This is a genomic window from Bradyrhizobium sp. LA2.1 (genome assembly GCF_040547725.1).
Classification (GTDB): domain Bacteria; phylum Pseudomonadota; class Alphaproteobacteria; order Rhizobiales; family Xanthobacteraceae; genus Bradyrhizobium; species Bradyrhizobium barranii.
This window is the reverse complement of the sequence record NZ_JBEPQI010000010.1, coordinates 114,046-171,716: the sequence shown is the minus strand read 5'-3', so window position 1 is coordinate 171,716 and position 57,671 is coordinate 114,046. Positions and strand designations below refer to the sequence as shown.

Sequence of the window (57,671 nt, the reverse complement as noted above, 5' to 3'; positions counted from 1 at the left end):
TCTACAAATGCCGCGAGATCCAGACTGGATCGCCTGTTGCCGTGAAGATGCTGCTGCCCGACATGGTTGACAACGAGGCGGCGCTCGCGCTGTTCCGTCGAGAGGCCGCGGCACTCCACAATCTTCCGCATGACGCGATCGTTCGCTACTTCCTGTTTACCGTGGAGCCGGTGCTGCAGCGACCTTATCTCGCGATGGAATTCGTGAATGGCCGCTCGCTCTCGAACATGCTCGATGATGGGCCGTTGACCTTCGAGGCGCTGATCAGGCTGATGCAGCGCGTCGCATCGGGACTGGAGGCTGCCCATGAGCACGGCATCATCCATCGTGACGTTTCTCCGGACAACATCATCGTTCCGCTCGACGACGTCAGGCGGGCCAAGATCATCGACTTCGGCATCGCGCGGTCGACCCAGATGGGTGACAAGACCATCATCGGCTCGGGCTTCGCCGGCAAGGACAATTACGCATCGCCGGAACAGGTTGGGTTGTACGGCAATGACGTGACTGCGAAATCCGATGTCTACAGCTTCGGTCTTGTGCTGTTCCATGCGCTGACCGGACAGAAACTCGACATGGGCGGCAGCCAGTTTCAACTGGTGGAGAAGCGCCGGCGTGTGCCCGATCTCGGTGCGGTGGATATGCGAATCCGGCCTTTGCTGGAGCGGATGCTGCAGCCCGATCCGGCCTTGCGCCCGACCATGGGGGAGGTCGCCAGCTGGACGCCAACCGGTTCGGCCCAGACACCGGCTGCGCCGTTATATGGCTTTGATCCGCTACGGCGGCCGGAAAGCGCGGCGCCGGCGTCTCAGGACAGGATGCCGTCGACCGCGCGGAGCGCGCGCGGCCTCTGGCTGGGGGCGGGCGTGGCGGCATTGTTGCTGCTGGTCGGCGGTGGCGGATATGCCTTCTACAAGCTGGTCTGGTCAGCGCCCGGCACCGCGGTCTTGCCGCCACCTCCGAAACTCGCTGGAACAATGGTGCCGCCGAAGGTCGAGCCCGCTGGACCACAGCCCGGACGCCAGGAGACAGAGAAGTTGTCCGCGCAGCCGACGGCAACGCCTTCTCCGGCGCTCGATGGGCCGGGGCGAGCTGAGCGCATCCGCAAATACGTGGCCCAATATTCTGGCGGTGACTGCTTCTTTGTCTTGCCGATTGCTGTGAGCCCAAATGCGGCTGTCATCGAAGGGTTCGGTGCCTCGACCGCCCCATTCGACACCTTCGACAAAGCGTTTCGGCGTGAGCAGGGTTTCGAAGCTTCGGTCGGCGTCAGGCAAGTGACCCAGGCGCAATGCCCAGCCGTCAAGTTCTTGAGCCAGGTCGGGAGCGATCAGGCGCGAATGCCACGCATCACCCTGTCAGCGACAGAGCTGAAGGGCGGCGAAACCCTCAATGGGACCATTGAGAATTTTGCCAACCGCGTGGTGGAGCTGCTCATGGTGTCGGATCGCGGCGAAGTCCAGAGCCTCTCTTACCTTCTGAAGCCGGGCATCGACTCACTTTCGTTTACGCTCCCGACAGCGCGCGCGAGCGGTCCGCAATTGCTGTTGGTCGTGGCGGTTCCTCAGGTTCTGGACTCATTGCGCCAGCCGCGACCGATGGCTGCCGACACGTTCTTTCTGCAGGCGCTAAGCGAGGCTCAGCGCAACAAGGTGACTGTCATCGCGGCCGCGCGCTACGTGCTGCTCACCAATTGACCGGCACGCTCAGAATGTTCCGATCACCAGGATTTTCAGGTCGGCATCCGGCTTGAAGTCGCTTGCCGTATATTCAAGCATGTTTCCAGTCGCAGACGATGCCTTTAGCCGCCCAGGACAGAAGCTCACCAAGCGGTCGCTGCCGCCTGGGTCGATAGTCAGTTTGAATGAGCGGATCGGCCCGGCCCAATTCGCGCCGGTCTTGAGCACATACGATATGCGCCGCTCCTGCAGCTTCGCGCTGTTGGTCTGGTTACTGCTCGCGCGCTTGTCGAGTTCGGCGAGGAACGTATCCTGGACGCAGTACTCTTTCCGGTAACGCGCGACTTCCTGAGCGAGTGCGCCGCTGCGGCGCAGGCTCGAGCGCAGGATGGTGTCGGGACTTGAGCCGACGCTCGGCCGGTACTGGTGTTCGACCAAGACGGTGCGCATGGGCGGAAACACCTGCTGGCGCACAGCCGAGGTCTTGATAACCCAACCCGGCGCATATTGCTGCCGGCCGTTGTCGCTCATTCCGGCAGGTATCAGAAGTCCGTCGTCCACGAGCCGGACCCTGATCGCCTCGGGCAGGTCGTTCACCCGGATCTCGCGGCTACCAATCGGCAGCAGCGGCAACTTGAGTTCGCGGAGCAGGGCACTGACATCCCTGTTGCCGACCATTGCGCGCTGATCGACGGTCAGCGGCGCCGGGCTGCCATCGACCTTGGTCTCGAAGTCGACGAAGTTGATCGGATCATTTGACGGCAGTGCGATGTTCTCAGCCTCCGACAGGTCGATGTCGGGCAGCGGAAAGGCAACGGTAAGCGTGACCGGCTTGGCGGTGACGTTGGCGAATTGGTAGCGAACGCTAATCCTGTCGAGCGCGATACGAAGGTTCTCGCTCTCCATGGCCACGTCATTGGTGCGTACGAACTGGAGCCCGCCGATCGACAATTCCGCAGCCGAGTCGTTGGCGCGTGCCGGCCAGCCCGTCGCAACCAGCAGCGCGACCATGGAGGCCCGTATCCAGAACGATGGTCGGGGCGAGGGTCCGTTCGGCAAGCTAGTCTCGATGCGGCGTTGCAGCATATGCTGGTTCCATCCGATGCGGGTCAATCGATCGGCTGATAAAGATCGCCCCACTCGGACTTCCAGACCCCGTCTGGATCGCACACTACGAGCGCGAGCTTTACGTCGTTTGCCAGCCGGATCGCGCCGCGAAAAGCATCCTGAGCCGGCAACTGCGCGCTGACCTGGTCGGTGGTCAGCCGTCCCCCGCTCGCGGCGGCCGGCAGCACGATCGATCCGGAGATGCCGTCATTGTCGCGTTTCAGGACAAGCGTGATCGCGTCTGGCTGGACTTCGCTCACCTGCTCAAATCTATTCCGGGCCATGTTTTGCACCGCAAGCTGAAGACATTCGGACTATCACCGTCCAGTGATAGATTGAACGTGATTGAGATTGCTCACCACTAATTGACGCGCCGCATCAACGGCATCTCGGATTAGTCGATCCGACGCGGCGATCGGTTCGGGGTACATTGAGGCGAACATGCTTCGTCCAAATCATTGGATCTGGGTCTTCATCGTTGGTGCTGGCATTCTTGGAACCAAGGCGTATGGCGACGATACTGTCGTACGCAGCTTTGCCGGCGGTTCGGCTGCTTCCATGGTCGGCATCGTCCCGGCCAGCGAGGACGTGGAACTCGCGGGACCGCAAGCACTCAGCGTCGACGGGCAGGGCAACCTGTTTGTGCTCGATCAGATCAACGGTCGCATCCTCCAGTTTGATCCGAAACAGCCGAGCTCAGATCCTGACGTCCTCAACATGCCGAAAGACGTCCAGCCGACGGATCTCGTCGTCCACAACGACGACATCATGGTTTGGGACGGCGGCGTACGGACGCTCAAGGCGGCGCCGGGGCAATCCACGCGCGGCCTCGGTGGTGATGTGATCCAGCTTGAAGAGGTCTCGAGCCGCGGCGCGGACGACCAGGTCGCCGTCTCGGCTTTTGCCCAGATGGGATCGCAGGCGCCAGGCAGCGCGACCGACCTGCTCGACCAGAACACCCGCGCGGCCATCATCAAGACGACGCGGCAGCCCGACCGGCAATATGTTGCTACTCGAAGCAAGGGCTCGGTGATCGCCGACATCATTCCGGACAAGGGCAATGCCAGCGTACGGGTCGAAATCCAGACCATGGTCACCAACGAGACGATCGGCCAGCTCGGCCTGCGGGTGCGAAACCAGCTCGGCACGGTAGAGTTTCTCGAGATCGACAACAGTGACCGCTTCTATGTGCTGGCGGAGGACGTTCCGCCATCGGGAAAGAACGCCTCCACGTTCGTCGCACGCTACGCCGCGAACGGGCGTCTCGAAGGAATCTATGAGCTTCCTTTGGAAAACACGCCGCTGACCCGGCGGTTCGTAACGGTTTCGGGCGATGGCGATGTCTATTTCCTGCGGACCAAACCGGACGGTATTGAAGTGGTCGGCGTGGGCTTCAGGCCTCTGACCAACGCTTCGATTATCGACGTGCGGCCGTCGCGAACGGCAGCCGCGCCGGCACCGCAATCCGGCGTCAAATTTGACGCGTCGGCCGCCGTGAGACCGTCCAATCGCCAGCAGGCGATCGAGACAGCGTTTGCGTTCGAGGGCATCCAGTGGAAGCTGACGCAGGCGAATTACGGCAACGATCCCGACAGCCAATGCAGCGGCTTCAGCCGTGTTCGTCGGCCGTGGTATCTGCAGGGAAAGGTGAACCAGGAGGTCCGCGGCGTACCCTATTGCTGGGGCTGCCACGGTTCGCTCGCGAACTTCCGGCAGCGGATCGAGAGCGGAACGCTGGCTGGCAATGTGTGCACTCGCAATGCGCCACGGCCGGATGTGGCTGGCGTCGACTGTTCGGCCTTCGTCAGCGCCGCGTGGGGGCTGTCCGTCCACTACACGACTGCCGCTATCCCCGCGATCGCAGCCCCCGTGGCAAACCCCTGGGACCTGAGGCCCGGCGATGCGCTGAACAAGCCGGGCTCGCATGTGATGTTGTTCCTGCGCTTCACGCCGGATCGCAAGGCCGAGGTGATGGAATCCTCGACCGGTGGCTGCAACGGCCGCGTCTGCCGCAACGTCTACCCGTTGGCGAGCCTGCTTTCGCGCGGCTACGTTCCGGTCCGCTTTCGAGCCTTCGCGGACGATCAGACGGCAGTTTCAGCGAGCGCCTATCAGGAAACCGAACAATCGCCGGCGGGCCGCAAAACGGCAAGCAAAAGGCGCTGAACCCGGTGTGTCGCCAGAGCTACAAAATGGGTAGGCATGATGTCGAGGTGGATCACGATGCGGATGCCCAGAGGATTTGATTGCGGGATCAGGCGGCTATGCGCCACCATCGGGCTCGCCGCGCTGATCGGGCTGATAGCCCCTCACGCATATGCGGCAGGAGGACTGTCGATCAGCAATCCGGACGGGGCGGCGGTGCGCGCGCTCGTGATCGGGATCGATGACTATCAGCACGTGCGGAAATTGAAGGGCGCGGTCGCTGACGCCACTGACATCGTGACCAGCTTGAAAAACATGGGGGTTGGCGACGTCGTCGTACTGACGAACGCCCAGGCCGACAGGGCAAGCGTCCTGCGCGAGATCAGTGCACTGGTGGAGCGGACCAAGAACAACGACCTCATCTTTCTGTCGATCGCCGGTCATGGCACCCAGGAGCCGGAGCGCGTCAAGGGCTCGGAGCCGGACGGAATGGAAAACGTGTTCTTGCTGCCAGGCTTTGAAATTACGCCAACCGGGTCGGTTGAACGTGTTCTGGGCAGTGAGTTCAACCATTTCATCCGGCAGTTCGAGCTGCGCGGGGCGAGGGTGATCTTCGTGGCTGATACCTGCCACGGCGGCGGTATGGTGCGCGATATCGATCCGCGTGCCGCTGAGATGAGCTTCCGGCAGGTCCCGCGTTACACGTTGCTGGTCGACGAACTCAAGCCGGTGTCGGACAGCAACGATCCGAAGTCAGAACTCGATCTTGACCACACGGCGTTCCTGGCTGCGGTGGACCGCTACACCAAGGCGCCGGAAGTCCGCATCCCTGGCATCGATGGCCTGCGCGGGGCTCTCAGCTATGCGGTCGCGCGGGCCGTGGAGGGGAGCGCGGACATCAATCACGATGGGAAGGTGACGCTCAAGGAGCTCTTCAGCAATGTTCGACAGGTGGTCTATCAGCTCTCGGACCAGCGCCAGAACATCGTGACCGTATCATCGCCGCCTCAGACGCCGGATACCGACGTCGCCTTCGAATTGACGCGCGGTGTCGTGCTGATTCAGGGGCCGGCCGCGAGAGCGGCCTCTGGGCCGGCCGGATCCGGGGCCATCGAGGGACAGGCGCCCGCGCCGCCGTCTGTCACGGCCAAGGCACCAACCATTCCGACCCTTGCCGCGGCGGCAACCAAGGAACTTCCGGCCGGCGACGCGCCGGGGCCTCTCCGCCTCGCTGCACCAATCCGGCTGGCGGCGCTCGACGGCAAGACGAGCTATTTTGCAAGCGTGAAGCCAAAAGATGTTCCCGTGCAGGCGGTCCAACCGACGGACAATCCCGACCTGATCTGGGATCCCGTGTCGCACGACGTGATCGCGTGGGGCGACGTGGTCGCCTACGGGATCGACGTTGCAAACCTGCCGACGGTAGTCGACCGGACAGCGGCAATTCGTGAACTGAAACGCATTGCGACCCGGTCGCCGCAGATCATGCGCATCTGGCCAGACGATCGCCAACAACGTGCTGGCCAGACCGTCGAAGTTGACCTGTCTGATGTGGCGTCAAGGGCGGTGCTGCTGTTCAATGTGTCTGGCGATGGCACCATCCAATTGTTGTATCCGGTGGGTTCTGATGCGGCGCTGGCCCGATCGGCGAGTTTGCGCCTACCGCTCAGGGTCGGCGAGCCGTTCGGTGCGGAACAGATCGTTGCGGTGACCTCGCAGCAACGCATGGTAGATCTTGAGACAGCCCTAATGCAGTTCAACCGGCGTCGCGCCTCGGGGCAAGTGATCAAGAGTCTCGAGCGTTACTTGCCCGCAGACGCGCGAATCGCCTCGATCGGCTTCTTCAGTGCCCCCTGACTCTTAGGGGAGCAGGCCATGCCGTCATCTCGACCGATCCGCCAGGCGCGACCATGGCTCGCATTCCTGCTGCTACTGGCGGGTAGCGGAGCTGCGCCCGCAGCACCATTGCCGACGGCGTCGTTGCATGTCGGCACGACGTACGCACGTTGGCTTTGGCCGGTACAAGCGGTGCGCGGGCAGACCAATACCGCGAGTGTGTCCCTTCAGATCCTGCCGAGCCAGACCGTCAACGTCGGCGGCAAGGTCTCGTTCGGCGTCACCGCCAGGAGGACTGGATATCTCATTTTGGTCGACGTCGACGCGGAAGGGCGGATGTCCCAGATCTTTCCGACCCCCGAGCTATTGGCGCAGTCGAACGAACGCGACATCAATCTCGTCAAGCCGGGTGTCGAATTTGTTGTTCCTGCCCCGACGGCGCGACAGCGTGGTTTTGAATATATCGTCGCACCGCCGACGGGGTCCGCAGTGATGATCGCCATCCTGAGCGAGCGACGCGTGCAATTGCTCGATTTGCCGGACATGCCCCGCAAGCTGGAAGGTCAGGCCGACGCGTTGAGCTATCTATCGGCCTGGACCAGCGAGCTGCGCGTGCCGGACAACAGCAGCGGAAAGCTGGTGACGAACAATTGGTCGTTCGACGTCAAATCTTATTCCATCAAGTGAGTCCGGTGAAGCTTGGGTTATAGCTTGCTCAGTCGGCTGAAGAAGCCACCCCGGGCGATCATGTAATGAATGTCCTTTGGAAAGGGAAAAGCGCTGCGAACGTTGGAAATTGCGTGCTGGAGGAATTCCCCGCGCTGCGGCGCCGGCTTATGCCGCGGCTGGTCCGCGACCTGCGGTATCATGAAGCGATCCACGAAAGCCGGGTCAAGATCGTTGACCCTGACCATCTGGCCAAATGCCGGGAATAGGTCGTAATGACCCAAGCTTACGCTGAGGTTCTTGAGGGCAGGGCGCTGAGGCTGAGTTTGATTGCCATCGGTCGTCGCCAGCCCACGCCCGATCAGGTCCAGCTTCACCGATTGCGGCAGAGTTGATGGACCATACACGATCTCGAGCGCCCGGCCGCTCTGTCCGGACAGCCATTGGTACCAGAAGGTCGCATCATCGGGCCGCGCATTGGCACCGTAGAGGCAGTCAAATCCCCAACAGGCCGTCAGCTTGCCCTGATACTTTCCAAGGCTCCCGACGAGATTGCGCATGCCGTTACCGCCGCCGGAGTGGCATGCGATGATGAGCTTGCCGATCTGGAGCTGAGGAATGGACGTCGAGGAGAGACCCAGGAACCTGGCAAGAGCTCCAAGGATCTCCTCGATATAGCGTTCGCCCCAGTTCGCGGTTGCCAGGTCAGACACGCTGTAGTTTCCGGCAAAGGTGTCGCCAACGGCATATTCGTAGCCCAGGAACGGCGCGATAAGCACTACGTCCTTGCCGGAATCCCGGACCTGTTCGCGCAGCCGCGCTGGGTCGCTGTGGAAGAGGAATTCATGGTTTTTGACATAGAAGCCGTGAAGCCAGATCACGACGTCGAACTTGGTGGCAGATGTTGGGTGCTTTGGCGGAAGATAAACCGCCGTCGGCTTCATGCCGGGTGCCTGCCGCTTCGTAAAGAGCGTCACCCCGGGAAAGGCGTTGGCGTCCTTTTGCTCAAGCTCACACGCAACCACGCAGGTCGCTCCGCTTCGGCCAATCCAGGCACGGACCTGGATGACCCAGTGTTAAGCTCTGCCGCCCGTCACACCTTCTCGACACCAAGATCCGCGCGGCCTCCTGGCCTTCCATGACGCCGTGGCAGTCTTGCGCGTTGCTAGTTGCAGGACTCGACATTACCCACGTTGCCCCCGGGGCCGCCGCCGCCACGGTATTCGAGGTGGCAGCCGCTTCTAACCTGACGGCACAGAGATTGATCGCAAACGACCTGACCACCGCCGCCGCCGGACCTCGCAGTTGCTTGTCGCCGCGGAACGTCGGCTGCCGGCGCCGGCCTCTCGCGTGCCGAACGATCCGCACGTGACGGACGCTCGTCCGTGTTGCGCTTTGCAACCGGTTTCTTCCCGGGTCGCTTCTCGCATTCATTGTCGTCGTTGAGGAACGAACCCTCGGCACAGGTGATCCTGCTGCACTGGTCACCGTCAGCCTTGTAGCCATGATCACAGATCAGGGGACAGACCCGGGACGGCTTGAGCTTGATTGCGTCAAGCGCGTCGAGACTTGCGAGCTTGGCGTCGAATTTGGTTCCCGCGTGCTGGTTGAAGAGAGCCAACGAGCGCTGTGAGGCCGCATTCCATTGGCCATTGACGGCGCCGGTGAAGCAGCCGACGCGGCTCAATTCGCCTTGTACAGACTTGGCGATATCTACGGACTTAGAGAGATCGGCCTTTGCGATATCGGTCTGGCGCGGCTCGTCGCTCAGCGCGGCAAGCTTGGGCGTCTTGCTGTCCTCAGCGGGCGTAGCGGCCGCTGGCTTATCCGCGACGGTACTCTCAACAGCCGGTTTATTCCCGGAGAGTGCAGCGACGATTGTAGATTCGGATGCAATACGTTTCCGTTCCGCCTCTGCGGCCTGCTCCTGCGCCGCTTGCTTCGTCTTCTCGGCCGCAATCCGGGCCTCTTCCGCAGCCTTCAGATCCGCGGCCGCCTTCTCCTGGTCGGCACGCTGGGCGCCCTGGGACATCAGGCGAGCTCGCTGCTGCTCGGCCTCCTGCGCTTTCGCCGTGGCCGCGACGCGTGCGTCCTCGGCGTCGAGCTGATTGAGCTGCAGCTTGGCCAGATTTGAGTAGTATCCGTCCGGATGTTGGGTCAGGAACGCGTTCAGAGCAGGCTTGTTGCGGAGCTGCAAGGCCAACTCGTAATCACGTCGAATTTCCGACTGGGGGTTGGCTGCCTGTACCGGCTCCTCGGCCTTGGTCGCCGGAACAAGCGCAACGTCTTCGCCGCCGAGCGAGCCGTAGACATAGGGTTCCTGTCGGTTGCCCGTGGCTTGCAAGACATCGTCGCGGACGAAGCCGAAAGCCCTTCGCAAGTCGAGCCCCGGCTTTGCGATGTACTTCACGAGGGCCGTCGCGTACGGGCTATTCTGGCTGTTGCCATCGAGTGCGGTTAGTCCCGCTTTGGCGGCAAACGCGATCAGCGTGTTGGAGACGGTGGGCTCGACCCTGGCCAGTCCACGGCTGATCGATCGCGAGGCAACTGTACGTTTCATCGAGTCGGCAAACGGATTGTTGCGGCACGCGTCGACGATCACCACGCGTAGTTGCCTCGCAGGCTCAATCGCCAGCAGGACGCGGTCGAGCGAGAATGCTTCGTCATAGATGTCCGTGTCTCGTTCGAGTCTGGCGTCGGTCGGGATCAGATAGTTTGTCCCGTCGATCTCGATACCGTGGCCAGCGTAGTACACCAGGGCTATATCGGCATTGCGGGCCTGATCGGCGAATTCTCTCAAGGCCCGCCGCATATCGGTCGCGGCGAGGTTAAGTCTTGAGTCAACCACATCGAAACCTGCTCCCTTCAAGGTCGCGGTGATAGCCGCAGCGTCGTTGGCCGGGTTTGGGAGCAGAGGGGCGTTTTGATAGTTGGCATTGCCGATCACCAAAGCCACGCGCTTTGTCGCCCAGGCTGGCTGACAGGCCAGGAACAGCGAAGCGGCGAGAAGAAGCAAAACTCGAAGGTGCCTGTACACTCTCATGGCGAACACCCAACCTATGGCCCGTAGAATGGTGACGTCGCGAAGATGGCCGCGTGAGAAATAACTCTTGAATTCGTACGCTACTGGCGGCTGCCTATCTGCATACAGTACCAATCTCGAGCCCGATCCATTCCTATGTGTTGTTGCGAAATGCGGACGCGTTCAAAAGGCACGGAAGATATTGCGCCGGGCGCTGTCCGCCGATTCATGTGGATGATAGGCGCCCGCCAGTACTCTGCTGAGGGCGCGATCACAATATAAGACATTGATATAAAACGGTTATTTTTCTGGGGGCTGCTCGTGGCAGCGCGGCACAAGGCCTCCGGCTTGGTTCAAACTCGAGTTCCGCTGAGCCGCACATCGAGGAGACGTGAAGCGCGGTGTCAGGCGTGCGGATCGATCGCCTTGGTCGAGAGCTCCGGCCCGGCCTGATGAACTCGCCGCCCGAGTCTCGCGGGGATCAGACCTGCAGGGATCAGAAAAGGCGTTGCTGCGGCATAGACGTCATATTCAGGGAAGGCCAGTCTTAGAATCCGCTCTTCGTTGATCATTCGTCGGCACTGAATCATCGCAACCACGATGGCGATGAGCACGGCAAGTGGTGAAAGGACCTGAAGTGTGACACCGACCAACGCAATCCCCTCACATAGGTAGAGGGGATGCCGGACGACTCGATAAGGCCCTTCCGTCACAAGGCGCCTCGCCTCCGGTAGAATGCTGAAGGATTTGCCCAACCAGCGGAGTACCACGATAGAAAGCGAGATCCCCACCAGGATCAACGTCGTGGACAGAGCCGACCAGATCGGGCCGAGCTCTGCCTTCGGAAGAAAAGCGAGTGCGACGGTCGGAAATGCGCCCAGCAAGGCCGAGACCCGCATCTCAACGCCCTTCGACTTCATTGTCGGGACCAGCCGGGTCATGGTTGTCAGTGCAACGAGTCCGAGGAACAGGACGTTGGCAATACTGGCTGCGATCATCAGCAAGTTGTCCACGCTGCCCAACGGGAGGCGATGGATGCTGGCGGCGCCAATGAGAGCAGACCCGCCATAGACGATCACGATCGCCACCCTGGAGGTCCAGTCCAGCCAGGGATTGACGCCGCCGGCGATCCGGTTCCTGGCTGTCCCCTCCTGGCCGACCTTCGCGTCAGTCACAGCAGTGATCTCGCTCGCTCAAAATCTGCCTCACTAGACGCCAGGCCTCCGGAGAGGTCAATTGGCTGGCCACATCTCCGAGCGCGGCCACACCAGCCAGTCCCATGCGGTTCCACATTCCGCGGACCTTCCGGATCGTCGAGTTGTCATTGAACCGAACCTGTCGTGGCGACACGAATGATAAAGCGCATAATTAAACAGTAGTACTGCCATGGGTTTGCACGGATTCGTGAATTTGCGCCGAATCTTGTTCCTTCTTCCTGTGCTGCTGCTCTTCTTCTGTCAGCCGGCATGGGCGGGGAATCGCGTCGCACTTGTCATTGGCAATTCTGCCTACAAAAACGCGGCGCCACTTTCGAATCCCGTCAATGACGCTGCGATTGTCGAGGCGACACTAAAGAACGCAGGTTTTGACGTTGTGCAAACCCGCCAGGATCTTCAGGCGATCGAGATGCGGCGCACGCTGCGCGATTTTGCCGATCAGGCTCGCGACGCAGATGTGGCCGTCATCTACTACGCCGGTCATGGTATGGAGATCGAAGGTACGAACTACCTGATCCCGGTCGACGCCACCCTCGAGCGCGATACGGATGTGTACGATGAGGCGTTTTCGCTCGATCGCGTCATGCTGGCCATTGAACCGGCAAGGCAGCTGCGACTTGTGATCCTCGACGCTTGCCGCAACAATCCTTTCTCCGAAAAGATGAAACGGACGGTCGGCTCGCGGTCCATCAGCCGGGGCCTTGCCCGAATTGAGCCGGCGACGGCGAATACTCTGGTTGCCTTCGCCGCCAAGGCAGGCTCGACAGCGTCGGACGGCAACAGCAAGAACAGTCCCTACGCTGCCGCATTGGTCAAATATATCGGGACTCCGGGTCTGGATTTGCGCAGAGTGTTCGGCTTCGTTCGCGACGACGTCATGAAAGCGACGGGCAATCGGCAGGAGCCCTATGTTTACGGCACGCTTGGCGGCGACGACGTGCCGCTGGTGCCAGCCAAGGAAACAGCCAAGGAAACAGCCAAGGGGCCAACCAGGGAACCAGCCGGAGAACCAGCCAAGGAAGCCGCGAAGGACGCCGCCCCATCGCCAACGCTGCGATCCGAAATACGGCGCGACTACGAGCTCGCGCTGCAGGTTGGCAACAAGGATGCACTGAACTTCTTCATCGTCCAGTATCCGGATGGTTACTACGCAAGTCTCGCAAAGCTTCAGCTCGCCAAAATCGATGCGGAGGAGAAGCGTGTTGCTGCGGCCGAAAAGGCGCGTCAGGCCGAGCAGGAGCAGGCGCGGCTCGTCAACGAGGGCGCACAACAGATGCAACTTGCCAAGGCTGCGTCGGATCTGAAGGCAGCGCAGGAAGCTCGGGCCGCCGCCGAGGCCGCCAAGGAAACCGCGCAGCATCAGGCTGCTCAAGCCGAACAAAGGCGTGTCGCGGCTGAAACGGCACCTGCCGCGAAGAACGCTGCACCATCAGCAACAGGGCAGCCGCAAGAGGCGAAGGCAAACACGGACACAAAAGTGGCAGCGCTCCCCAATCCACAGGCTCCCGTGCCGCCACCTTCGCCAGCTGAGCTGGCAAAATCGGTGCAAAGCGAATTGCGCCGGGTCGGCTGCCTCACGGGATCGGCCAGTGGGGAGTGGGATGCGGCGTCGCGGCGCTCGCTTGAGCTGTTCAATCAAAGCGCCGGCACCAAGTTCGATACCAAGACCGCGAGCGCCGATGCGCTCGATGCGATCAAGCTCAAGCCGGCGCGGGTTTGTCCTTTGATTTGCGGATCCGGCCTCAAGCGCGACGGCGACCGTTGTGTCAAGATTGCCTGCGCTGCGGGTTACTTTCTGAATGGCAACGATGAATGCGAGAAGCGCAAGGTCCGTCAGGCCCCGTCCGCAAGACTTGAACGAAGGGAGAGGGAGGCTGCTCCTGCAAGACCCGCAAGACCCGAGGCCAGCGCAAGCAACAAGCCGGAAGGCAGCGGAATGCCATTCATGTTCTTCCTGCCCTGAAGATTTCAGCTGATATCGTGTAGCGCCGTGTTCAAGCATGCCGTTCGAGTCTGCATCGGCCATTCTGAACGTAAGCCCGGCCCCAGTCTTTCCTTGCGGAGACTTCCGGGTCTTCGCGACACATTTTCCAACTGGATTGGCCGACCCGCGCACCAGGGGCACATGCTCGTCTGACCTGATTCACGTTCAGTCGACGAGGCGGGCGAAACGTGGCTCGTTAGTCGCCGTTGTGGCTAACAAGGGTCAAACAAACCGCTCACGATCGGAATTTCGGACTTCGGAGAAGCTGATGCCCATTCCGTTGAGGATTTACATCACGCCATTTGCCGACAGGGGGGTCGTTGAGCCCGGGCAATGGAGCAGCGACACGGCCAAGAAGGCGCTCGACGTGGTCAATACGATCTGGTCAAAGGCCAAGATCGCGTTCGTGATCAGCGATTGCTTGATGGAGAAGCCGCTCGACATGGCAAAGAGCGCGCGCAGCAATGATCAGCGATTGCTGGGTGTTCTTGCCTCTCGGCACGATCCGGACAATGCCATCCACATCTACCTCGTCAATTCGATTGAAAATCTATCCGCCGGCGGAAGTTCATACCCCAATAGCGAACCCGAGCCGGCAAGCTTCGTCCAGTGGTATGGCAATGACCACGCCAATGGACGCGCCTGGGCTCACGAGCTTGGCCATCTGATGAGCCTCGATCATGTCGAGATCGACTATTCCAATGAGAAGCAGGCGGCGCAACGCGTCAAGAACCTCATGACGAAAGGATTGAGCGCCGGCTCCGACTTGACTGGCCAGCAGATCGATGCAGCCAAGGGCTCAAAGCTGATCAAGCGATTTGGCGGATAAGTCGTCGGCCGACCGCCGAAGTCGCCGTCGTCCTGCAGATCGCGTGTCCGAAGCGGGGGAACGTCCTCCTCGCGTGGCGATCTCCGCCGAATTCAGAAAAACGACTACATTGTGGCAATCGGCGCGGTCATTTCGGCACGGGTCTGGAGCCCGATCTAATCCGCCCATCCAGGCATGGGCCGGACAACGGCGCGCGCTTAATGGGCGCTTAATGCTTTTGCGCAACAGATAGATCACCAGCGCGGAATTAGTCCTAGTTACGAGTGCGAGCCGAGCTCCCGGAGGAGGGGAATCGGATGGGACTGCTTTTTGTCGGAGTGCTGGCGGGAGTCCTGATCGGCTTTGGCTGGTTTGCGCCTTCCCGAGGGTATTTCCTCGGATGCGCGTCACGACCCTGTTTCGCTGTCGCCCAACCCGCGCAGCCAATGCCGACGGCGTTGGCGCAAGAGCCTGCGGCTGTCAGATCGAGTTCCGCAACGCCGGCAAGGCCCGGCAAGACATCATCTCCGAAATCTCCGAAGAAACGCGGATCGACCGACCTTGCCAAAGCGGCGTCCCCGCGGACGAGCATCAGCGTCCCGGCATCCGAACGGCCCGCGGAAATGCCGGACCCTGCTCTGGACAAGGCGAAGGTTGCGATCGCGACGCAGATGAGGGGGCCGGAAACGGTCGAACTCAGCGACGTGAAGCGCGCAATGCGAAAGAACATGTTTGGACGCGCCGTGGATACGATTTGCGGCCGCGTGAAAGGAAGAAGCGCGTCAGGCGGCGAGACTGGCGAGAGGCCGTTTCTGTATCTCGTGAAGGAGGATGAAGCATATGTCGTCGACGGCAAGTCAGGGTCGGCGGCGTCAACGGCGTATCGAAATATCTGCAATTAGGGATGCGTCGACTGCGCCACCGCGCGGTACACGCCCAGATGATTTGAGCGGAAAGAATTTCCCCCCAGGTGTCGAGTGATCCCGCAGTGGATACGGCACTAACGCGGCACTGCGCCGCTCTCGTGATGATGCATTCAGGATGAATGCAGCAGCAGGGGAGACGCAATACGGAATGGGAATATCGCGGAAGTTCTTTTCATCTCGAGGACATCATGCACGACATAACCAACGCTTCAAAACGGCTCAATGAATCGCTTCACTTGCCGGTTCTGGTGATCATCGAGCCGCTCCTGTTGCCTCGTACATGCATTCTGCACGTCCTCAGGCGGGAGTTGGACGAACTTGAGATCCTCGACATGGCATCGGTCCAAGGCCTGGACTGCACGTCAGCCCGCGATGTTCGTCTGGTGATGCTGAGTATCGCGGACAAGCCCATCGGCGATCCCTCGGTTGAGGACGATCTCGCCTTCGTTGCGGAGTGTTGTCCCAACGCCGCCACTGTGGTCCTGTCAAACCACGAGGACGAGCCGACCGTGCAGGCCGCGATGCAGCGGGGCGTGCGCGGCTTTCTTTCCTCCTCGCTACCGATCGAGATCGCCATAGCCGGCCTGCGCCTAGTTCTTGTCGGCGGCGCCTACAGGCCGTTGCCCGTGGCCGGGATGAACAGGATACCGGATTTCGAGCCGCCGGATGCGCGCGGACTCACGCCCGCATATCTGATGAACGAGGGAGCCAGAGTGGCTATCGACAGGAGCGTGACCGATCTCACGCCTCGTGAGCAACAGGTTCTGGCGGAACTGGAGCTCGGCCTGCCCAACAAGCTGATCGCCGCCAAATTGGGCCTGTCGGAAAGCACGGTCAAAATGCACATTCAGCATATCATGAGGAAATGTGCCGCGCACAATCGCACGGAGGCCGTGCTCCGCTGGCGCGGCCGGTTGCCCGCGCCGAGTCGCGATCACGTCCCCGGCGTGGCTCTCATGCCGGAGACCTAATGCATGATCCGGACCCGGAAGGCGCGATGACGATTCACCCCAATCTCATCGCGCTTCAGTCCTCTCTGAATGCACCACGGAAGCTGTCGAGCAGGGGCCTGAGCGCGTAGAGAGCCACGGTGCCGCGCCCCGTCGTGATGAACACCTGAACCGGCATGCCGGGGACGATCTGGATGTCGTTCGCGACGATCTGTCCGTCGTCGATCCGGATCCTGGTCGCGTAGTATGGCTGGTCGGTACGCTTGTCGAGCAGCCGGTCTGCGGATACGTGCACGACGGTTCCCTTCAGGCGAGGCACGCGACGCTGATTGTACGGTACGAGTTGAACCTCGGCATTGAGGCCGGGATGAACCACATCGATGTCCTCGGGCCTCAGGCGCGCGGTCACGATGAGACGGTCTTGCCGGGGCACCAGGTCCATGAGCGGAGCGCCCGCTCCGATGACGCCGCCGGCCGTATGAACCCGCAGATCGGTTATCACGCCGTCCTCGGGCGCCTTGATCTCCGTTCGCGATAGCTGATCTCTGGCCGCAAGCAACCGCTCGCGGAGCTGGAATATCTGGTTCTGTGCTTCACGAAGCGACTGTGCGATCTCGTTCTGCCTCTCGCTCTCGAGCTTGAACAAGGTGGCCTGCTGTTCGCTGATGACCTGCCCGGCGCGGGCAATCTGCGCGGCGATCTCGCCGCGGCGGCCCTCAACGTCGGCCAGCTCCCGCTGCAGGTTCAGCAGCCGCGGCCGCCGTTCGAGTCCCTTGTTGACGAGGGTCGCGACCATATCCAGTTCCTCCCGAACGATGTCGACCCGTTGCCCGGTGGCGGTTTCCTGAGCCTTGAGACCTTCGATCTCCTTCTCGACTTGACGCCTTCGTTCGCGAATGACCGCAAGCTGCGACTCGTGAACCTGGAGGCGTGCCTGAAAAATGAATTGCTGCGCCGACACCGCGGCGGCCGCCACCTCGCTCTGCCTGCTGTCCTGTTCCAGCGCGTCCGGGATTGCGATCCTCTCGAATCTCTGCTGCTCGGCTTGAAGCCGTGCGGCACGAGCAGCGGCATCCCAGAATTGGCCTTGGAGGCTTTGCATCTCCGAGCCGGCCCGGGTGTCGTCCAGCTCGATCAGCGTTTGGCCGCTGCGCACGATATCGCCATCCGAAACCAGGATCTTCCTGATGATGCCGCCTTCCAGATGCTGAATCGTCTTGCGGCTCGATTCCGATTCCACGACGCCGGACGCGATCGCGGCGCTCTCGAGCGGCGCGAGGCTCGCCCATGTCCCAAGCCCCAGCATGAAGCAGAGCACCAGCAGATTGCCCGCGACGGTGATACCGCGAAGCCTTCCGCGCGGAGAGGTCGGCGTGGGCGTCGAACACCATGGAAATTCCAGAGGCTCGAAATCGTCGATTGCGGTCACCACGACGCCAGATCGCCGGGCGGGCAGGGGGCTCGCCGGCGCTCGCATGAGCTGGTCCCAGACCATGGGAAGTCTCGAGACGGCGGGAAGCTTCCAGATGGTGAGAGAGTTCCAGATCATGGCGCAATCTGCGAAGTAACCTGGGGTCGGCTCAGGTGCCGTTCAAAGATGTCCTCGCTGTCGCCGAACGCGGCGACCGCACCGCCCTCCATGATGGCAATCTTGTCCGTGGCTGCGAGAAGACCCATCCGGTGAGTGACGACGACAAGGATGACGCCTGCGAGCTTCATGCGCTCGATGGCATCCAGCAGCATTCGCTCGCCCCCGTAGTCGAGGCTGGCGTTGGGTTCGTCGAGAACGACGAGACGTGGATTGCCGAAAAAGGCGCGGGCAAGACCGAGGCGCTGCCGATACCCGCGCGAGAAGGTTGCTTCACTCTGAACCAGCGTGTCGTACCCCAGCGGCAGGCCCATGATCGCCCCATGGATACCGACGAGCTTGGCCGCTTCGATGACTTTCCGTCGGTCGGCATCTTCAAGGCGTGCGATGATGTCGTTGATCGTGTCGCCGAGCAGGTTGATGTCCTGGGGGAGATATCCGAGGCGGTCGCCGCTTCGGCCCTCGCGAAGCAGCGAGACGTCGGTATTGTCGAGGAGGATACGGCCATGCGTTGGCATCGACAGCCCGGCGATCACCTGGCCGAGCAAGGACTTGCCTGACCCGGACGGACCGATAATGCCAAGGCATTCTCCGGGCATGAGGGTGAACGAGACGCCGTTCAGGAGAAGATGGTTGGTCCCCGCAAGCCTCACGCCGACATTGTCGACGACGAGGCCGCTTGGCGCCTGCAGCGGAAAAACCTCCGCGCTCTGCTGCCGGGCGGCGGGGAATGCGGCGAGAAGTGCGCCGAGCCGCTGACAGGCGCTCACGGCCGTCACGAGTGATTTCCAGCCTGCGACCGCACTTTCGACCGGCGCGAGCGCCCGGCTGAACATCAGCGTGGCAGCAAAGATGATGGCCGGACTCTTCCCGTGATCGAGGACAAGCCATGCGGCAGCCCCCATGATCAAGACCTGCGACAGTGCGCGAACCGGCTTGGTGGCCAGCGAGACGATCTCGCCTCGCCGGAGTGCCACATCGTGCTCTCTGCGGGCGTGCTGCGCGTCACGGTGGATCATGCGCGCAGCGCTATCGAACATTCCCATGGCGCGGATCATGTGGATGTTGCTCGCTGCAGTCTGGAGGCGGCCGCAGCTTCTGGACAGCGCGGCGCCGGATCTGAGCAGAACGTCTTCGGTGACCAGCTCTCCGGCAACCGTGAGCGCGAACAGGAAGGCGACGCAACAGGCGCCCACCACGCCGAGCAGGGGATGGATCAGAAAGAGGACAAGGAGGAACAGGGGCGCCCAGAGCGCGTCGAACAGCATCGGACATGCGCCGGACTCGACGAACTGGCGCAGCACCGTGAGATCCCGATATGCGCCCGACGCTTGCGTCCGATCGCTGCGAAGCGCCGATTCGAGGCCGGCCGAAAGCACGCAAGGACGAAGGCGATCGTCGAGCCAGGCGCCAAGGCGTCCCAGGACGGCGCGCCGCAATGCATCGAACACGCCGCCGACGACCACTGTGATCGCGACAATGAGCGTGAGCAGGAGCAAGGTGTCGCCACTCCGGCTCGACAACACCCGGTCGTAGATCTGAAGAAGATAGATGGAGGGCGCAAACAGGAGCAGGTTGTAGCTGCAGCTATACGCGAATACGAGACCGAGCGGTCCCGCGCAGGACCGGAGGGCCGTGTGCAGTGGCGTCCCGATCTGCGGCAGGATAGGCAACCGAATGGGCGGCATCAGCATGATCGTCACCGCCTGAAATCGAGGTCCGGCGCGCTTGACCGATGGCCAACGCAATCCGGCAACGGCATCGGTAGATCATTGGCGTGAAATCCAGGACCGGCGGCCGCGGCCGCCGGTCCCGCCAGTCGGACGAGCGGCTGGTTAGAGCGTATCGAGATGGAAGGTCACTCCGCCACCCCATGCGAAGTTGCCGTCTCCGCCATCGCCGCCGATGCCGGCCACAACTTCCTGGTGCTGGTCCACCATGACCTTGTTGATCTGGGTGGCATCCGTATTGGCGTAGACCTTGGAGGTATCGTAGCCGCTGTAGGATTTTTGGCTTCCGTTCGACTCGGCGTCTCCGCCATGGGCCTTCGAAAAATACGAGGCCTTGGCGTTTGCGCCGCCGGCATCCCAATCCGCCGTCTGTTTGACGTGATCGCCGGTGTTCACGTGCACGTCGGCACCTTCTGCCTTGTTGGTCGGATCGTAGTTGACAGTCGGCTTGCTGATGATGGCTCCCTTGAAAGTACCGTCGCCGCCATTTCCGGCACTTTGACCACCGGTGTCGATCGATTTGACTTTGATCGTATCCGAGATGTTGATTGCCTTTGGCATCATTTGAGGCCTCCGTCGGTTTGTTGGCTGTCGTGCAACATCCATCCCGATCAGGCGGACGCGCGCGGCAAGTCTGGTCCGCCCGCGCGCGATGGCGATAGATGTCAAATCGGACACCATCCGGTTTGGTGGGCCTACGTACGAAAGTACGACATTTCGTCAGGAGACGCGCCTCTGCGCGGGCTTTGCATGCGAAGAGTGGCGACGGCGCGTGCCGCGATGCGATCGGCTATGCGAGCGATGCGACGTTTCGCTATGCCACCAGGTGAAGATCCGACAAGAGATGCGCGGCATCGCCACCCAGTGCGAGATTGCCGTGGCCGCCGTCCCCGCCAACGCCGGCGATCTGGACCGCACTCTGGTCGATGTGCACGTTGTTGACCTGATCGGCTACGGCCGTCGAATGGGGACCTGCGATTGCGATGTTGATGGGTGCATAGATCGCGACGCTGACGTCGATCAGACTGCCGGCAAAATAGCCGTTGCCGCCATTGCCTGCGCTGTTCGAGCCGGTCGCGATCGTATCGGAACCGCCCCACAGATTATGGGAAAGAAGGCTTGCATGGCCGCCCGCTGCGGCGTTGTCGTTGCCGCCGTGCCCGCCAATGCCAGCGATCTGAACCGCGGATTGATCCACGGAGACATCATTTATCTGGACCGCGTAAGTGCTGGAACCATAGCCCGCGATTGCGATGTTGATCGGGTTGTACACTACAAACGAGGTATGGACGAGTTCACCGTAGAACACGCCGTCACCGCCATTGCCGGCCTGGCTTCCGCCCGTTTGAACGCCAAAGACGCCGCCTCCGTTGCTTGATCCCCAGCTGGGGTCGAGCGTCATGACGCTGCCGCCGGCGGCCAAATTGCCATGTCCGCCACTTCCGCCGACGCCCGCGATCTGAGTGGCCGATTGATCGATATCCACCGTGTTCGATTGACTTGCATGCGCAGTGCCGCCCGAGGCCGCCACCGCAATATTGATCGGATGATAGATCACCACGGGAGCGTCCACGATCGCACCCGAGAAATAGCCACTGCCGCCGTTTCCGGCGCCGTTGTCGCCGCTCGCGATCAGGCCGGCGCCTAAGGACGTACTGACGCTGCCTCCCGATGCAATGTTGTCATTGCCGCCATGGCCGCCGACGCCGGCCATCTGAAAGGCGGACTGATCGACATTCAAATTGTTGGACTGGTTGGCCAGGGCGACCGAGCCGTATCCCAAGCTCACCGAGATGTTGATCGGTTGATAGATCAACAGGGACGCGTGAATGATGCTTCCGTAGAAGTAGCCATCTCCGCCGTTTCCGGCCGTGTTGGCTCCGCTCTCGACCGCAGCAATGCCCATCCCGGGATGTGATGCGCCGGAAGCGGGCGTGGTGGACGAAGCATCCAGGCCCGCCGCAGCGTGGTTGCCGACGTGGCCGCCCGTGTCGCCCACCGACGTGGGATGTTTGGATTGAATCGGGTCGGAGTCATGATGCTGGGTGTTCGCGCTCGCGGGGTGCGCTCCAGAATCTGCAAATTGACCTGCAAACGGGCGGGGACCATGGACCAGGGCGCCACCGCCAACCGCGTCAGTCAGGAACGGTGCGCTCGGTGCCGGACCCGCTTCGTCGTCACCATCGTACCCATCGTGGCGATGGGAGGCGTGATGCAGCCGGATTCCATCCGACATCCGCGAAAAATCCATCGTAGCCTCCCTCATCGCAATCGCTCCGCGCGATCGGACGGGTTCTGCACTCCGGACAGACTGTCATCCCGGGAAGGTCGAATGCCCAGTCGTCAGTTCGGATATAGCGCTTCGTCTGGCACCCGTAACATCGGCTACATCCGTTCGGGTAAACAGCCTTTGCAACTTTGCGTGGGCCGATGCTTGAAAGTGCGACCTTGAGGGGATGGCGAAAATGGACAATCGAGCTGACGGCCAGATCGCCTGCGGCCAAAATGAATCCACGGCGTTGCCGGATTTAAGTCGCATTGCGACCTAGGTCACGGCCAACGCTCCCGTCCGGGCAGGGGCGCAACACCGGGGTTTTCCATGTCCGGTCATTTGCGAGTTTATTGCGCCGCTTTTACGCTTATTGCAGGTCTCTCGACATCATCCGCGTTTTCGACGCCTCTTTCCGAACTCTTCAATGCCGGTCCCGCCACAGCCCCTGCGCCCGCTTCCGCGGAAGCAGAGTGCTTGACGCGGCCCGGCAAGTCGACCGCCGATGGCCAGCACTGGGTCTATCGGGTGGAAGGCCAGCGCAGATGCTGGTTCCAGATCGCCGAAGGAACTGAGAGGGCGAAGAAGCTGGTTCAGCAACGCGCCACCAAACATCGTGTCGCCGCGGCCGAAGAGAACCAGACCGCGGCGCGCAAGCGGAAGACGGTGGTGGATGCGCGCGCGGAGCTGCCGCGCTCCGCACCTGCGGATACGTCCCGGCCGAGCCCGTCCGTGCCCGCGCAGGTGGTTGATGCCAGTCCCGTCCTCGCCACCGGGATCGCAACCCGCGCGTCGCCGGCCCCCCTTTCCAAACGCGACCGGCTCACGGCCGACGAGATCACGCCGCGCCAGGTCGACGTGGAGGCACTCCTTGCGGCGGCGCCAGCCGCCAGTGACGTGGTTGCCGCCTCGGCGGCGCCGCTCGCCTTTTCCGCCGCAGAGGCGGGCGATGACGGACGGGTTTGGACCTGGCTTGGCATGCTGCTGATGGCTTTGGGGCTTGTCTCCGTCTTGAGCGCGAGTCTAACCATTCGGTGGGCCGCGCTGCTGCCCCAGCTATTATTCGCTTGCCAGCGGCGAGTTGACGCCAGCAGGCAGAATGGGCCTCGAGCTCCCTGGCGGCGCGGCTCCCTGGTTTGGGTCCAACAGGGCTTATGGGGCAATGCCTGGCGTCGCTCAAAACCACAGCTTTCAGCACCGATCGCGGTGAGTATCTGGAGGCTTCTCTTGTCGAGGGCGAGTTCTCTCGAGAAATTTCATGCGTTCGCTCAATCGCGAGCCGCCGGGCGCCCTGCCTATTCGGAAACAACCCAGTTTCGCAGACCATCGACCGTGCGAAATCCGTCGGCGGCGTAGCAGCGGATCGATGGATGGAAGCCTTGCGTCATCTCGGCAAGCGCGTGTCCTGGACCGAGGTCCAGGACTTGATCGACCCCGAGCTCTACGAGAGCCTCCAGCGTCGCCGCCCAGTCGATCGGGCGCGCGATCTGGCATGCGAGCTTTGCTGTCGCATCGGTCACGGAGAAGATGCGCTCGCCGCCATCCCCTGCGAGGAGGGTTCGTTGGTCTGCGACAGGAGCGCGTCTGCTGGTCGCAAGCGCTTGCTGCAAGGGCGTGCAGGCCGGTTCGAGACGCGTCGTATGCGAGGCGATTTTGACGGCTAGAAGACCGGCGCGGGCGGCGCCCTGTGTCGTCGCCTCCTGACAGAGGGCGATGACATCGCACTCCGCGCCTCCAACCACGACAAGAAGGCCGGGATTCCTGATTGCGATCTCGCAGCGGTGCGTCTCGAGCAGGTGTTCGAGCGTGGCTCGTTCGAGCCCGCGGACATAGCCGAGCCGCCCATCCGGCCCCGCCACGCCGTCCATCAATCGGGCGCGGATATCGGTCAGTCGCAACGCTTCGGCGGCGGTCCATATTCCCGCAACGCTCCAGGCCGCCATCTCGCCGACGCTGTAGCCCGTGACAGCGGTTCCCTCAGTCAGCAAGTCCGCGATACAGGCGTGGATCGCGAGCGCCGATGTGACGGTCAGGATCTGGCTGGCATGGTTGGCGGACAGCTCGTCCGCGCGGCGCGTCCTTATGAACTTCCGCGGATCTTCGCCGAGACAAGCGGTCGCAGCGGCGAAGACCGATTCCGCAGCAGGCCGATCGGCGACGAGATCGAAGATATTGTCCGACAGGGTGCCTTGTCCGCCGCAGAGCAGTGCAAGCATCAGGGGGCCAGCCGATCGACGAAGAGAGCGTCCACAAACAGAGCCATGGCGAGCAGATCTGCCGATCCGCCCGGACTGAGATTGCGCGCGACGAACGCCTGGTGAATGCCGTCGGCGTGCTTGCGCCAGCCTGGGCAACCGATTCCGCCTGCGGCAAGGAATGCGGATGCGCTGGCCTGCGCGAAGCGCAATCCGTCAACTCCGCCCCTGTGCAACAGATTGGTGTCGGCAACATCTGCGATCAGCGCCATGCAGGTCTGAACCCGGACCGCCTCCTCATCCCGAGGCGCGAGCGTCCGCGCCGCATGCAGCGCGGGAAGGGCGATGTCATAGACGGAGGGGAAGCCACAAGCCGCTTCCGCCCTGGCGCCGCCGGCGCCGTAGCGACGTGACGCCACGGCGCCGTGGCTACGCAGGGATATCGGGCCTGCGTAGATGGCGTCGCCCCAACGTTGCGACACCAATTCGCCGAGCGGCTTGCGAATGCCGAGAGCGCCGCGATACCCGGCCGCGGCGCAGAGCAGACCCAGTCCGAAGATCGCGCCGCGATGCGTGTTCACACCTGAGGTCGCCGCCAACATCGCGCGCTCCGCCGCAACCCCGATCGCGCGCAACCGGTCCATGCCGGCGCCCTCGGCGCCCGCGGCTGCGAGGTCGTGGAAGAACGGAGCCAGCGTGTCGGCACTTCGGCACAGGAGCCCGGCGTCCATATCGCGATGCGCGCCGTTGTCGACGTGGCTGACGAGCCCCGGCTTCGGATAGGTCTCGACTTCGAGCTTCAGGCACAGCGATGCGAGATGACCGAGCTGCTCCGCGCGGAGCGCGCGTTGCGGCGGCGCTTGCCATCTCAGCGCGACATTCATGACGCGCCACCGGCGAGAAACGCCGCACGCGTGGTGACATGAACGCCGGCCGCGCCTTTGACGAGGACTTCGTCCTCGTCAGCGCCGGTCAGCTCGCGCCATTGCACGCCGCCGGCGTGATAGACGATCTCGCCGTCGAGCCGCATCGGCGCCGTCTCTGCGATCCGCGCGATGTCGGACGGCAGGGTGATCGCGTGCCTCGCCGACGACAGCGGCCAGAGCAGGTCGAGGTCCGACCCATCGGACAGATAGGGCAGGCCGGTGAGATGCTGCCAGGCCAGACTGCCGTACGTGCGCGTCTCAGGCAGAAGGCGGACGAGCAGGTCGATGGTCTGGCGCCACGACGCCGGCGCGGCTGCTGCCGTATCCGCCAGCAATGGCGGCGGAGCATGCGCGATGAGTTCGCCGGGGGCGAGCGCGACCGCGATACGCCGCTTGCCGTGGCTCGGCGGCAGCGGCAGGCCGAGCGGAATCATGCCTTCGGGGTCATTGCAGGCCGGCCTGCGAACCACGAGCGGGCGGCCGGTGCGCGCCCAGCCCTCGATGATCGGCTCGCTGGCAAGCGCGGGATTTCGGCTCATCGCGGCCGCCCATCCGGTGGCCGAGGCCGTCACCATCGTATGGCGCTGGAGGGCTTCAGCCATGTGGCGCCCCCTGATGCGCGGCTGCCGCGAGCGTGACAATCCGATCGGCGATCTCGGCCGCCTTCCGCCGGCCGCCACGCTCGGCGCCGAGCCGCGCGCGATCGTCCTGTCCCTGCGGCCGTTGCAGCACGGCCGCAAGCTGCGGCGCCAAGGGGGCGCTTTCGTTCCAGACGGCGTGAATGCCGCCGGTCTGCACCATGTTGTCGAGGCCGGGCGCGAACACCGGCGTCGCTTCCGCCTTGGCCTTCAGCACATCGATCGGAAGCTTGGTGACCCGCGCCATCGACGGCAGATCCATCACCGCGGGATGCGCACCGGGCAGCGCCACCAGCGTAGCCGTGGCGAGCGCGGTGGCGATGAACGCGCCCGCCGCGCTACCGCCATAGAGCAGTCCGACGGTGCGATGTCCTTCGGCTTCGGCCAGCAGCAGGGTCTTGGCGAGATGCGACAGATACTCGCTGAGCCCCAGCAACTCGTCGCGCTTGCTCATGCGCTGGCTGGCGGAATCTACCAGGACCAGGATCGGCGCGCGATCGCCGGATTTGACGATCTCGATCACGCGCCCTGCGAGCGCGATCGCCTCGTCGACGCCGAGCGGCTGACCCTGCGTGATGCCCAGCACGTGGACGCGACCTCCATCGGGAAGGATCGCCTGTCCCGCGATCATCGCGCCCGTGGTTGCGATCTTGCTGCCGTTCGGAAAGAGACTGGCCAGGATGTCATCGAGCGTCATCGGCGTTCTCCCTGTTGCTTGCCGCGCGAAGAAATGCAGCTGTGGGAAGCGCGGGAATCTCCGTCGGCTGGTCGATGCCGAGTGCCTGCCAGATCTCGACGGCGTCCGTGGCCTCGCCGAAACGCTGCAGCCGCCGCTCAAGGCGGTTCTGCTCGGCCTCGAGAGTTGCAACGTTGCAGCCTCGCTTGATCCCGAGCGCGTCGATCGCCGCCCCGCGAAACGCCTGCGCCTCGTCGTCGACGTAGGCATCAGCGCCGCCGATCAGGTAGCGGTGCTTGCCGCCCATGGTGCGCCACACCAGCGCGCGATCGCGCGAGTCGAATTCCTCGATGCCCTTGTTGGTCTCGATCACTTCGGGGCCGCTGATGCTGATCCGCCCCTGTTCGGATACGATCAGGCGCGAGCAGGTGCCGGCGATCAGGCTGCCGCCGCCATAACAGCCGGCACGGCCGCCGATCAGGCCGACGATGTGGATGCCGGCGCGCCGTGCCTCGATGATCGCGCGCATGATCTCGGCGATGGCGAGCTCGCCCGCATTGGCTTCCTGAAGCCGCACGCCGCCGGTGTCGAACAGGATCAGTACGTCTTGATGAAGCGCACGCGCAGCGCGCAAGAGGCCCGTGAGCTTGGCGCCATGGACCTCGCCGAAGGCACCGCCCATGAAGCGTCCCTCCTGCGCCGCGACGAGCACGGGCACGCCGTCAAGGCGGCCGCGGCCGACGACGATGCCGTCGTCAAACTGCTCCGGCAGATCGAAGATCGCCAGATGCGGGCTCATCTCGCGCAGCTCGGGGCCGATGAGTTCGGTAAAGCTGCTGGCGTCGACGAGCGCGTCGATGCGCTGGCGGGCGCTGGCCTCGTACCAGCTCAGCAAATTGGCGTCGGCTGTGACGGCTGTCATCGTTCCGGCTCCTCGATCTTGCGGACGCCTTGCGCAAGGCGCAGCGCCACTGTGTCGGGCCTGGCGCCGCCGTCATTGATGGAAATGCGTAAGCCCCCGGCAGAGCGGCGGACGACGAAGTCGCGGACCACGGCGTCCCAGACCATGCCGAAGCCATGAGCGGCCGTTGCGATGTCGATGGTGCAGACATCTTCCGGCGAGACGCGTTCCAGCAGGACCTCGAGATTGCCGGAGGCGACGACGCCGACGATCGCCTGGGTGCGGGTGCCGCCGGCGCATCTCGGGGCAGTCAGTCTGAAGCTGAGCTTTTCCATGCAAAACTCCTCACCAATTGCGGAAGCGGCTGGGCGGGCGGTAGAGACCGCCGGAGGCCAGCATGAGGTCCTTGATCGAGCGGGCCGCCAGCAGGCGCCGGTCGGCGTCGAGCGGATCGATGCCGAGATCCTCGGGGCGCTGGATCACGCCGCGCTGCCTGAGCTGTTCGACCAGCTTCGCATCACGCGCGCGTCCGATGTCGGTGTAGCCGGCAACGCCACGGATCGCCTGCTCGCGCTCGTCCTTGCTACGGCACATCAAGAGGTTGGCGATGCCTTCCTCGGTGACGATGTGGGTGACGTCGTCCGAGTAGACCATGACCGGCGCGAGATCGAGCTTGAGCTCGCGTGCCAGGTCGAGCGCATCGAGCCGCTCGACGAACAGCGGCGCATTGCGCTCGCCGAAGGTCTCGCCGATCTGCACCACCAGCTTGCGGCCGCGGCGCAGCGCCGCGTTGGAGTCGGGATCGGCTTCGGCGCCGGCCTTGAGCCAGGGTTCGCTCGGGTGGCGCCGGCCGCGCGGATCGGAGCCCATGTTGGGCGCGCCGCCGAAGCCGGCGATGCGGCTGGTCGTCACCGTCGAGCTGTGGCCCTCGAGGTCGATCTGGAGCGTCGATCCGATGAACATGTCGCAGGCATAGAGGCCCGCCGTCTGGCAGAAGGCGCGGTTCGATCGCAGCGAGCCGTCGGGACCCGTGAAGAAGACATCGGAACGCGCCGCGACGTAATCCTCCATGCCGACTTCCGAGCCGAAACAGTGGATCTGGTCGACCCAGCCGGATTCGATCGCCGGAATGATCGTGGGATGCGGATTGAGCGCGAAATGGGTGCAGATCTTGCCCTTGAGGCCGAGCCTCTCGCCATAAGTCGGCAGCAGCAGCTCGATCGCGGCGGTATTGAAGCCGATGCCATGGTTGAGCCGGCGCACGCCGTAGGGTGCGTAGATGCCCTTGATCGTGAGCATTGCGGTCAGGATCTGGGTCTCGGTGATCGCGGCCGGGTCGCGGGTGATGAGCGGCTCGACATAGAACGGTCTGCCGGCCTCGACCACGAAATGCACGAGGTCGCCGGGAATATCGACGCGCGGCACCTTGTCGACGATTTCGGTGACCTGCGCCACGACGAGACCGTTCTTGTAGCTCGTCGCCTCGACCACCGTCGGCGTGTCTTCGGTGTTCGGCCCCGTGTAGAGATTGCCGTCCTTGTCGGCGCTCACCGCCGCGATGAGTGCGACGTTCGGCGTGAGATCGATGAAATACCGGGCGAACAGCTCGAGGTATGTGTGCACGGCCCCGAGCTCGATCTTGCGGCCGAACAGCATGCGCGCGATGCGGGCCGATTGCGGGCCCGAATAGGAGAAGTCGAGGCGCCGCGCGATTCCCTTGTCGAAAATGTCGAGATGGGAGGGCAGGACCACCCCCGACTGCACCATGTGCAGGTCATGGACATCCTGGGGGTCGAGGTTCGCGAGCGCCGAGGCGAGGATGTCGGCCTGCTTCTGATTATCGCCCTCCAGGCACACCCGGTCCCCTGACCGGATCACGGCCCTCAGGAATGCAGGCAGGTTCGCGATGGGCACCATCTTGCCCTCGGCGTGCTGGCCGCCGGCCGTCAGGCGCTCCGCCAGGGCGGCCTTTTGCATACCCCAATCGCTCATTTCGGCTCCTTGGCATGCGGGGTTGGCTTTCGATTGCCGTAATGTATGCGTATTGCCTTCAAATGTCAATTAGTGTATACACAAACCCATAAGCGATGGATATTCGCATACACAGGAGGGAATTTACGATGCGAATGCATGCAGATAGTCCAAGTCCTGGGGATCGTGCCTTGCTCGCCGAGGGGAGGCGCCCGTGACCATTTCCGGCGTAGCGCTGCGCGCGATCTGCACCCTCTTAGGGGGCCTGTTGGGGGACCTGCTCGGCGTCGCCCTCGGTGTGAAGGCCAATGTCGGCGGCGTGGGCATCGCCATGATGTTCTTGATCGCGGCCCGGCTCTGGCTGGTGCGGCACGGCATACTCAGCCACGGGCTCAAGACCGGCGTCGAGTTCTGGGGCAGCTTCTACATTCCGATCGTGGTCGCCATGGCCGCGCAGCAGAACGTGGTCGCCGCGGCAAAAGGCGGTCCGATCGTCGTCATTGCGGGGATCGGCGCGGTCGCGGTGTGTTTCGCTATGGTGGCCCTGATCGGGCGGTTCAGCGGTCGTGTCGAGACCATGGACGAGATCGAGGCGCGAGAGGCCGAGGCGCTCGCTGCACCGATGCCCCACTTCAAGTCCGGGAGGATCGGATGATCATGATGTCTCATATTCTCGCCGCCAATGCGCTGATCACTGCGTTCGCGGTCGTCGGAATCCTGATGTGGATCTCCGGGGCGATCTCGAAATATCTCACCTTCGGGCGCATTCACGCCTCGGCGATCGCGATCATGCTGGGCCTTGCGCTGGCGTTTTGGGGAGGCATCTCCACCGGCGGCGAGAAGGGCGTGGCCGATCTGCCGGCCCTGGCCGGGATCGGCCTGATGGGTGGAGCGATGCTGCGCGATTTCGCCATCGTCGCCACCGCCTTCGAGGTCGATGTCGTCCATGCGCGCAAGGCCGGGGCGATCGGTGCGGTCGCACTCGGACTGGGAACGGTGGTGCCGTTCATTCTCGGCGTGTTCGTCGCCGCGGCGTTTGGCTACACTGACGCGGAATCGCTGACGACGATCGGCGCCGGTGCGGTCACCTACATCGTGGGCCCGGTCACGGGCGCGGCGATCGGCGCATCCTCACCGGTTATTGCGCTCTCGATCGCGACCGGTGTATTCAAGGCGGTGATCGTCATGATCGGCACGCCTTTTGTGGCGAAGATGATCGGCCTGAACAATCCGCGTAGCGCGATGGTGTTTGGCGGCTTGATGGGAACGGTCAGCGGCGTGTCTGGAGGGTTGGCGGCGACGGACCGACGTCTGGTGCCCTACGGTGCGCTGACGGCGACATTCCACACCGGGCTCGGATGCCTGGTCGCGCCCTCGATCCTTTACTTCGCGGTGCGCGCGATCACGGGAGGCTGAATGGCAGAAGTATTGAAGGTCGCAGTCGACGCGGAGGACGATGGCGGGCTGCTCTCCGATCGCATCCGGAATGCGCTTACGGACGAGATTGCCTCAGGTGCGCTCGTCGCCGGTTCGGCCCTGGAAGAGCAGCAGCTTGCCGATCGTTTTGGAGCTTCCCGCACGCCGGTGCGGGAGGCGCTTCGCCAGCTCGTGGTCAGCGGCCTCGTCGAGGTGCGCGGCCGCCGCGGCCTCGTCGTTGCGCGGATGACGCCGGAGCGCATCATGGACATGTTCGAGACCAGCGCCGAGGTGGAAGCCATGTGCGTCAGGCTCGCGACCTATCGCATGACCCCGCTCGAGCGCAGCCATCTGATCGAACTCCATGACGCCTCGTTGAAGATGGTCGAGGCCAACGATGTCGATGCCTATGACGCGTTCAACCGCGAATTCCACGAATGCATCTACCGGGCAACGCACAACTCGTTTCTCGCCGAGCAGGCGCAGGACGTGCGTTCGCGGCTCAGCGCCTTCCGCCGCACCCAATTGCGGCAGGGCGATCGCATTCGCAAGTCCCGCGACGAGCATGACGCCATCATGCAGGCGATCGCGGAAGGTGACGGAGAGACCGCAGCCCGCCGAATGCGTGCGCATATGCTGAATGCCGCGTCCGCGCTCAGGCGCTACATCGATGATCGCCTCGGCTGAGTAGCCCGATCGCACGATCGGGTCGATAGCATGACCGCATCCGGCGGCCGCAGGCATGGACCATTGGTAAGGTCGCGTACTCATTCTGCCTGATCGAGGCGCGCCGCGCTCGCATCGCGCCGAGCGGCTTGAGCGCGGCGTCAAATATTTCTACATCCACTCAGATCCGTTCCTGCGTGCCGGTCTGACAGGTATCAGGAAGCTGTTAGGCTAATAGTCCGAAGCAAAACATACGCAACGGACCGTACTCCTGCGGCTTGGGCCGGCGCCTGGCTTGAGACGCTGGTCCTTGTCCCTAGGCATAGGGACAGACACGGCCCTGCGATCCGCTTAGGGTCGCTCGCCTGGTTGCTCGTAACCCCGGGACAGGGCCTGAACATCGGACGATCTCCTCCGGGTCCTTGATGCCGCCCGCGGGGGCCGACACAACTGGCCGAAGTACCGGGGCGGACAGGGAGGAGCTGCATGACGATCGGTTTGACGCGAGTTTGTCTTGTTGTGGCCTGCGTACTTTATGGATACGCGGCGCATGCGGAAATTAAAGTCGGAATTGTGATTTCGGCCACCGGCCCGGGATCTGCGTTGGGGCAACCCCAGCTCAAGACTGTCGCAGCTCTGCCAAAAGAGATCGGCGGAGAGAAGGTGACCTACATCATCCTGGACGACGAGTCTGATTCCACCAAAGGGATCCAGAACGCGCGCCGGCTCGTGATCCAGGACAAGGTCGATGTGCTGGTCGGGTCTTCTCTGACGCCGGTGACCATGCCGATGCTCGACGTCGCGCTGGAGTCGAAGACGCCGCTGCTATCGCTTGCGGCCGCCACCGCCATCGTTCAGCCGCTGGACGACAAACGGGCCTGGGCCTTCAAGGTCGTCCCCAACGATGACCTGATGGCGAGCGCTATTCTCAAATACATCGCGAAATCCGGCGCGAAGACGCTTGGCTTTATCGGTGTTTCGGATGGGTATGGCGAAGGTTACTATAAGGAGGTGAGCCGCCTTGCGCCGACCTTGGGCCTGACGGTGACGACGCATGAAGTCTACGCGCGTGCGGACACCAGCGTCACCGGCCAGGCGTTGAAGGTGATGTCGACGAATCCTGACGCCGTCTTCATTGCTTCCGCAGGCACCCCGGCGGTCCTGCCGCAACAGGCGCTCCGTGAGCGCGGATACACCGGAAAGATATTTCAGACGCATGGCGTGGCCAGCGAGGAGTTCATCAAGCTCGGAGGCGCGGCCGTCGAAGGCGCTATTTTCGCCGGCGAGGCCTTTACCGTTGCGGCCGATCTTCCGGCGGGAGACCCGTTTCGTCACGCGACGGAGCAGTTCGTGACCGCCTATGAGGCGGTGAACGGTCAGAAGCCCAATATGTTCGCGGCTCACCTCTGGGATGTCGTCGCGCTGATCGGGAAAGCTGCTCCGAACGCGCTGAAGACGACGAAGCCGGGCACGCCCGAGTTTCGTGCAGCTCTGCGGGACGAACTCGAGCGCGGGGAGAACGTCTATCTCAACAACGGGCTGTCGAACATGAGCAAGACCGACCACAACGGCTATGATGAACGCTCAGCCTTTTTGATCAAGGTCGAGGGCGGGAAGTTCCGCTTGGCGAAATAGCAGCGCGCCATCCTCGGGAAGACACGATGTTGAAGCCGAGCTTCTCGTCGGTGATCTCGACTCCTCGGCCTGGAGGACAAGGCGTCACGCCGTCAGCGCGCCACGAGAGGGACATAGTGTTCGAGTTCGGGGTCGGGGAAGTGGATGGTTCGGCCAAGTTCCGCGGAGCGATAGAGCCCCATAAGCATTTCCATGACGCCGACCCCGTCATCGAAGGTTTCTGCCGGACTCATGCCTCGCCTGAATGCCTCCACCATATGGCGGTTCTCGTCGGTGTAGCCGTAGATGCCGGCTTCGTCCTCGACAACCGGCATCAGACCTTGCTCGGAATTCTGCTTCTCGACGAGGTCTTCGCCCTCTGATCCGCTGATCGCGCGGGAAAGGAAGACTTTGAGGCCCGTTGAGAGCGAGGAGAACTCCATCGAATATTCGGGACCAAGCAATTCAAGCTGGATGCGCAAGCCCGCGCCGACATACGCCCATGAGGTTGTCGCCTCGATCATCAATTGATGCCCGTCGGTATCTTCCATCGTAAGTATCCCGCGCGCGAAATCTTCGACCGGACGTTTGGTGAAATCGACACCCATTCGCCTCTTGAGGTCGGCAGCATAGTGGGGGCGCGTCCATTTGAGATTGGCGGTCGTGGCGCTGGCACTGACCAGCCGTAGGGAGTCGCGCTTTGCGCCGGGCGCGGTCAGCATGAAGCGTGCGACCTCGACCGAATGGCACATCATGTCGGAGAGCACGCCCCCTCCCTGTTTGTCGCCTTGCCAGAACCACGGCTCGTGCGGTCCTGAATGCTCCTCGGCGGCACGCGCGAGATAGGGACGTCCACTTCCGGGTACGGCCCGCCGCCAGATGATGTCCTTGCCGCGCATCACCGCGGTCGAGAAAAGCTGGTTCTCCAGATAACCGTGAAGCAGGCCTGCATCTTCGACGAGCCTGCGCATTTCCCGTGCTTCGGCAAGCGTGCGGGCGAGTGGCTTTTCGCAGGCAATGGCGCGCAGGGGAGCTCCGGCCTTGGTCACGCGGTGGATCTCGCGCATGATGTCGAGGCGGCTGTCGTTCGGCGTCAGCAGCCAAAGCGCATCGACCTCGCCGGACATTGCCATCGCCTCGATGCTGTCAAACACATGCGCCGGCCCAAGGCCAAGATTGCGCGCCTTGTCGGCAATGCGTGTCCGCCGCTCGGCGGAACGGCTGTAGACGCCGCCGACGCTGACGTTGCGCACGCCGAGCATGGACTGCAGATGGAATGCGGCAATGAAGCCGCTGCCGACAAGGCCGATGCGCAGCATTGGAAGTTCCGTGAGCTTCTGCATGTCAGAGACCTCCTTCAATGAAAATGTGGTGGTTCAGACCGACGTGGGCGTTCTGCGTTGCCTGCCCGGGATCGCGGCCAGCAGTGCCTGCGTGTAGGGATGCTCCGGCCGTTCCAGCAGATCTACCGTCGGCCTGATCTCGACGATTTCTCCGAGGCGCATCACTGCGATCCTATCGCAGACCTGGGCCGCGACGTTGAGATCGTGGGTGATGAACAGCACCGCCAGCCGCAGCCGTACCTTCAATGTCTCGAGCAAGGTGAGCACCTGCGCCTGGACAGAGACGTCGAGTGCCGACACCGGTTCGTCGGCCACCAGCACCTCCGGGTCGAGCGCCAGCGCGCGCGCAATTCCGATCCGCTGGCGTTGCCCTCCGGAGAATTCATGCGGAAAGCGTCGCGCGGCGCTCGGGTCGAGACCCACGAGCGCCAGCAGTTCCCCGGCACGCGCGAAGGCCTGCGCCGGCGGGACGCCGTGCGCGATCGGCCCGTCGGCGATAATTCGCCCGACGCGGCGACGTGGATTGAGCGAGGCGAAAGGATCCTGGAATACCATTTGGACATGCTTGCGGGCGGCCCGCAGGCGGGCACCGCGAGCCTCGGAGAAATCCAGTTCGCCGATACGGACCACGCCGGCATCGGCGTCGGTGAGACGCATCACCAGCCGACCGATCGTGCTCTTGCCCGAGCCGGACTCTCCGACCAGGCCGAGCGTCTCGCCGCGCCGGATTTCGAAGGTCACATTCTTTACGGCTGCGACCTCGGTCTGCGAGCTGAACCAGTCGCTGCCACGATAGATCTTCGCAAGTCCAGTCGCGGCGCAGGCGATCGGTTCGTCCTCGACCCGGACCCGGACCGGCGGGGTCCCGCCGGGCACCGCGGCGAGCAGCCGACGCGTATAGGGATGCTGCGGGCGTTCGAGCACGTCCTCCACGGACCCCTGTTCGACGACGCGACCCTTTTCCATGACCGCGACGCGGTCCGCGATGTCGGCGACGACGCCGAAATCATGGGTGATGAACAGCACCGCCATTCCGCGTCGCTGCTGAATGTCCCGGATCAATCGAAGGATCTGTGCCTGTGTCGTGACGTCGAGTGCCGTGGTTGGTTCGTCCGCGACCAGGATCGATGGTTCGAGCGCAAGGGCCATTGCGATCATGGCACGCTGACGCTGGCCACCCGACAATTGATGCGGGTAGCTGCGGATGATCCGCTCGAGATCGCGCATGCCTACCTCTTCGAGGAGGGCGCGCAAGTGGGCCTGCCGCTCGGTTGGCGTGAATTGTCCGTGCGCCTCGAACGCTTCCATGATCTGGTCGCCGATCCTGATCACAGGATTGAGCGCTGTCATCGGTTCCTGGAAGATCATCGCGATGCGTCGCCCGCGCAACGTCCGCCATTCTGCTGCGGGGAGGTTCAGCAAATCGCGCCCCTCAAAGTGTATGGCCCCTGCAACCGGGCGAATGGCCCTGGGCAGCAGGCCCATGACGGCAGAGGCGCAGACCGATTTACCGGAGCCGGATTCACCGACGACGCAGAGAATTTGCCGCGGATACAGGGCAAGCGAAACGTCCTCGACGGCAGAGGCACGATCTCCGCCGGCAGGCAGCGCCAGCGTCAGCCGCTCGATCGACAGGATCGCCTCTGTTGTCTCGCTCATGCTGCCCGATCCGACATCACGTCTTTCTCATCCTGGTCACGCCGCCAGTGCAATGCCGTCCTTGCGATGGTCCGACGCGCCGAGAATGACGCCCCTGGAAAGATCGACGTGCACGGCCTGACAACCTCCGAGCGGTTCGTCCGCCCAGATCACGCGATGACCGCGCGCAATCAATTCGTCGGCGACGGAGCCGGGAATCGTGGGTTCGAGGCTCAGCGTGCCATCAAACGCAAAGCTGCGCGGCGCATCCGAGGATTGCTGAATGTCGAGCCCACGGTCGAGCACGCCGCTCAGGATCTGCATATGTCCCGCCGCCTGGTATTGTCCACCCATCACGCCGAAGGCGATGATCGGCTTGCCATGCTTCGTCAGCAGACCCGGAATGATGGTGTGAAAGGGACGTTTTCGCGGCGCAATCGCATTGGGATGTCCTTCGAGAAGGGAGAATCCCGAACCCCGGTTCTGCAATAGCACGCCAGCGCGAGGAGCGTAGATGCCGCTGCCGAACGCGAAGAAAAGCGAATTGATGAAGGATACCATGTTGCCGTCGCGGTCGGCGACCGCAACGTAGGCCGTGTCACGATGAACAGGCATGTCAAAATCCGCTGATGCGCTGGCACGCTTCAGGTCGACGGCGGAGCGCAATGCCGCAACTGACGCCTCCGAGAGCAGCGAGTCGACATCGAGCGGACGAAATGCCGGATCGGCGACCAGCGCGTCACGCTGCCGGTAGGCCGCCTTGGTTGCCTCGGCAAGGAGGTGAATGCGATCCGCCTCGCCGAGCGCCGGATTGGCCATGTCGAAGCCGGCAAGGATGCGGGCGATCAGCAGCGCTGCGACGCCCTGTCCGTTCGGCGGACATTGCAGGATTTGATGATCGCGGTAGTCGGCGCTGATCGGCTCGACGTACTCCGATCGGGCACTTGCGAAATCTTCAAGCTGCATCATTCCGCCCAGCGCCTTCAATGTCGCGACGATTTCTTCGGCGACGGCACCTTCGTAAAACGCGGCGCGTCCCTCGCGTGCAATCCGGCGCAGCGTCGCGCCGAGTGCGGGATGATTGAGCTTGCTGCCGACGACGGGTGTAGCGCCACCGGGTAGATAGACCGGTACGCCGGTCTGATGTCGTTCGATGCGATCGGCGTAGCGTGCCCAATCCAGCGCGGCGCGGGGCGTCACCACAAAGCCGGTCTCGGCCGCGCGGATCGCCGGCGCCAGAACCTCGTCCAGGCCCTTTGAACCATAGTCGCCAGAGAGGCGGCACCAGGCATCGACCGCACCCGGAACTGTGACTGCATGGGGTGAATCGTCCGGGATCGACGCCAGCCCGCGTTGCCGAAACCAGCCGAGTTCGGCCTTCGCCGGCGCTCGGCCCGAGCCGTTGACAGCGACGGGTTTGCCGGAGGCGGGAGCATAGATCGCAAAACAGTCGCCGCCGATGCCGGTCATATGCGGATCAATGACACCCTGGAGGGCGATCGCGGCAATGGCGGCATCGACTGCATTGCCGCCACTGCGCAGGATCTCGACCGCAGCGAGCGTGACAGCCGGATGAGAGGTCGCGGCCATGCCCCGGTCGCCCACCGCCAGCGAGCGCCCCGGCACCATGAAATCGCGCTGTCCCCAGCTCATGCCCTTCTCCGATTGTTGTTGTGGGGCCGCGTGGCGAGGGCTGCGGCAGCCGGTTCATCGCAAAGGATATCGACGTTGCCGTGCAGGCGGAGTGCCGAGGCAGGACAAGCTGCTGCGATCGGACCCTCGATTGCGGCTGCGACTGCGGCCGCTTTCTCCGGTCCCTTGGCGATCAGGAGGATGCTCCGAGCCTCCAGGATTGTCGCTATGCCCATTGTGATCGCACGTTCGGGAACCGACGCCGGATCAGGAAAATTGATGGCATTCGCGATGCGGGTGGCCTCGTCGAGTCTGACCTCGCGGGTACGTGAGGCGAAATCCGAACCTGGCTCATTGAAGCCGATATGGCCGTTGGCGCCGATGCCGAGGAGCAGGAGGTCGATGCCCCCGGCAGCCGCAATCTGCGCCTCATAGCGCGCGGCCTCGGCGGCGACGTCGTCGGCCGTGCCATCGGGGATCTTTGCCCGACCGGCTTCCATATCCACATGCCTGAACAAGTGCTGCTGCATATAGGCATGGAAGCTTCCGGGCGATTGGGGTGCGACGCCCACATATTCATCGAGGTTGAAACTCGACACCGTTCGGAATGAGATGAGGCCGGCGCGGGTCGCGGCGACAAGGCGGGCATAGAGCGGCGCCATTGTCGCTCCGGTCGCAAGGCCGAGGGTAACCGGCCGCCGATCGTGCAGCCGCGCGATGACGAGCGCGGCTGCGCGTTCCGCGACGGCGGCGGCATTGCCGACAATCTCGATTCTCGGCGCCTGCTCCTTCATGCCGCGACATCTGCTGCCGTGAAAGGAAGGGCCAGCGGGCCCGCATCCTTGCCGATGCCAAACAACGAGCGATGCACGAGGTCGATCGCGCTGCCGATCGCGCCGATCAGCGTGGCGCGATTGCCGAGCGCGCTGAGCTCGATACGAACAGGCTCGCGCATGCAGCGTCCCAGATGTTCATCGATCCGGACCTTCAACTCGGGCCGCGCGCCGATGCTGCCGCCCATGATGATGATTTCCGAATCGAGGATGCTGTGCACCGCCAGGATCGCGGTCGTGAGGATCCGGCCGATCTCGTCGATCGTCACTCGTGCCGCCTCCTCGACCGCGAGCCGATCGAAGACATCGCGCACGGTACTGCCGGGCGCGCCGCCGAGCCCGATGTAGCGTTCGACAATGCCGGCGCTGCCGATCGCGGTTTCCAGGGTGCCGAACCGAAGACCGCGCGCATCGTAGGGATCGCCCCCAAGCGGCAGGTAGGCTATCTCGCCGGCCGCCCCGCGTGCGCCGCGCACGAGATAGCCGTTCGAAAAGATGCCCATGCCAATGCCGGTGCCGACTGCGATGAAGGCGAAACTGCGCGCCTTGCGGCTGTTGCCGCGCCAATGCTCCCCGATTGCGGCGAGATTGACGTCATTTTCGATGGCGACGTCGATTCCGAGCCGTTCGCGCAGCGCGGCCCTCACGTCCAGGCTATCCAGTCCGGGGATATTGGGCGCGATGGCGATGCTGCCCGACGCTGGGTCGACCATCCCCGGACTTCCCATCACGCCGCCGCGCAAGCGTTGCGCCGATACGGACGCACGCTGAAGCAGGGCATCCTTCATGCGATCGATCTGTGCGACCACGGCAGCGCCGCCGTCGCCGGATGTCGGTTCGATGCTCTCGGCGACGATCTCACCGTGCAGATCGGCAAGTGCGACGTGCAGTTTCGTGCCGCCAAGGTCGATGCCGAGCACGAAGGCGGCGTCCGGCCGGAGCGCATAGGTGACGGCGCTTCTCCCCACGCTGCCCTGAATTTGACCGTCCTCATGGACCCAGCCGTCGCGCTCGAGATCACGCATCACTTCGGAGATGGTCTGCTTGGACAGGCCCGTGCTGCGGGCGATTTCGGCGCGCGATACCGAGCGATCGCGCAGCAGGCGCTCAACCACAAGGCGCACGGATTGCTGTCGCGCAACGGGCGATGAGGGGGCGTCTGGCATGGGCCTCAATCCAATTAGTCAATACACCGAACTAATACCTCGCCTGATCCGTCGTCAAGGGGTGCAGTGCAAGGATTTTTCGCCTTCAAAAGCGAGGTATTGTAATTTAGTTCCATATCCCAGGGTGATTTGTTCGAGATGTTTACAAATAGGTTCAGTCGTGCTTGTCTTGACCTTCAACAGCAGAGCCTTGGAAGCCTTGGGATAGGCGTGCGACGAAAGGAATTCCGTATGAAGCGGACGGGCACGGCGTTGGCGGCAATTCTGATGATCGCATCGGGCCTGGTCTCGGCGAGTGCCGCGACATTGCGGGTCGGCATTCAGGACGATCCCGATGCGCTCGACCCGGCACTCAGCGGCACTTACTCCGGTCGCTTCGTGTTTGCGGCGCTGTGCGACAAGCTTGTCGATATCTCCCCCGACCTCAAGATCGTGCCGCAGCTGGCGGAGGCATGGGAGTGGTCCGCGGACGGCAAGTCGATCACGTTTACGCTGCGCAAGAATGTCACGTTCCACGATGGCACCGCGTTCGATGCAGCGGCAGTCAAGTTCAATATCGAGCGCATGAAGTCGATGCCGGATTCCAAGCGCAAGGCCGAGCTGGCGCCGGTCGCGAGCGTCGAAGCGCTTGCCGCGGACAAGGTGAAGTTCAACCTGTCGGAGCCATTCGTGCCGCTGCTTGCCAATCTCAGCGATCGTGCCGGCATGATGGTCTCGCCTAAGGCCGCCACGGAGAAAGCCGGGGAATTTGCAGCCGCGCCGGTCTGTGCCGGTCCGTATCAATTTGCCGAGCGCAAGTCGCGCGACCTCATTCGGGTCAAGAAATATCCCGGCTACTGGGACGCTGCACGGGTCGGCTATGACGAGGTCGTCTACTACTACGTTCCCGACTCGACCGTGCGATTGTCACGCGTCCGGGCGGGCGATCTCGATCTCGCGGAGCGTATCGCGCCGACCGATCTCAAGACCGTGCGCGACGATCCCAACCTCGCCCTGCATTCCGGCCAGGGACTTGCCGTCTCGCATCTGATGTTCAATGTCGGCGCGGGCGCGAAGGCCGATACGCCACTCGGCAAGAACTCGACGCTGCGTCAGGCCTTTGAGCTGGCGATCGATCGCAATGTCATCAACCGCGTCGCCTTCAACGGCGAGTTCCTGGCGGATAACCAGATGATCCCGCCGTCATCTCCGTTCTACGATAGCGCGCGCAAGGCGCCGGCTCGCGATGTTGCCAAGGCCAAGGCAATGATTGCCGCCGCCGGAATGACTCGCGTGCCGGTCGAGATCCAGTACGAGAATACGGCCGGCGATTCCCGGGTCGCACAGATCATACAGTCGATGGCGGGCGAGGCCGGTTTCGACGTCAAGCTGCTGCCCATGGAAACGACCACTGCCATCGAGCGCTACATGAACGGCAATTTCGAAGCCTATATCGGCAACTGGAGCGGCCGCGCTGACCCGGACCCGACGCTGGTCGCCTTTTTCAGTTGCGCGGGCTCCCAGAACGTCAACAAGTACTGCAACAAGGATCTCGATGCGATCCTGAACCAGGCCCGGGGCGAGGCTGACGAAGCCAAGCGCAAGGCACTCTACGCCAAAGCGACGGACATTTACCTGACGGCGCTCTCGTCGATTCCCCTCCATCACCCGAACTGGTTCTTTGCGGCCCGCAAATCGGTCGGCGGCATCGTCATGGTGCCGGACGGTTTGTTGCGTCTGGTCGGTGTCAGGCCTGTGAATTGATGCGCAACGCCTCGCGCCCGCCGATGCGCTCGCCCTGGTGAGGACCAGTCTGCCCCGATGAAGAGCTTGCTTCTGCGCCGGCTTGCCGTCCTGCTGCCGACCCTGTTGCTGGTGTCGATGATGGTGTTCGGTCTGCAGAAACTGCTGCCCGGCGATCCTGCGCTGGCGCTCGCCGGAGAAGAGCGTAATCCCGAAGTCGTTGAATATCTTCGGCAGAAGTATCGCTTCAATGATCCGATCCCGGTGCAATACGCCGTCTGGCTGAAAGCCCTGGTGCACGGTGACTTCGGCACGTCGGTACGCACCCGATTGCCGATCGGCACCATGCTGGCCGAAAAATTGCCGGTGACCGCTGAGCTCGCGATGCTGTCGATGCTGGTCGCGCTGCTCGTCGGGTTGCCGATCGGGATCTTCGCGGCGCTGGGGCGCGGGACGCCCTTCGACTACGGCGCCAGTCTGTTCGGGCTTGCCGGACTGTCGATCCCGCATTTCTGGCTGGGGATCATGCTGATCCTTCTGTTCTCGGTGAATCTCGGCTGGCTTCCGGCCGGAGGTTTCGTTCCGCCGTCCGAGAGCGTGGGAGGCAACCTGCTTTCGATGCTGATGCCCGCCTTGGTGCTCGGCACGGGCACCGCTGCGATCATGATGCGCCATGTCCGCGGCGCGATGATCGAGGCGATGAAGCAGGACTACGTGCGCACCGCCCGCGCGAAGGGCGTCCGCGAAAGCACCATCGTGCTGCGTCACGCGTTGCCGAACGCGCTGATCCCCGTGGTCACGCTGGGCACACTGCAATTTGGCGAATTGCTGGCCGGCGCGGTGTTGACGGAGCAGGTCTTTTCCATCCCGGGGTTCGGCAAGATGGTCGTCGACGGCGTGTTCAGCCGCGATTATGCCGTGGTTCAGGCGGTCGTGCTCTGCACAGCAGCCGTATTCCTCCTGATGAGCCTGATTGCCGACGTGGCCTATGTGCTGCTCAATCCGAGGCTCAGGTCATGAGCACGATTGAGACGGTGCCGGTCGCAAGTCAGGCACGCGCCGCCGCTCCTTCGGAAATTCGTCGCCTGTTGCGCGAACCATCCGCCGTCATCGGGGCCACGATCATCCTGTTCTTCGTCGTGCTGGCGGTGTTTGCCTCGTGGATTGCGCCGTACGATCCAAACTCGCCGGACTGGATGGCGATTCGCGCGGCACCCGGTGCGGCACATTGGTTCGGCACCGACGATCTCGGTCGGGACGTGCTGTCGCGCGTGATCTTCGGCACGCAAGCCTCGCTTTCCGCCGGCATCGTCTCCGTGACGGTCGCGGTGCTGATCGGCCTTCCGTTTGGTCTCATGGCCGGCTATTTCGGCGGCCTCACCGACATGGTGATCTCGCGCTTCGCCGATGCGCTGCTCGCTTGCCCCTTTCTGGTGCTGGCGATTGCGCTCGCCGCGTTCCTGGGCCCCAGCCTGCAAAATGCGATGATTGCCATCGGCATTTCCGCCGTGCCGGTGTTCGTTCGTGTCGCGCGTGCCGAGACGCTGGTTGTCTGCACCGAGGATTACATCGCGGCGGCCCGGTCCCAGGGCCTCGGCCATCTCGCCATCCTGACCGGACAGGTGCTGCCGAACGTGCTTGCGCCGACGATTGTGCAGGCGACGCTGACCATGGCGATTGCAGTTCTCGCCGAGGCGAGCTTGGCCTTTCTGGGGCTTGGCCAGCTTCCTCCGGCCCCCTCATGGGGCGCCATGCTTGACGTTGCCAGGCAATTTCTCGGCGAGGCGCCATGGATGGCCTTCTGGCCCGGCCTCGCGATCATTGCGCTCGTCATCGGCTTCAACCTGATGGGTGACGGCCTGAATGATGCCCTCAATCCCAGGCACTAGATGGAAGACGAGCCTGTTCCGCTGAGGACTCTGCAGCGTGGCCTTAGGGCTGTTTGATTTCAGGCGGCGGAGCAAAGCCTGTCTCGTCCGAGCGCTGCAGCGCGCAGATCCGATGACACAGGTCGATGACGTGCTCGTCGTAGACTAGCGTGTATTGGCGCGAGCATTTGGCGCGCCGTTGATCTGTATCAAGCAAGCCGCGGGATAGGGGCCGCTAGGTTTCCAGCAGGAGCGCTGCCCGGACACAGGCCTTGAACACTCTTCGCCAGCATCGGTCCATCGACGGCATCATCCAGCTCGTGATCCGGCTCGGATTGCTGGCACTGCTGATCCTGTGGACTTTCCTCATCATCCGCCCCTTCGTGCCAATCCTGGCCTGGAGTGCGGTACTCGCGGTGGCGTTCTATCCAGTCTTCGGCTGGCTTGCCAAGCGCCTCGGGGGCCGCCCGCGCACCGCCGCGTCCATTCTCACGCTGGTTACGCTGGGCATCGTCATTGGTCCTGCGGCCTGGCTCGGCATGAGCGCAGTCGACGGGATCAAGGATCTCGCGGGCCAGATCAGCAGCGGCGATCTCACGCTTACGGAGGCGCCCGAACAGATCAAGAGCTGGCCGCTGATCGGCCCCCAGCTCTACGATCTCTGGACCCAGGCCAACAGCAATATTCGCGCGGCGCTGAGCGAGGTGATGCCGTATCTGAAACCGCTTGCCGGGATGATGCTGTCGCTCGCCGGTGATGCCGGTGTCGGCACGCTCCAGTTCCTGCTGTCGGTATTCGTCGCCGGCTTCCTCTTTCCCTACGGTCCGCAGCTCGTCGACGCGGTGCGCGGCTTCCTGTTCCGGGTCGTACCGGAGCAGAGCGAGCATTTTCTGGAGCTCGCCGGCGCGACCATCCGCGCGGTGTCGCAGGGCATCATCGGTGTCGCAATCGTGCAGTCGCTACTGGCCGGCATCGGCTTCAAGCTCGCAGGCGCCCCGAGTGCCGGCCTGCTGGCATTCCTCGTCCTGTTGCTGTCGATCGTGCAGATCGGCCCCTTCCTCGTTCTCTTCCCCGTGGTCGTCTGGATCTGGATGGACAAGGACGTGACCACGGCGGTGCTCCTGACCGTCTTCCTCGGCGCCGTCGGCATCCTCGACAACATCCTGAAACCCATCGTCATGGGGCGCGGCCTGACCACGCCGACGATCGTGATCCTGATCGGGGTGATCGGCGGAACGCTCGCGCACGGAATCATCGGCCTCTTCATCGGGCCGATCATCCTGTCGGTCGCCTGGGAACTCGCGGCGGCCTGGATCCGAAACGACCGCGCCGCTGCGCCGAAAAGGCCGGAAGAGACCTGAATCTCCGCACGCATCACCTTTGACCTAAGTCAATCCTCTCGACACCCGATGCGCCTTGATCAGGTGAAGCCAGATCTGACCGCAGGCATGTCGATGGCCCATCAAACGTCGCAGCGGGATTGCGCATTCGGGCAAACGTCCCCGGCGATGACGGCCGTCGACTGACCGCCATGGATGCGATCCTTGCCATCGATGCGAATGCAGGAGGGGTGAACTTCCAGCTCTTCTCCGTACGAGGCGAGGGGAGGTTGGAACGACAAATCAAGGGACGGCTTGACGGGCTGGGCCGCCATCCGCGCCTCAGGGCGAGCAGAGCGAACGGCGATCCGTTGGCGCACCGCACCTATCAGAACGACGACGTCGATGACATCCCGGCGGCATGCGCGGTTGTCGATAGCTGGCTGCGGGACGAATTGGGAATCCAGCCGTTGGCCGTGGGGCATCGCGTCGCTCAGGGAGGACCAGATGACGCCCGGCCGGCCCTGATCGATGACGCCGTGATGGCGCGTCTGGAACGGCTGATTGCACTCGCGCCGCAGCTTCAGCCGTATAATCTCGCGCCAATCCGTATCATGCAGGCCAATCATCCGGCGCTACCGCAAGTCGCCTGCTTCGATACTGCGTTCCATCTCGGCACGGTGGTGGCGAACGGCAGCTATCCTATTGCGCATCAACTCTGCGCAGGTGACGTAAGGCGTTACGGGGCCCACGGTCTTTGCTACGAGTCGATCGCACGAGCTCTGACGCTCGAGGCCCCCGAGATTGCCGCGCGCCGCGTGATCGTTGCGTGCCTCGGCGACACCAGCTCGATGTGCGCGCTGAAGGAAGGCCGCAGCGTCGAAAGCACGAATGGATTCTATGCTCTTGGCGCATCGCCGTCGGACTATTCCGCGGGCGAAATCGATCCCGGCGACGTATTTCTGTTCACCAATCCGGGTGACGACGGTGCGGCGGCTCGTTTTCTGCGAGCAGAACAGGCCGTCGAGCACCTCGCCTACTGCGCCGGCCTCAACGCCGGCCTGCTCGCGGCCGCGCTGGAGGGGCTTGACGCCTTTGTTTTCACCGGCGCGATCGGCCAAGGCTCGACCGCGATCCGCGCGCGCATCGCCGAAAGGCTGAGTTGGCTCGGTGCTATACTGGATGCGAAGGCCAACGCCCATAACGCACGGCTGATCTCGCGCCGCGATAGTCGTATCCCTCTCTACGTGCTCCCGTCCGACGATGAATTGACCATCGCGCGGCACACGTTGGCGCTCTTGTTGAACGGGCCGTCGCCACGTTGAGGCAGCTTCCCGGAAAGCTGAAAAGGATTGGCGGCGCTCGATGCTTCTTCAATTCCTCGTCGGTACGCTGGTCAGCGTGATCAATATCGGAATCCATGCGCTGGTGACCATCGTCGCCATCGGGATCGCCCGCGGCGCGGGTTTGCGGCAAACCAGGAGACCAAGAGCGCACCTGATGGGTGTCATGGTCGCGACAGCCGTGGTGTTGCAGGTCGCGCATACGCTGGAGGTTCTGGTGTGGGCTCTGATGTATGAAGTCGTTCAGGCCGCCGCACCGGGCAGTGATGCGCTCTATTTCGCCTTCGTCAACTACACCACGCTCGGCTACGGCGATATCACGCCGGTGCGCGAATGGCGCCTCATCGGCCCGTTGACGGCTATGAATGGTGTCCTGCTGTTCGGCTGGTCGGCCGCCATCCTGTTCGAGGTCTTGCGCAAGACTCTCGAGCACCTCGGTGTAACCCAGGCGCCTGGCCTTAAATGATCCTGATACCGATGGAGGCTTCGGTCAAAGCCGGGCTCACCCCAGGAAAAGGATCATGGCCGTGAACGCCACCGGCAGCGTCCCGAACAAAACGACTGCGATCCGAAATGCGGTCTCGTTCCACATCGGAAGAGGCTAGCATCGGACGGTACCGGTGTGATGTGCAGTTTGTGCCATTCGCCGGTGTCGGCCCGCTCAAGGCTGCAGGTCGAGGCTTGCAAGCTGGTGCCGATCCAGCAGCACGATCTGACGCTGGGTGTTGCCGACGAAGCCGAGGGCGCCGAGCTCATGGAGCCGTGACAGCGCGCGGGATACCGTCTCCAGCGTCAGGCCGAGGTAATCGGCGATATCGCGCCGCGACATCGGCAGCGCCATGACGCCGGACGCCGTCAACCGCCCGTCCATCTCGAGCAGGAACGCCGCGACCCGCTCCAGCGAGGTCTTGCGGCCCAGCAGCAGCATGTGGTCCTCCGCATGCTGGAGGTTGTTCGTGGTCATGCTGAGGAGGTTTCTGGCCACCATCGCATCGCTTTCGGCCACCATTTCGAGGCTTTGCCGTCTGACCAGGCGCACCGTGGTGTCGACGATCGCTTCCGTGGTGAAGCGGTGCTCGTTGCCGTTCTCCAGGCCAAAAATGTCGCCGGCGAGGTGAAAGGCGCCAATCTGCCTGCGGCCGTCCGACAGCAGCTTGTAGCTTCGCACCGCACCGGACGTCACCTGATAGACATATTCGGCGGGCTCTCTCTCCCCGTAGATTTCGCTGCCTTTTTTATAGGTAAATTGGCTTAAACTGACGAGCGCATTTGAATCGCTGGTCATGCCGAGGTCACGAAGGGAGTTGGGACGCGGCGTCGAATCCGCTGCAATGCGAACGAACATAGGCCAACTCCTCAGCTCATCGCCGAATTGGTCTGTCGGACGAAAAGTCTCGCCGCTGGGAATGCGCCGCGCCGTCCCACTCCCGTCGAAGTTGATTTACGACTAAGGCGGCATTCTCATCCATTGTCCCAAGGTTCATTGTACCAAGGGACAGCGTGGACGCCTGTTGGGAGGTTGTTGCGCGGATTGAGAAGCTGTCGGAATTCAGCAAGAGGTGATGCGTGCCCGGCCTTGTTCACGTGGTGGACGACGACGATTCCTTCCGGACGGCGATCGCGCGCCGGTTGAAGCTCGCGGGCTACGACGTTGCGACCTACGCATCGGCGCAGGATTTGCTGGATGCGGCGCCTGATGACGCGCAGCCGGGATGTATCCTGCTCGACGTGTGGATACCGGGGCTGAGCGGCCCCGACTTGCAGACCCGCTTAGTCGCGGCGGGCTCGACGCTGCCAATCATATTCCTGACCGGACACGCCGACACGCCAACCACGGTGCAGGCCATCAAGGCCGGCGCGGAGGATTTCCTGACCAAGCCGGTATCCTCCGAGCAGTTGATCGCTGCGATTGAGCGCGCGATGGTGCGCCAGCACACCGCGCAGGCGCGTCGCGGAAGGCTCGAGACCTTCCGCATTCACCTCGCCGCATTGACGCATCGCGAGCGTCAGGTGTTCGATCTCATCGTCCGCGGCAGGATCAACAAGCAGATCGCGCATGAGCTTGGAACCACCGAGCGCACCGTGAAGGCGCACCGCCACCAGGTGATGGAGAAGATGCAGGTTCGTTCGCTGGCGGAGCTCGTTTCGATCGCGGAACGGCTTGGAATGCTCGATACGAGCGACGATTAGCTGATTTGTCGTCACGGCACAGTTCCCGCGGTGTGACTTCCCCAAGAGACAATATGAAATTCGTTGGTGCGGTGCTGCCATGCAGGGCGGCGAATGCGGCGCTTTGCCTGACACGCAAGTAGCCCAGGCAAATATGGTGCCGGCGCCGCCGTGATCAGTCATTCGTCTCGAAGGGGCACTTCCTTGCCAGAGCGTGACTCTGTTTTTGTCGTCGATGACGATCCGTCCATCCGGACCAGCGTGAACAGACTGCTCCGCGAGCATGGCTTTACCGCGACGCTCTTCGACTCTGCTGGAGCCTTGCTCCATCACGGCAGCTTCGACAAGGCGATCTGCATCGTTCTCGATATCGACCTGAACGGAAGGTCCGGCATCGACCTGCGCCGGCAACTGGCCGAGGAGGGTGTCACCGCACCGGTGATCTACATCACCGGAAATGACAGCTCGACGAACCGCGCGGCGGCGGTCGCGTCCGGATGCATTGCCTATCTGGTCAAGCCATTCACGGCGCAGTCCCTGATCGAGTCGGTGGCGCGTGCGTCGGCTGCGTAACGCAGCACGGCCGCTCATTCGTCGACATATTGCTCGAGCGTCCTGGCCGGTGCGCCCTTGTGGACGGACGCGAACTGCGCCAGCGGCACCGAGGTCGTCAATGCCAGAAGGTTTGAATCGACGACCTCGAGGGCGAGTGTCTTCCCTGACTCCATTTCCTTGATGATCGCGGGAGGCGCGACGTCGGCCGCAATGCAGGCGTTGGTCAGGCACCAGCTGTAGGGGATGCGGAGGGGGCTGCCCTGGTCGACGGTCAGCTTCGCCGGCTGTTGCAGGTACATGCCGACGGGCACGAAGAGCTGCAGCCTTGCCGAGGGAGTGCCTTCGCGCTCGATCAGGTCCACGCGAACAGCCGTCTGGCCGGTTGGAAACTTGCCGGTGATCGACGTCCGGCACAGCGTCGGCGCACCGCCTGCCTTGAAGCAGAGCTTCTGCCAGTCTCCGTAGACGATGTCCTTTGCCTCGCGCTGGCCGCGCGTCGCGACCTCGGCGGGTTTGTCGGCCTGCGCGGATTTCGGTGCGGCGATGCCGGCACATGTCGCGCTTCCGGCGACCGCGACGACCAGCAGGCCGGAGAGACAATTGCGGGGACTTGGCATGATGTGCCTCCGAACCTGAACTCTATTTCTGCGCGTCGAGGAACTTCGCCACCAGCGGCGACCACAGCGGGATCGCGTCCGGCGAGCCGATGAAGAAATGGCCCTCGCTGCCGAACGGCGGCATCAGATGATATTCGGCGCGGCCACCTGCCGCCGTGAATGCTGCATGCATGCGCTTCGACAGGTCGGGGCCGAAAAACGTGTCGTTCTCGATGTAGATCCACAGCATCGGCACCCGCGACGTGCTGCCGAAATCCGCGGTCGCCTCGACCAGCTTGTCGGATGCACAATTGTTATTCGGCTTGCCGCCGACCCGCCCGCCGCGGCCGGCGGCGAAGGTGATGATGGCCTTCACCTGTGGTGGGTTCACGCTGGACAAGGCGATGGAAGCCCAGCCTCCGGCGGACTGGCCGACCACGATCACGTCCTTTGGAATGATGCGTTTCTCGGCGGCCATGTAGTCGATGATCCAGAGATCGACCTTGGCGACTGCGAGGCCCGCATCATGGAAGTTGGGGTTCGTGCACTTTCCGACCTTGGAAAAGAATGGCCCATAGAGCGCGCGCTCGGGAATGTCGAGGGCCGCGGCGCCATAGCCGCTCCCGACCGGTGCGACCACGAGATAGCCGCGCTTGGCGAACCACTTTGCAGCGTCACGGAATTCCACCAGCGGGAAGAAGCTCCGGTCGGTCGGATTGAGAGAGACGCCGTGGTTCATGATCACCAGAGGGAAAGGGCCGTCGCCGACCGGGCGCACCAGATAGGCGAACATCGGCAACGGCAGCGGCAGAGCCCAGATCTCTTCCTGGATTCGGACCTCGTCCTCAGCCCGCGTTGGGGCGGAGAGCGAGGCCAGAACGAGCAGGGTGGTCGCCAGGGATCGAAGCGTTACAGCCAGAAGCGAGCGCATCGCGATCTCCTTCACCCCGTATACGTAGCGGCAACGACGATCGGGCCCAGCACCGTCAGCAACACGTTGCCGACCGCGTAGGGCACGGCGACACCGAGCACCGGCGTCTTGCTCTCGGCGACGTCGCACGCGCCTGTCACGGCGGCGTCGACCGTCATGGCACCGGCGAGCGCGCCGCAGGTCACGACCGGGTTCATGCGGAGCACGTAGCGGGCGAACAGGGTCCCGGCCGTTAGCGGGATCAGCGTGACGACGATGCCCATGCCGACCAGCAGGAGGCCGTGCGCCTGAATGGCTGTCCAGGCGGCGAGGCCGTTGCCGAGCCCAATCGCCGCGATGAAGCCGCCAAGCCCCAGATCGCTCAGCGTCTGTTGTGCCGCCGGTGGCAGCGCGCCCATGGTCGGGTTTCGCGACCGCAGCCAGCCGCAGACGAGGCCGGAGATCAGCGCGCCACCTCCGCCGCCGAGCGTCAGCGCGACGGCACCGACTTTGAAACTTGTAAGGCCGGCCAACAGACCGACGGCAATGCCTGCGGTGAGGAAAGCAATATCGGTCCGGTCGGACGCGTTGAGGGCGTGTCCGACCTGCGTCGTCGCCCGCGCAATATTGCGGGTGCTGCCGACCAGCGTCATGACGTCGCCGATATAGACGCGCGTGTCGGGGCCGAGCGGCACCTCGCGGCCCATGCGGGTCAGAGAGCGCAGGAACACGCCGCGCGTATCGTCGCCGAGCCGCTCGGCGATGTCCCGGATCGAACGGCCGTGCAGCTTGCGGTTTTCCACGAGGACCTCGGTCACGTTGCCGGGCAGGTTGCGCAGGAGTTCGCCGGCGTCGATTTCGACGCCGAGAAGGGGCTTGGCCGCCACGATTGCCGTGGTGGGGCCGGCAATCACGACATCGTCGCCGGCTTCGAGCCTGATGTCATGCTGCGGCTTGATGTCTGCTCCGGCGCGCACGATCCGCTCCACGACGGTGCGGCTGCCGATCTCGGCTTCGATAGCCGCGATCGTGGAGCCCGCGCCGGTCGAGACGCGATAGGCGCGCGCCTGGAATTTGCGATACGACAGGTTTTCGGTCTTCGGTGGCGCGCCGCCGGCCAGCTCGGCTTCGAGCTTCGCAGCCTCCGCCTTGAGATCGACCCGCATCAGGATGGGCGCGACGAACGGGACGAACAACAGCGTCAGGATGTAGCCGAGCACGTAGGTCACGGCATAGCCGGCCGCGATATTGGCCTCCTGCTGCTCCAGCGTCGCCTTCGGCAGGCCGAGTTGCGCCAGCGCGCCTGACGCGGTGCCGATCACCGAGGACTGGGTCAGCGCGCCGGCGGTCAGCCCCGCCGCAGTTCCGGTATCGAGCTCGAAGACATGAGCGAAGACGAGCACGATGACGAGGCCGGTGGCGCCGATCACCAGCGCCAGGACAACCTGCGACAGAGTCCGAAAGCTCAAGGAAGCAAAGAATTCCGGGCCGGAGCGGTAGCCTATGGTGAACACGAAGAGGCTGAACAGGATGGCCCTGAGGATCGGCGGAAAAGCGAAGCTTCCGAGTTGTCCGATCAGGACGGCGACGATCAGCACACAGGCGGTCGTTCCGATCGAGAAGCCGCGAATCTTGATCCGGCCGAGGAGGGAGCCGATAGCAATGGCCAGCAGCAGGAAGATTTCCGGAGCGGTGGAGATGATCCACCTGACGGTTTCCATGGTCGCAATTCCCCCGGTGCTTTGGCCGATTTGATTTGCGGGGAAGGGAGATTGCTTGATCCAGATCAAGCCTTGCCGGCGGCAGGGCGCCGCCTATGCGCGCATGCAGAACCTGCGACGGCCCGCATTGTCAGCATGAGCACCCTGGATGTCGTAGCCGATGCGGTGCGCCGCGATGAGACGGTCGAGATCGTCCTGCTGCTGGCTTTCGCCGGCGGCTATATCGATGCCTATACCTGGATCATCCACGGCGTGATGGCCAATGCCCAGACCGCCAACCTGATCCTTCTCTGGGTCTATGCGACCGCCGGCGACTGGGCGAAGGCGTTTCACTTCGTGCCGCCGATGCTGGCCTTCGCGGTTGGCATCGTGATCGCCGCCTGGCTGCGCCGCGCTGCCGGCGAACGGGCCAGCGCGATCAGCACGCTGATCGAGATTCTGCTCTTGATCGCGATCGGCATTCTGCACAATCGGCTGCCGGATATCGCCGGTACGCTCGGCATTTCGCTCGTTGCCGCGATGCAGACCGCGATCTTCACAAAGGTCGAGGGTGTGGTCTGTAGCACGGTGATGATTACCGGCAACATGCGCCAGGCGATCGAAAACATTTTTGCGGCTGCGTCCGGAGGCGCGCCGCCGCGAACGCTGCGCCGTTCGGGCATCTTCGTCGGCCTGTGCGCGGTGTTCGGCCTTGGCGCCGCTGTCGGGGCCCTTGCCACCAAAGGCATCCCGGATCTCGCGCTCGGCGTTCCCGTGATCGTGCTGCTGATCGTGCTGTTGCGGTGCGAGGTGCCGCATCACGAGGTGGTGCGGTGAGCGCGCCGTCCGAACCCGGATGGACCCGGTTCTTTCCGCCGGCCTCCTGGCTTGCTGGCTACCGGCGCGAATGGTTGCCCTTCGACGCCGTCGCCGGTGTGACGCTCGCCGCTTACGCCATCCCGGTCTCGCTGGCTTATGCGGCGCTCGCCGGTCTCGCGCCACAGGTCGGTGTCTACGGCTACATGCTCGGCGGCATCGGCTACGCTCTGCTCGGGTCGTCACGCCAGCTCGCGATCGGCCCGACTTCGGCGATCTCGCTGATGATCGCCGGGACAGTCGGCGCGCTGGCCGGCGGGGATGCGGTGCGCTATGCGCAGATCGCAAGCCTGGCGGCCTTCGCGGTGGCGGTGCTGTGCTTCATCGCCTGGCTGTTCAAGCTCAGCGTGCTCGTCCGCCTTGTCAGCGACAGCATTCTGGTTGGCTTCAAGGCTGGTGCCGGGCTCACCATCATCATGAGCCAGTTGCCGAGCCTGTTCGGGGTCGCCGGCGGCGGCCACAACTTTTTCGACCGCGCGATCAAGCTGGCAGGGCAACTTGGGCATGTCGATGTCCTCGTACTGGGGATCGGCGCAGTTGCACTGCTGCTGCTCCTGCTTGGCGAGCGGTTTCTGCCGGGCAAACCGGTCGGCATCACGATCGTGGCGCTTGCGATCGTGGTGGCGACGCTGTTCGGCCTTCCGGCCCTCGGTGTGCCCGTCACCGGGAAGATACCGGAAGGGTTGCCGACACCGGGGTTGCCGACATTCGGGCTGCTGGAGTTCGACGATCTCTTCCCGCTCGCCGCCGGATGCGTGCTGCTCGCCTACATCGAAGGGGTTTCGGCCGCCCGCAGCTTTGCCGCCAGGCACGGCTATCCCCTCGACGTGCGGCAGGAGTTTTTGGGTCTTGGCGCCGCGAACCTCGCGGCCGCCTTTGGCCATGGCTATCCCGTCGCAGGCGGCCTGTCGCAATCGGCCGTCAATGACAGCGCCGGCGCACGGACGCCGCTGGCGCTGGTGATTTGCTCCGTGACGCTCGGGCTGTGCCTTCTGTTCTTCACGGGGCTGCTGACCAATCTGCCCAAGGCGGTGCTCGCAGCCATCGTCTTTGCCGCGGTCTATAAGCTCGTGGACGTGCGTGCGCTGCTGCGGATGTGGCGGGTCAGCCGGATCGATTTCTACGCGGCGGCGATTGCCTTGGTATCTGTGCTGCTGCTCGGCATCCTCCAGGGCGTCCTACTGGCAGCGATTGCGTCGATCTTCCTGCTGCTGGCGCGCGCCTCGCGGCCGAATGTCGCGTTCCTTGGCCGATTGCCCGGCAGCGGCCGCTATTCCGACAGCGCCAGGCATGAGGACGTCGAGCCGCTGGCCGGAATCATCGCATTCCGCCCCGAAGCATCGCTGCTCTACATCAATGCCGAGACGATCCTGGAGACGGTCCTGATCGCGCTCCGGAGGTCGCCAGGCATCCGGCTGGTAGCCTGCGATCTTTCGGCCTCGCCTTATATCGATCTGGCCGGCGCGCGCATGCTGCACGAGCTCTACGACGAACTCGCCTCCCGCGAAGTCATCTTCTGCATCGTCGGCGCGCATGCGCAGCTGCGCGACCTGCTGCGCGCCGAAGGGCTGGCGGAGAAAACCGACAGTGGCCAATGGCTGCGGTCGCTCGACAGCGTCCTGGGCGACGACCCAGCCAATGCGGCGCAACGAAGCGTCTGACGCCCCGGTATTGTGATGCAGAGGGCATCGTCCTGTCCGTCCGCCCGATCAGAATGCGCGACCGTTGACTTGGATCAATGGAGCGACCGGCCCCGCACTCACGATCCTGCATCACCTTTGCCTATGGGATCGGGAGAGCCGCATGTCCAAAGAAGCCAAGCCCGCGCAAAAGCGCATCGATCAGTTCTTCTCCGGGCCCGGCGGACGGGCGGACAACTGGCGCGATCTGGTGGAGGCCGCAAAGGCGTGGGTGCGTGGCGGGGATCGCGCGAAATATGACGCTGCGCTGGCCGATCTCTCCATAACGGAGGAATTTCACGGCTATCCCGGCCTTCACCTCATGGCGGTCCTGCGGGACGCGGCCGCGGCCGGCGATGCGGCGGGCTCACTCGCCCTTGCGACACGGATGATGCAGGCCTTGACGACGAGGTCGTTTCGCCAACATGCCGGCGACGGGAGCGCCAATGACGAGGGCAACGGCGACGCTCCCGATCTCGTGCCGCAAATGTCCGGGCAGCATGGTGCGCGCCGTCCCTATTTCGAGACACTGATCGTCACCGGCCTCTCGTCCGGCAATTGGCCCGCGCTCGCCAACGAATGGCGCAAGCTGCGGCGGCCGGTCGATCCATTCGTCTATGAGCCGGTCATCGTCGGCAGCCTCGAAGATGCCTTCTGCGCCGCCATCCTGAATCCCAATCTCGCAGCCGTCGTCGTCAACGAGGGCTTTGCGCTGCGCTCACGCCATGACGCGCCGGTGCTCCGTACGATGACCTCGTCGGCCGGGTTGAACGACGAGTCCGATGCCTCGGCGCTGCGGCTTGCCCACGTCATCAAGCGGGTCCGCCCCGAGCTCGACCTCTATTTGATGTCCAATCGCGACGTTGAGGCGATGGCCGGAAATCCCGAGGCCGATGTCGTCCGCCGCATCTTCTATTCGGTCGAGGAACTGCTCGAGCTGCATCTCTCGATCCTGGAAGGGGTGCAGGATCGCTACGACACGCCGTTCTTCGACAATCTGAAGAAATACGCACAGCGTCCGATCGGAACGTTCCATGCGTTGCCGATCGCGCGCGGCAAATCGGTCTTCAAGTCGGACTGGATTCGCGACATGGGCGAGTTCTACGGCCTGAACCTGTTCCTGGCCGAAAGCAGCGCGACCACCGGCGGCCTGGACAGCCTGCTGGAGCCGACCGGCAACATCAAGAAGGCGCAGGATAAGGCCGCACGCGCGCTTGGCGCCGATCGCGTCTTCTTCGTCACCAACGGCACCTCGACCTCGAACAAGATGGCGGTGCAGGCGCTGCTCGCGCCGGGCGACATCGCGATCGTCGACCGCAATTGTCACAAGTCGCATCATTACGGCATGGTGCTGGCCGGCGCGCAGCCGCTCTATGTCGAAGCCTTCCCGATGACGGAATATTCGATGTACGGCGCCGTGCCGCTGAAGACCATCAAGCAGGCGTTGCTGAACGCCAAGGCCGATGGCCGGCTCGACCGCGTCAAGCTGCTGGACCTGACCAACTGCACCTTCGACGGCCACATCTACAACACCCGCCGGGTCATGGAGGAATGCCTCGCCATCAAGCCCGACCTGATCTTCCTGTGGGACGAGGCCTGGTTCGGCTTTGCGCGCTTCTCGCCGTTCCTGCGACGGCGCACCGCGATGGGCGCCGCCAATGAGATCGAGGCCTGGATGCGCGATCCGAGATCGGTCGCAGCTTACGAAGCCCAACAAGCCACGCTCGGCAAGAATCCCTCGAACGAGGTGCTGCTCAAGACCCGGCTGATCCCCGATCCGCGCCAGATCCGCTTGCGCGTCTATCAGACCAATTCGACCCACAAGTCGATGTCGGCGATCCGTCAGGGCTCGATGCTCTCGGTCAAGGACGTCGAATTCCACACGGTCGAGCAGCAGTTCAAGGAGGCCGTCTTTACCCATGCCTCCACGAGTCCGAACCAGCAGTTGATCGCGAGCCTCGACGTCTCGCGGCGCCAGATGGAGCTGGAAGGGTATGGTCTGGTGGCCAACGCGATCGAGATCGCGCTCGCCATCCGTCACGCCGTCAACACCAATCCGCTGCTCTCGAAATATTTCCGCATTCTCGGCGCCGACGCCATGGTGCCGGCGCAATATCGCCAGAGCGGCTTCACCGATTATCTGGCCGTCGGCGCGAACTGGGCGAGCGCTTTGAAGAGCCTGGACGAGGATGAGTTCTGTCTCGATCCGACCCGCATGACACTGGTGTGCGGCACCGCCGGTTACGACGGCACCCAGTTCAAGGGCATCCTGGCGAACGACTACAACATCCAGGTCAACAAGACCTCGCGCAATTCGGTGCTGCTGCAGTCCAACATCAACAACACTCGCAGCGACGTCGCGCATCTTGTCAGGGTTTTGGCCGAGATCGCAGGCGAGGTGGATCGCGGCCTCGCCCGGGGCGGTGCCAATGCGAAGAAGACCTTCGAGGCGCGGGTGAAGAGCCTGATGACTGACGTGCCTGATTTGCCGAACTTCTCGCATTTCCACCAGAGCTTTCGAGGCGATGCCGGCAGCAAGACCAATGAGGGTGACATCCGCAGCGGATTCTACGCGGCCTACGACGCGGCGGGATGCGAATATATCAGGCTCGCCGATCCCGAGATCGACCGCCGCCTGAAAGCCGGCCCCGACCTCGTCTCCGCCAGCTTCGTGATTCCCTATCCGCCGGGCTTCCCGATCATGGTGCCGGGTCAGGTCATCACCCAGGAAACCATCGACTTCATGCGCAAGCTCGATGTGAAGGAGATCCATGGCTACGACGCCAAGGAAGGCCTCAAGCTCGTGCGCGCCGAAGCCTTGGCGAAGATCGGCAAGCCCAAGCCCGGCGCGCAGCCGAAGCTGAAGGCCGCTTCGTAAAAAGGGGACGAACATGCAAGGCTTTTTCACCTTCCTGCAGCAGAATCCGTTTCTGCTGTTGTTCTTCGTCGTTGGTCTTGCCGTCTATATCGGGCGAGCCAGCATCAAGGGCTATGGCCTCGGCATGGTTGCCGGTGCCATCGTGGTGGGCGCCGGCTTGTCGGTCTGGGCATCCACCTATGGTGTGAAGCTCGAGCTGAACAATTTCGTCAAGAGCCTGTTCTACTATCTCTTCATGTACGGCGTGGGCTTGCGCGTCGGTCCGTCCTTCATCAACAGCCTGAAGGGCGACGGGCTAAAATTCTGTGTCCTGGCCGTGGTGTCGAGTGTTCTTGGCCTCGCACTCGTCGTCATCTGTACGAAGTTGTTCGCGCTGCCGATCGGCGCCGCCGGTGGCATGCTGGCGGGGTCTCAGACCATGTCGGCTGCAATCGGTTCGGCCGAGCAGGCCGTCACCTCCGGTGTCGTCAAGCTGCCCGAGGGCATGAAGCCCGAGGACGCCTCCGGGATGATC

General features: G+C 63.3%; 49 protein-coding genes (2 of these 49 only partly in view). 24 read left to right on the top strand and 25 right to left on the bottom strand.

Going from position 1 to position 57,671, the window contains the following annotated elements; translation table 11 throughout:
• Positions 1-1,697, top strand: partial view of a serine/threonine-protein kinase gene (locus ABIB95_RS21285; RefSeq protein WP_354241839.1) — the 3' portion only. The gene continues 112 nt to the left of window position 1, outside the view; 1,697 of the gene's 1,809 nt are visible here — the last part of the coding sequence; its start codon lies beyond the left edge, outside the window; the stop codon is at positions 1,695-1,697.
• Positions 1,698-1,706: 9 nt separating this feature from the next.
• On the opposite strand, the gene ABIB95_RS21280 is transcribed toward ABIB95_RS21285, so the two are convergent.
• Positions 1,707-2,690, bottom strand: coding sequence for a DUF4424 domain-containing protein (locus tag ABIB95_RS21280; protein WP_354241836.1), 984 nt, complete (start codon positions 2,688-2,690; stop codon positions 1,707-1,709).
• Positions 2,691-2,788: 98 nt separating this feature from the next.
• Positions 2,789-3,070: a hypothetical protein gene (locus ABIB95_RS21275; RefSeq protein WP_028156828.1), complete on the bottom strand. Its 282-nt coding sequence runs from the start codon at positions 3,068-3,070 to the stop codon at positions 2,789-2,791.
• A gap of 157 nt (positions 3,071-3,227) precedes the next feature.
• On the opposite strand from ABIB95_RS21275, the gene ABIB95_RS21270 reads away from it, so the two are divergent.
• Genes ABIB95_RS21270 through ABIB95_RS21260 form a run of 3 tightly spaced genes read left to right on the top strand, consistent with a single transcriptional unit; the run spans position 3,228 to position 7,454 of the window.
• Complete coding sequence (locus ABIB95_RS21270) at positions 3,228-4,952, top strand: NHL repeat-containing protein (protein WP_354241834.1); 1,725 nt, start codon at positions 3,228-3,230, stop codon at positions 4,950-4,952.
• 57 nt (positions 4,953-5,009) lie between these two features.
• Entirely contained in the window at positions 5,010-6,788 is a 1,779-nt protein-coding gene (locus ABIB95_RS21265; RefSeq protein WP_354241831.1) for a caspase family protein, read from the top strand.
• 18 nt (positions 6,789-6,806) lie between these two features.
• A complete protein-coding gene (locus tag ABIB95_RS21260; RefSeq protein ID WP_354241828.1) occupies positions 6,807-7,454 on the top strand; it encodes a DUF4384 domain-containing protein in 648 nt (215 codons plus the stop codon).
• Positions 7,455-7,471: 17 nt separating this feature from the next.
• Here ABIB95_RS21260 and ABIB95_RS21255 read toward each other — a convergent pair whose 3' ends face one another.
• From ABIB95_RS21255 to ABIB95_RS21245, 3 genes are all read right to left on the bottom strand, one after another.
• Positions 7,472-8,458: an alpha/beta hydrolase family protein gene (locus ABIB95_RS21255; RefSeq protein WP_071911387.1), complete on the bottom strand. Its 987-nt coding sequence runs from the start codon at positions 8,456-8,458 to the stop codon at positions 7,472-7,474.
• 140 nt (positions 8,459-8,598) lie between these two features.
• Entirely contained in the window at positions 8,599-10,380 is a 1,782-nt protein-coding gene (locus ABIB95_RS21250; RefSeq protein WP_502917852.1) for a caspase family protein, read from the bottom strand.
• 479 nt (positions 10,381-10,859) lie between these two features.
• Entirely contained in the window at positions 10,860-11,630 is a 771-nt protein-coding gene (locus ABIB95_RS21245) for a methyltransferase family protein (RefSeq protein WP_354241823.1), read from the bottom strand.
• A gap of 211 nt (positions 11,631-11,841) precedes the next feature.
• Here ABIB95_RS21245 and ABIB95_RS21240 point away from each other — a divergent pair, with 211 nt between their 5' ends.
• From ABIB95_RS21240 to ABIB95_RS21230, 3 genes are all read left to right on the top strand, one after another.
• A complete protein-coding gene (locus ABIB95_RS21240; RefSeq protein WP_354241820.1) occupies positions 11,842-13,635 on the top strand; it encodes a caspase family protein in 1,794 nt (597 codons plus the stop codon).
• A gap of 37 nt (positions 13,636-13,672) precedes the next feature.
• A complete protein-coding gene (locus ABIB95_RS21235; protein WP_354241817.1) occupies positions 13,673-14,485 on the top strand; it encodes a hypothetical protein in 813 nt (270 codons plus the stop codon).
• A 1,093-nt stretch (positions 14,486-15,578) separates the two neighbouring features.
• On the top strand, positions 15,579-16,361 hold the full coding sequence (locus ABIB95_RS21230; RefSeq protein WP_071917291.1) for a response regulator transcription factor: 783 nt from the start codon (positions 15,579-15,581) through the stop codon (positions 16,359-16,361).
• Positions 16,362-16,416: 55 nt separating this feature from the next.
• On the opposite strand, the gene ABIB95_RS21225 is transcribed toward ABIB95_RS21230, so the two are convergent.
• The 4 genes from ABIB95_RS21225 to ABIB95_RS21210 all read right to left on the bottom strand — a co-directional run bounded on the left by ABIB95_RS21225 (position 16,417) and on the right by ABIB95_RS21210 (position 21,909).
• A complete protein-coding gene (locus tag ABIB95_RS21225; RefSeq protein ID WP_085402428.1) occupies positions 16,417-17,889 on the bottom strand; it encodes an HlyD family type I secretion periplasmic adaptor subunit in 1,473 nt (490 codons plus the stop codon).
• Positions 17,886-19,622, bottom strand: a complete 1,737-nt coding sequence (locus ABIB95_RS21220; protein ID WP_354242047.1) for a type I secretion system permease/ATPase — start codon at positions 19,620-19,622, stop codon at positions 17,886-17,888. Before ABIB95_RS21220 ends, ABIB95_RS21225 begins: the two co-directional genes overlap by 4 nt.
• A 141-nt stretch (positions 19,623-19,763) precedes the next feature.
• Entirely contained in the window at positions 19,764-20,339 is a 576-nt protein-coding gene (locus tag ABIB95_RS21215) for a hypothetical protein (RefSeq protein WP_224517418.1), read from the bottom strand.
• 133 nt (positions 20,340-20,472) lie between these two features.
• On the bottom strand, positions 20,473-21,909 hold the full coding sequence (locus tag ABIB95_RS21210) for a hypothetical protein (RefSeq protein ID WP_354241813.1): 1,437 nt from the start codon (positions 21,907-21,909) through the stop codon (positions 20,473-20,475).
• 348 nt (positions 21,910-22,257) lie between these two features.
• Between ABIB95_RS21210 and ABIB95_RS21205 the strand changes: the two genes are divergently transcribed.
• Positions 22,258-23,283, top strand: coding sequence for a hypothetical protein (locus ABIB95_RS21205; protein ID WP_354241810.1), 1,026 nt, complete (start codon positions 22,258-22,260; stop codon positions 23,281-23,283).
• On the opposite strand, the gene ABIB95_RS21200 is transcribed toward ABIB95_RS21205, so the two are convergent.
• From ABIB95_RS21200 to mdcA, 7 genes are read right to left on the bottom strand one after another with little or no spacing between them, the layout of a single operon-like run.
• On the bottom strand, positions 23,223-24,143 hold the full coding sequence (locus ABIB95_RS21200) for an acyltransferase domain-containing protein (RefSeq protein ID WP_354241807.1): 921 nt from the start codon (positions 24,141-24,143) through the stop codon (positions 23,223-23,225). The genes ABIB95_RS21205 and ABIB95_RS21200 overlap by 61 nt on opposite strands.
• Positions 24,143-25,006 (bottom strand): triphosphoribosyl-dephospho-CoA synthase MdcB, encoded by an 864-nt coding sequence (gene mdcB / locus ABIB95_RS21195; protein WP_063981834.1) that lies wholly within the window; start codon positions 25,004-25,006, stop codon positions 24,143-24,145. Before mdcB ends, ABIB95_RS21200 begins: the two co-directional genes overlap by 1 nt.
• Complete coding sequence (mdcG, locus tag ABIB95_RS21190) at positions 25,003-25,650, bottom strand: malonate decarboxylase holo-[acyl-carrier-protein] synthase (RefSeq protein ID WP_354241804.1); 648 nt, start codon at positions 25,648-25,650, stop codon at positions 25,003-25,005. Before mdcG ends, mdcB begins: the two co-directional genes overlap by 4 nt.
• Complete coding sequence (gene mdcE, locus ABIB95_RS21185) at positions 25,643-26,383, bottom strand: biotin-independent malonate decarboxylase subunit gamma (protein ID WP_354241801.1); 741 nt, start codon at positions 26,381-26,383, stop codon at positions 25,643-25,645. The genes mdcG and mdcE overlap by 8 nt, the downstream gene beginning before the upstream one ends.
• Complete coding sequence (locus ABIB95_RS21180; RefSeq protein ID WP_354241798.1) at positions 26,370-27,284, bottom strand: biotin-independent malonate decarboxylase subunit beta; 915 nt, start codon at positions 27,282-27,284, stop codon at positions 26,370-26,372. The genes mdcE and ABIB95_RS21180 overlap by 14 nt, the downstream gene beginning before the upstream one ends.
• On the bottom strand, positions 27,281-27,598 hold the full coding sequence (gene mdcC / locus ABIB95_RS21175; protein WP_354241795.1) for a malonate decarboxylase acyl carrier protein: 318 nt from the start codon (positions 27,596-27,598) through the stop codon (positions 27,281-27,283). Before mdcC ends, ABIB95_RS21180 begins: the two co-directional genes overlap by 4 nt.
• Positions 27,599-27,608: 10 nt before the next feature.
• Positions 27,609-29,255, bottom strand: coding sequence for a malonate decarboxylase subunit alpha (gene mdcA, locus ABIB95_RS21170; protein WP_354241792.1), 1,647 nt, complete (start codon positions 29,253-29,255; stop codon positions 27,609-27,611).
• Positions 29,256-29,448: 193 nt separating this feature from the next.
• Here mdcA and madL point away from each other — a divergent pair, with 193 nt between their 5' ends.
• The 4 genes from madL to ABIB95_RS21150 all read left to right on the top strand — a co-directional run bounded on the left by madL (position 29,449) and on the right by ABIB95_RS21150 (position 32,951).
• On the top strand, positions 29,449-29,889 hold the full coding sequence (madL, locus tag ABIB95_RS21165) for a malonate transporter subunit MadL (RefSeq protein ID WP_354241789.1): 441 nt from the start codon (positions 29,449-29,451) through the stop codon (positions 29,887-29,889).
• Positions 29,886-30,650 carry a malonate transporter subunit MadM gene (madM, locus tag ABIB95_RS21160; protein ID WP_354123480.1) on the top strand — a complete coding sequence of 255 codons (765 nt, stop codon included), beginning with the start codon at positions 29,886-29,888 and terminating at the stop codon, positions 30,648-30,650. Before madL ends, madM begins: the two co-directional genes overlap by 4 nt.
• Positions 30,651-31,337, top strand: coding sequence for a GntR family transcriptional regulator (locus ABIB95_RS21155; protein ID WP_085402438.1), 687 nt, complete (start codon positions 30,651-30,653; stop codon positions 31,335-31,337).
• A 465-nt stretch (positions 31,338-31,802) separates the two neighbouring features.
• Complete coding sequence (locus ABIB95_RS21150) at positions 31,803-32,951, top strand: ABC transporter substrate-binding protein (protein ID WP_354115798.1); 1,149 nt, start codon at positions 31,803-31,805, stop codon at positions 32,949-32,951.
• Between the two features lie 92 nt (positions 32,952-33,043).
• Here the strand turns inward: ABIB95_RS21150 and ABIB95_RS21145 are convergent, their stop codons facing one another.
• From ABIB95_RS21145 to ABIB95_RS21125, 5 genes are read right to left on the bottom strand one after another with little or no spacing between them, the layout of a single operon-like run.
• Entirely contained in the window at positions 33,044-34,273 is a 1,230-nt protein-coding gene (locus ABIB95_RS21145; RefSeq protein ID WP_028149204.1) for a Gfo/Idh/MocA family protein, read from the bottom strand.
• Between the two features lie 33 nt (positions 34,274-34,306).
• Positions 34,307-35,932, bottom strand: a complete 1,626-nt coding sequence (locus ABIB95_RS21140; protein WP_354241784.1) for a dipeptide ABC transporter ATP-binding protein — start codon at positions 35,930-35,932, stop codon at positions 34,307-34,309.
• 36 nt (positions 35,933-35,968) lie between these two features.
• Entirely contained in the window at positions 35,969-37,564 is a 1,596-nt protein-coding gene (gene ggt, locus ABIB95_RS21135; protein WP_354241781.1) for a gamma-glutamyltransferase, read from the bottom strand.
• Positions 37,561-38,337: a glucosamine-6-phosphate deaminase gene (gene nagB / locus ABIB95_RS21130; RefSeq protein ID WP_354241778.1), complete on the bottom strand. Its 777-nt coding sequence runs from the start codon at positions 38,335-38,337 to the stop codon at positions 37,561-37,563. Before nagB ends, ggt begins: the two co-directional genes overlap by 4 nt.
• Entirely contained in the window at positions 38,334-39,542 is a 1,209-nt protein-coding gene (locus ABIB95_RS21125) for an ROK family transcriptional regulator (protein WP_354241771.1), read from the bottom strand. Before ABIB95_RS21125 ends, nagB begins: the two co-directional genes overlap by 4 nt.
• A 231-nt stretch (positions 39,543-39,773) precedes the next feature.
• On the opposite strand from ABIB95_RS21125, the gene ABIB95_RS21120 reads away from it, so the two are divergent.
• The 6 genes from ABIB95_RS21120 (at position 39,774) to ABIB95_RS21095 (ending at position 46,260) form a co-directional block, all read left to right on the top strand.
• A complete protein-coding gene (locus ABIB95_RS21120; protein ID WP_283017296.1) occupies positions 39,774-41,285 on the top strand; it encodes an ABC transporter substrate-binding protein in 1,512 nt (503 codons plus the stop codon).
• A 57-nt stretch (positions 41,286-41,342) separates the two neighbouring features.
• Positions 41,343-42,284 (top strand): ABC transporter permease, encoded by a 942-nt coding sequence (locus ABIB95_RS21115; RefSeq protein WP_028149199.1) that lies wholly within the window; start codon positions 41,343-41,345, stop codon positions 42,282-42,284.
• On the top strand, positions 42,281-43,153 hold the full coding sequence (locus tag ABIB95_RS21110) for an ABC transporter permease (protein WP_354241768.1): 873 nt from the start codon (positions 42,281-42,283) through the stop codon (positions 43,151-43,153). Before ABIB95_RS21115 ends, ABIB95_RS21110 begins: the two co-directional genes overlap by 4 nt.
• 251 nt (positions 43,154-43,404) lie before the next feature.
• Positions 43,405-44,493 (top strand): AI-2E family transporter, encoded by a 1,089-nt coding sequence (locus tag ABIB95_RS21105; protein ID WP_354115791.1) that lies wholly within the window; start codon positions 43,405-43,407, stop codon positions 44,491-44,493.
• A 170-nt stretch (positions 44,494-44,663) separates the two neighbouring features.
• Entirely contained in the window at positions 44,664-45,776 is a 1,113-nt protein-coding gene (locus ABIB95_RS21100) for an acetate kinase (protein ID WP_354241765.1), read from the top strand.
• Between the two features lie 40 nt (positions 45,777-45,816).
• Positions 45,817-46,260 carry a potassium channel family protein gene (locus ABIB95_RS21095; RefSeq protein WP_354241762.1) on the top strand — a complete coding sequence of 148 codons (444 nt, stop codon included), beginning with the start codon at positions 45,817-45,819 and terminating at the stop codon, positions 46,258-46,260.
• A gap of 195 nt (positions 46,261-46,455) precedes the next feature.
• Here ABIB95_RS21095 and ABIB95_RS21090 read toward each other — a convergent pair whose 3' ends face one another.
• A complete protein-coding gene (locus tag ABIB95_RS21090) occupies positions 46,456-47,139 on the bottom strand; it encodes a helix-turn-helix domain-containing protein (RefSeq protein WP_063981852.1) in 684 nt (227 codons plus the stop codon).
• 221 nt (positions 47,140-47,360) lie between these two features.
• Between ABIB95_RS21090 and ABIB95_RS21085 the strand changes: the two genes are divergently transcribed.
• Both ABIB95_RS21085 and ABIB95_RS21080 read left to right on the top strand, forming a co-directional pair.
• On the top strand, positions 47,361-47,984 hold the full coding sequence (locus tag ABIB95_RS21085; protein WP_354241758.1) for a response regulator transcription factor: 624 nt from the start codon (positions 47,361-47,363) through the stop codon (positions 47,982-47,984).
• 183 nt (positions 47,985-48,167) lie between these two features.
• On the top strand, positions 48,168-48,536 hold the full coding sequence (locus ABIB95_RS21080) for a response regulator transcription factor (RefSeq protein WP_354241755.1): 369 nt from the start codon (positions 48,168-48,170) through the stop codon (positions 48,534-48,536).
• A 14-nt stretch (positions 48,537-48,550) separates the two neighbouring features.
• Here ABIB95_RS21080 and ABIB95_RS21075 read toward each other — a convergent pair whose 3' ends face one another.
• Genes ABIB95_RS21075 through ABIB95_RS21065 form a run of 3 tightly spaced genes read right to left on the bottom strand, consistent with a single transcriptional unit; the run spans position 48,551 to position 51,745 of the window.
• The gene (locus ABIB95_RS21075) at positions 48,551-49,135 is read right to left on the bottom strand and encodes an invasion associated locus B family protein (RefSeq protein WP_063981855.1); all 585 of its coding nucleotides are present in this window, start codon (positions 49,133-49,135) and stop codon (positions 48,551-48,553) included.
• 22 nt (positions 49,136-49,157) lie between these two features.
• Positions 49,158-50,045 (bottom strand): alpha/beta hydrolase family protein, encoded by an 888-nt coding sequence (locus ABIB95_RS21070; RefSeq protein ID WP_354241751.1) that lies wholly within the window; start codon positions 50,043-50,045, stop codon positions 49,158-49,160.
• 11 nt (positions 50,046-50,056) lie between these two features.
• A complete protein-coding gene (locus ABIB95_RS21065) occupies positions 50,057-51,745 on the bottom strand; it encodes an aspartate:alanine exchanger family transporter (protein WP_354241748.1) in 1,689 nt (562 codons plus the stop codon).
• 135 nt (positions 51,746-51,880) lie between these two features.
• Here ABIB95_RS21065 and ABIB95_RS21060 point away from each other — a divergent pair, with 135 nt between their 5' ends.
• From ABIB95_RS21060 to ABIB95_RS21045, 4 genes are all read left to right on the top strand, one after another.
• On the top strand, positions 51,881-52,561 hold the full coding sequence (locus ABIB95_RS21060; RefSeq protein ID WP_354241745.1) for a YoaK family protein: 681 nt from the start codon (positions 51,881-51,883) through the stop codon (positions 52,559-52,561).
• Positions 52,558-54,261: a SulP family inorganic anion transporter gene (locus ABIB95_RS21055; protein WP_354241742.1), complete on the top strand. Its 1,704-nt coding sequence runs from the start codon at positions 52,558-52,560 to the stop codon at positions 54,259-54,261. Before ABIB95_RS21060 ends, ABIB95_RS21055 begins: the two co-directional genes overlap by 4 nt.
• Positions 54,262-54,403: 142 nt before the next feature.
• Positions 54,404-57,157, top strand: coding sequence for a decarboxylase (locus ABIB95_RS21050; RefSeq protein ID WP_354241739.1), 2,754 nt, complete (start codon positions 54,404-54,406; stop codon positions 57,155-57,157).
• A gap of 13 nt (positions 57,158-57,170) precedes the next feature.
• Positions 57,171-57,671: the 5' portion of an aspartate:alanine exchanger family transporter gene (locus tag ABIB95_RS21045; RefSeq protein ID WP_354241736.1), read on the top strand. The gene runs 1,200 nt beyond the window's last position; the window shows 501 of its 1,701 coding nt (coding positions 1-501); its start codon is at positions 57,171-57,173; the stop codon falls past the right edge of the window.

Bases quoted from the DNA above. Each gene is read 5' to 3' on its own strand.
- ABIB95_RS21280 (WP_354241836.1), bottom strand. From the start codon at position 2,690: ATGGTCGCGCTGCTGGTTGCGACGGGCTGGCCGGCACGCGCCAACGAC.
- ABIB95_RS21275 (WP_028156828.1), bottom strand. From the start codon at position 3,070: ATGGCCCGGAATAGATTTGAGCAGGTGAGCGAAGTCCAGCCAGACGCG.
- ABIB95_RS21270 (WP_354241834.1), top strand. From the start codon at position 3,228: ATGCTTCGTCCAAATCATTGGATCTGGGTCTTCATCGTTGGTGCTGGC.
- ABIB95_RS21265 (WP_354241831.1), top strand. From the start codon at position 5,010: ATGCGGATGCCCAGAGGATTTGATTGCGGGATCAGGCGGCTATGCGCC.
- ABIB95_RS21260 (WP_354241828.1), top strand. From the start codon at position 6,807: ATGCCGTCATCTCGACCGATCCGCCAGGCGCGACCATGGCTCGCATTC.
- ABIB95_RS21240 (WP_354241820.1), top strand. From the start codon at position 11,842: ATGGGTTTGCACGGATTCGTGAATTTGCGCCGAATCTTGTTCCTTCTT.
- ABIB95_RS21235 (WP_354241817.1), top strand. From the start codon at position 13,673: ATGCCGTTCGAGTCTGCATCGGCCATTCTGAACGTAAGCCCGGCCCCA.
- ABIB95_RS21230 (WP_071917291.1), top strand. From the start codon at position 15,579: ATGCACGACATAACCAACGCTTCAAAACGGCTCAATGAATCGCTTCAC.
- ABIB95_RS21225 (WP_085402428.1), bottom strand. From the start codon at position 17,889: ATGATCTGGAACTCTCTCACCATCTGGAAGCTTCCCGCCGTCTCGAGA.
- ABIB95_RS21220 (WP_354242047.1), bottom strand. From the start codon at position 19,622: ATGCTGATGCCGCCCATTCGGTTGCCTATCCTGCCGCAGATCGGGACG.
- ABIB95_RS21215 (WP_224517418.1), bottom strand. From the start codon at position 20,339: ATGGTGTCCGATTTGACATCTATCGCCATCGCGCGCGGGCGGACCAGA.
- ABIB95_RS21210 (WP_354241813.1), bottom strand. From the start codon at position 21,909: ATGGATTTTTCGCGGATGTCGGATGGAATCCGGCTGCATCACGCCTCC.
- ABIB95_RS21205 (WP_354241810.1), top strand. From the start codon at position 22,258: ATGTCCGGTCATTTGCGAGTTTATTGCGCCGCTTTTACGCTTATTGCA.
- ABIB95_RS21200 (WP_354241807.1), bottom strand. From the start codon at position 24,143: ATGCTTGCACTGCTCTGCGGCGGACAAGGCACCCTGTCGGACAATATC.
- mdcB (WP_063981834.1), bottom strand. From the start codon at position 25,006: ATGAATGTCGCGCTGAGATGGCAAGCGCCGCCGCAACGCGCGCTCCGC.
- mdcG (WP_354241804.1), bottom strand. From the start codon at position 25,650: ATGGCTGAAGCCCTCCAGCGCCATACGATGGTGACGGCCTCGGCCACC.
- mdcE (WP_354241801.1), bottom strand. From the start codon at position 26,383: ATGACGCTCGATGACATCCTGGCCAGTCTCTTTCCGAACGGCAGCAAG.
- ABIB95_RS21180 (WP_354241798.1), bottom strand. From the start codon at position 27,284: ATGACAGCCGTCACAGCCGACGCCAATTTGCTGAGCTGGTACGAGGCC.
- mdcC (WP_354241795.1), bottom strand. From the start codon at position 27,598: ATGGAAAAGCTCAGCTTCAGACTGACTGCCCCGAGATGCGCCGGCGGC.
- mdcA (WP_354241792.1), bottom strand. From the start codon at position 29,255: ATGAGCGATTGGGGTATGCAAAAGGCCGCCCTGGCGGAGCGCCTGACG.
- madM (WP_354123480.1), top strand. From the start codon at position 29,886: ATGATCATGATGTCTCATATTCTCGCCGCCAATGCGCTGATCACTGCG.
- ABIB95_RS21155 (WP_085402438.1), top strand. From the start codon at position 30,651: ATGGCAGAAGTATTGAAGGTCGCAGTCGACGCGGAGGACGATGGCGGG.
- ABIB95_RS21150 (WP_354115798.1), top strand. From the start codon at position 31,803: ATGACGATCGGTTTGACGCGAGTTTGTCTTGTTGTGGCCTGCGTACTT.
- ABIB95_RS21145 (WP_028149204.1), bottom strand. From the start codon at position 34,273: ATGCAGAAGCTCACGGAACTTCCAATGCTGCGCATCGGCCTTGTCGGC.
- ABIB95_RS21140 (WP_354241784.1), bottom strand. From the start codon at position 35,932: ATGAGCGAGACAACAGAGGCGATCCTGTCGATCGAGCGGCTGACGCTG.
- ggt (WP_354241781.1), bottom strand. From the start codon at position 37,564: ATGAGCTGGGGACAGCGCGATTTCATGGTGCCGGGGCGCTCGCTGGCG.
- nagB (WP_354241778.1), bottom strand. From the start codon at position 38,337: ATGAAGGAGCAGGCGCCGAGAATCGAGATTGTCGGCAATGCCGCCGCC.
- ABIB95_RS21125 (WP_354241771.1), bottom strand. From the start codon at position 39,542: ATGCCAGACGCCCCCTCATCGCCCGTTGCGCGACAGCAATCCGTGCGC.
- ABIB95_RS21120 (WP_283017296.1), top strand. From the start codon at position 39,774: ATGAAGCGGACGGGCACGGCGTTGGCGGCAATTCTGATGATCGCATCG.
- ABIB95_RS21115 (WP_028149199.1), top strand. From the start codon at position 41,343: ATGAAGAGCTTGCTTCTGCGCCGGCTTGCCGTCCTGCTGCCGACCCTG.
- ABIB95_RS21110 (WP_354241768.1), top strand. From the start codon at position 42,281: ATGAGCACGATTGAGACGGTGCCGGTCGCAAGTCAGGCACGCGCCGCC.
- ABIB95_RS21100 (WP_354241765.1), top strand. From the start codon at position 44,664: ATGGATGCGATCCTTGCCATCGATGCGAATGCAGGAGGGGTGAACTTC.
- ABIB95_RS21095 (WP_354241762.1), top strand. From the start codon at position 45,817: ATGCTTCTTCAATTCCTCGTCGGTACGCTGGTCAGCGTGATCAATATC.
- ABIB95_RS21090 (WP_063981852.1), bottom strand. From the start codon at position 47,139: ATGTTCGTTCGCATTGCAGCGGATTCGACGCCGCGTCCCAACTCCCTT.
- ABIB95_RS21075 (WP_063981855.1), bottom strand. From the start codon at position 49,135: ATGCCAAGTCCCCGCAATTGTCTCTCCGGCCTGCTGGTCGTCGCGGTC.
- ABIB95_RS21070 (WP_354241751.1), bottom strand. From the start codon at position 50,045: ATGCGCTCGCTTCTGGCTGTAACGCTTCGATCCCTGGCGACCACCCTG.
- ABIB95_RS21065 (WP_354241748.1), bottom strand. From the start codon at position 51,745: ATGGAAACCGTCAGGTGGATCATCTCCACCGCTCCGGAAATCTTCCTG.
- ABIB95_RS21060 (WP_354241745.1), top strand. From the start codon at position 51,881: ATGAGCACCCTGGATGTCGTAGCCGATGCGGTGCGCCGCGATGAGACG.
- ABIB95_RS21050 (WP_354241739.1), top strand. From the start codon at position 54,404: ATGTCCAAAGAAGCCAAGCCCGCGCAAAAGCGCATCGATCAGTTCTTC.